The sequence below is a fragment of the Bacillus sp. FSL R9-9492 genome, assembly GCF_038007365.1.
Lineage (GTDB): Bacteria > Bacillota > Bacilli > Bacillales > Bacillaceae_G > Bacillus_A > Bacillus_A mycoides.
This window is the reverse complement of the sequence record NZ_JBBOXC010000001.1, coordinates 1,405,072-1,461,661: the sequence shown is the minus strand read 5'-3', so window position 1 is coordinate 1,461,661 and position 56,590 is coordinate 1,405,072. Positions and strand designations below refer to the sequence as shown.

At 34.9% G+C, this 56,590-nt stretch carries 66 protein-coding genes, 3 pseudogenes, 1 riboswitch and 1 other annotated feature (2 of these 71 running past the window's edge); of the genes and pseudogenes, 21 read left to right on the top strand and 48 right to left on the bottom strand.

Annotated features, from left to right (window positions below; translation table 11 throughout):
• The 4 genes from ilvC to ilvE form a co-directional block, all read right to left on the bottom strand.
• Nucleotides 1-418, bottom strand: the 5' end (the start) of a protein-coding gene (gene ilvC, locus MKY70_RS07435) for a ketol-acid reductoisomerase (protein WP_003188179.1). Its footprint begins 599 nt before the window's first position; only the first 418 of its 1,017 coding nucleotides appear in the window; it begins with the start codon at nucleotides 416-418; its stop codon lies off the left edge, out of view.
• A 21-nt stretch (nucleotides 419-439) separates the two neighbouring features.
• On the bottom strand, nucleotides 440-949 hold the full coding sequence (gene ilvN / locus MKY70_RS07430) for an acetolactate synthase small subunit (RefSeq protein ID WP_000822948.1): 510 nt from the start codon (nucleotides 947-949) through the stop codon (nucleotides 440-442).
• A complete protein-coding gene (gene ilvB, locus MKY70_RS07425) occupies nucleotides 946-2,646 on the bottom strand; it encodes an acetolactate synthase large subunit (protein WP_341023823.1) in 1,701 nt (566 codons plus the stop codon). The genes ilvN and ilvB overlap by 4 nt, the downstream gene beginning before the upstream one ends.
• A 73-nt stretch (nucleotides 2,647-2,719) precedes the next feature.
• Nucleotides 2,720-2,948, bottom strand: a binding site (T-box leader).
• A gap of 15 nt (nucleotides 2,949-2,963) precedes the next feature.
• Entirely contained in the window at nucleotides 2,964-3,860 is an 897-nt protein-coding gene (gene ilvE / locus MKY70_RS07420) for a branched-chain-amino-acid transaminase (RefSeq protein WP_002011723.1), read from the bottom strand.
• 415 nt (nucleotides 3,861-4,275) lie between these two features.
• On the opposite strand from ilvE, the gene MKY70_RS07415 reads away from it, so the two are divergent.
• The gene (locus MKY70_RS07415; protein WP_002140966.1) at nucleotides 4,276-4,515 is read left to right on the top strand and encodes a DUF3911 family protein; all 240 of its coding nucleotides are present in this window, start codon (nucleotides 4,276-4,278) and stop codon (nucleotides 4,513-4,515) included.
• An 86-nt stretch (nucleotides 4,516-4,601) separates the two neighbouring features.
• Nucleotides 4,602-4,841 carry a YkuS family protein gene (locus tag MKY70_RS07410; protein WP_002011725.1) on the top strand — a complete coding sequence of 80 codons (240 nt, stop codon included), beginning with the start codon at nucleotides 4,602-4,604 and terminating at the stop codon, nucleotides 4,839-4,841.
• A 428-nt stretch (nucleotides 4,842-5,269) separates the two neighbouring features.
• On the opposite strand, the gene MKY70_RS07405 is transcribed toward MKY70_RS07410, so the two are convergent.
• Both MKY70_RS07405 and ytfJ read right to left on the bottom strand, forming a co-directional pair.
• Nucleotides 5,270-5,359 (bottom strand): hypothetical protein, encoded by a 90-nt coding sequence (locus tag MKY70_RS07405; RefSeq protein ID WP_000608225.1) that lies wholly within the window; start codon nucleotides 5,357-5,359, stop codon nucleotides 5,270-5,272.
• A 108-nt stretch (nucleotides 5,360-5,467) separates the two neighbouring features.
• A complete protein-coding gene (ytfJ, locus tag MKY70_RS07400; RefSeq protein WP_341023821.1) occupies nucleotides 5,468-5,875 on the bottom strand; it encodes a GerW family sporulation protein in 408 nt (135 codons plus the stop codon).
• 172 nt (nucleotides 5,876-6,047) lie between these two features.
• Here ytfJ and MKY70_RS07395 point away from each other — a divergent pair, with 172 nt between their 5' ends.
• Nucleotides 6,048-6,422, top strand: coding sequence for a hypothetical protein (locus MKY70_RS07395; RefSeq protein ID WP_002011728.1), 375 nt, complete (start codon nucleotides 6,048-6,050; stop codon nucleotides 6,420-6,422).
• Nucleotides 6,423-6,456: 34 nt separating this feature from the next.
• Here MKY70_RS07395 and MKY70_RS07390 read toward each other — a convergent pair whose 3' ends face one another.
• Nucleotides 6,457-7,800, bottom strand: a complete 1,344-nt coding sequence (locus MKY70_RS07390) for a TrkH family potassium uptake protein (protein WP_088034938.1) — start codon at nucleotides 7,798-7,800, stop codon at nucleotides 6,457-6,459.
• A 1,207-nt stretch (nucleotides 7,801-9,007) separates the two neighbouring features.
• On the opposite strand from MKY70_RS07390, the gene MKY70_RS07385 reads away from it, so the two are divergent.
• Complete coding sequence (locus tag MKY70_RS07385) at nucleotides 9,008-10,243, top strand: dicarboxylate/amino acid:cation symporter (protein WP_002030637.1); 1,236 nt, start codon at nucleotides 9,008-9,010, stop codon at nucleotides 10,241-10,243.
• A 22-nt stretch (nucleotides 10,244-10,265) separates the two neighbouring features.
• Here the strand turns inward: MKY70_RS07385 and MKY70_RS07380 are convergent, their stop codons facing one another.
• Together MKY70_RS07380 and MKY70_RS07375 are read right to left on the bottom strand one after the other, a co-directional pair.
• On the bottom strand, nucleotides 10,266-10,421 hold the full coding sequence (locus MKY70_RS07380; protein ID WP_002011733.1) for a hypothetical protein: 156 nt from the start codon (nucleotides 10,419-10,421) through the stop codon (nucleotides 10,266-10,268).
• Nucleotides 10,422-10,574: 153 nt separating this feature from the next.
• On the bottom strand, nucleotides 10,575-10,994 hold the full coding sequence (locus tag MKY70_RS07375) for a MarR family winged helix-turn-helix transcriptional regulator (protein ID WP_002064429.1): 420 nt from the start codon (nucleotides 10,992-10,994) through the stop codon (nucleotides 10,575-10,577).
• 162 nt (nucleotides 10,995-11,156) lie between these two features.
• On the opposite strand from MKY70_RS07375, the pseudogene MKY70_RS07370 reads away from it, so the two are divergent.
• A pseudogene (locus MKY70_RS07370) lies at nucleotides 11,157-11,605 on the top strand (regulatory YrvL family protein).
• A gap of 33 nt (nucleotides 11,606-11,638) precedes the next feature.
• Nucleotides 11,639-12,226: a thioredoxin family protein gene (locus tag MKY70_RS07365; RefSeq protein ID WP_078175613.1), complete on the top strand. Its 588-nt coding sequence runs from the start codon at nucleotides 11,639-11,641 to the stop codon at nucleotides 12,224-12,226.
• A gap of 39 nt (nucleotides 12,227-12,265) precedes the next feature.
• Here MKY70_RS07365 and MKY70_RS07360 read toward each other — a convergent pair whose 3' ends face one another.
• Complete coding sequence (locus MKY70_RS07360) at nucleotides 12,266-12,730, bottom strand: SRPBCC family protein (protein WP_016101493.1); 465 nt, start codon at nucleotides 12,728-12,730, stop codon at nucleotides 12,266-12,268.
• 195 nt (nucleotides 12,731-12,925) lie between these two features.
• Complete coding sequence (gene uppP, locus MKY70_RS07355) at nucleotides 12,926-13,717, bottom strand: bacitracin resistance undecaprenyl-diphosphatase (protein WP_002201211.1); 792 nt, start codon at nucleotides 13,715-13,717, stop codon at nucleotides 12,926-12,928.
• A 182-nt stretch (nucleotides 13,718-13,899) separates the two neighbouring features.
• Here uppP and MKY70_RS07350 point away from each other — a divergent pair, with 182 nt between their 5' ends.
• The 3 genes from MKY70_RS07350 to MKY70_RS07340 all read left to right on the top strand — a co-directional run bounded on the left by MKY70_RS07350 (nucleotide 13,900) and on the right by MKY70_RS07340 (nucleotide 15,676).
• Complete coding sequence (locus MKY70_RS07350; protein WP_341023816.1) at nucleotides 13,900-15,258, top strand: MATE family efflux transporter; 1,359 nt, start codon at nucleotides 13,900-13,902, stop codon at nucleotides 15,256-15,258.
• Nucleotides 15,259-15,334: 76 nt separating this feature from the next.
• A complete protein-coding gene (locus tag MKY70_RS07345; RefSeq protein WP_000343684.1) occupies nucleotides 15,335-15,508 on the top strand; it encodes a hypothetical protein in 174 nt (57 codons plus the stop codon).
• Between the two features lie 18 nt (nucleotides 15,509-15,526).
• Nucleotides 15,527-15,676 (top strand): hypothetical protein, encoded by a 150-nt coding sequence (locus tag MKY70_RS07340; RefSeq protein WP_000743737.1) that lies wholly within the window; start codon nucleotides 15,527-15,529, stop codon nucleotides 15,674-15,676.
• A gap of 25 nt (nucleotides 15,677-15,701) precedes the next feature.
• Here MKY70_RS07340 and MKY70_RS07335 read toward each other — a convergent pair whose 3' ends face one another.
• Complete coding sequence (locus tag MKY70_RS07335) at nucleotides 15,702-16,211, bottom strand: biotin transporter BioY (protein WP_341023815.1); 510 nt, start codon at nucleotides 16,209-16,211, stop codon at nucleotides 15,702-15,704.
• A gap of 99 nt (nucleotides 16,212-16,310) precedes the next feature.
• Between MKY70_RS07335 and MKY70_RS07330 the strand changes: the two genes are divergently transcribed.
• Complete coding sequence (locus MKY70_RS07330) at nucleotides 16,311-17,219, top strand: aminoglycoside phosphotransferase family protein (protein WP_341023814.1); 909 nt, start codon at nucleotides 16,311-16,313, stop codon at nucleotides 17,217-17,219.
• On the opposite strand, the gene MKY70_RS07325 is transcribed toward MKY70_RS07330, so the two are convergent.
• The 5 genes from MKY70_RS07325 to MKY70_RS07305 form a co-directional block, all read right to left on the bottom strand.
• Nucleotides 17,216-17,377 (bottom strand): hypothetical protein, encoded by a 162-nt coding sequence (locus tag MKY70_RS07325; RefSeq protein ID WP_088034946.1) that lies wholly within the window; start codon nucleotides 17,375-17,377, stop codon nucleotides 17,216-17,218. The two genes, MKY70_RS07330 and MKY70_RS07325, sit on opposite strands and share 4 nt — an antisense overlap.
• A 97-nt stretch (nucleotides 17,378-17,474) precedes the next feature.
• A complete protein-coding gene (locus MKY70_RS07320) occupies nucleotides 17,475-18,248 on the bottom strand; it encodes a hypothetical protein (RefSeq protein WP_002140953.1) in 774 nt (257 codons plus the stop codon).
• Between the two features lie 24 nt (nucleotides 18,249-18,272).
• Complete coding sequence (locus tag MKY70_RS07315) at nucleotides 18,273-18,719, bottom strand: flavodoxin (protein ID WP_002086759.1); 447 nt, start codon at nucleotides 18,717-18,719, stop codon at nucleotides 18,273-18,275.
• Entirely contained in the window at nucleotides 18,712-18,876 is a 165-nt protein-coding gene (locus MKY70_RS07310; protein WP_341074483.1) for a hypothetical protein, read from the bottom strand. Before MKY70_RS07310 ends, MKY70_RS07315 begins: the two co-directional genes overlap by 8 nt.
• Before the next feature lie 223 nt (nucleotides 18,877-19,099).
• A complete protein-coding gene (locus MKY70_RS07305) occupies nucleotides 19,100-20,278 on the bottom strand; it encodes an amidohydrolase (RefSeq protein WP_341023809.1) in 1,179 nt (392 codons plus the stop codon).
• Nucleotides 20,279-20,637: 359 nt separating this feature from the next.
• Between MKY70_RS07305 and MKY70_RS07300 the strand changes: the two genes are divergently transcribed.
• The 5 genes from MKY70_RS07300 (at nucleotide 20,638) to dltD (ending at nucleotide 24,954) form a co-directional block, all read left to right on the top strand.
• Nucleotides 20,638-20,784, top strand: coding sequence for a teichoic acid D-Ala incorporation-associated protein DltX (locus MKY70_RS07300; RefSeq protein WP_002011626.1), 147 nt, complete (start codon nucleotides 20,638-20,640; stop codon nucleotides 20,782-20,784).
• A gap of 12 nt (nucleotides 20,785-20,796) precedes the next feature.
• Complete coding sequence (gene dltA / locus MKY70_RS07295) at nucleotides 20,797-22,311, top strand: D-alanine--poly(phosphoribitol) ligase subunit DltA (RefSeq protein ID WP_002140951.1); 1,515 nt, start codon at nucleotides 20,797-20,799, stop codon at nucleotides 22,309-22,311.
• Nucleotides 22,308-23,474 (top strand): D-alanyl-lipoteichoic acid biosynthesis protein DltB, encoded by a 1,167-nt coding sequence (gene dltB, locus MKY70_RS07290; RefSeq protein ID WP_002186338.1) that lies wholly within the window; start codon nucleotides 22,308-22,310, stop codon nucleotides 23,472-23,474. The genes dltA and dltB overlap by 4 nt, the downstream gene beginning before the upstream one ends.
• A gap of 68 nt (nucleotides 23,475-23,542) precedes the next feature.
• Entirely contained in the window at nucleotides 23,543-23,782 is a 240-nt protein-coding gene (gene dltC, locus MKY70_RS07285) for a D-alanine--poly(phosphoribitol) ligase subunit DltC (protein ID WP_002011622.1), read from the top strand.
• On the top strand, nucleotides 23,779-24,954 hold the full coding sequence (gene dltD, locus MKY70_RS07280; protein WP_341023808.1) for a D-alanyl-lipoteichoic acid biosynthesis protein DltD: 1,176 nt from the start codon (nucleotides 23,779-23,781) through the stop codon (nucleotides 24,952-24,954). Before dltC ends, dltD begins: the two co-directional genes overlap by 4 nt.
• A gap of 17 nt (nucleotides 24,955-24,971) precedes the next feature.
• Here dltD and MKY70_RS07275 read toward each other — a convergent pair whose 3' ends face one another.
• Nucleotides 24,972-26,108: an NAD(P)H-dependent flavin oxidoreductase gene (locus tag MKY70_RS07275; protein WP_341023807.1), complete on the bottom strand. Its 1,137-nt coding sequence runs from the start codon at nucleotides 26,106-26,108 to the stop codon at nucleotides 24,972-24,974.
• Between the two features lie 73 nt (nucleotides 26,109-26,181).
• Here MKY70_RS07275 and MKY70_RS07270 point away from each other — a divergent pair, with 73 nt between their 5' ends.
• A complete protein-coding gene (locus tag MKY70_RS07270) occupies nucleotides 26,182-27,102 on the top strand; it encodes a S66 peptidase family protein (protein ID WP_341023805.1) in 921 nt (306 codons plus the stop codon).
• A 27-nt stretch (nucleotides 27,103-27,129) separates the two neighbouring features.
• Here the strand turns inward: MKY70_RS07270 and MKY70_RS07265 are convergent, their stop codons facing one another.
• From MKY70_RS07265 to MKY70_RS07255, 3 genes are all read right to left on the bottom strand, one after another.
• Nucleotides 27,130-27,528, bottom strand: coding sequence for an SseB family protein (locus MKY70_RS07265; protein ID WP_002011614.1), 399 nt, complete (start codon nucleotides 27,526-27,528; stop codon nucleotides 27,130-27,132).
• 87 nt (nucleotides 27,529-27,615) lie between these two features.
• On the bottom strand, nucleotides 27,616-28,170 hold the full coding sequence (locus MKY70_RS07260) for a cysteine hydrolase family protein (RefSeq protein WP_033730616.1): 555 nt from the start codon (nucleotides 28,168-28,170) through the stop codon (nucleotides 27,616-27,618).
• Between the two features lie 13 nt (nucleotides 28,171-28,183).
• The gene (locus tag MKY70_RS07255; protein WP_170935223.1) at nucleotides 28,184-28,597 is read right to left on the bottom strand and encodes a carboxymuconolactone decarboxylase family protein; all 414 of its coding nucleotides are present in this window, start codon (nucleotides 28,595-28,597) and stop codon (nucleotides 28,184-28,186) included.
• A 123-nt stretch (nucleotides 28,598-28,720) separates the two neighbouring features.
• Between MKY70_RS07255 and MKY70_RS07250 the strand changes: the two genes are divergently transcribed.
• Nucleotides 28,721-29,173: an Lrp/AsnC family transcriptional regulator gene (locus MKY70_RS07250; protein ID WP_002030598.1), complete on the top strand. Its 453-nt coding sequence runs from the start codon at nucleotides 28,721-28,723 to the stop codon at nucleotides 29,171-29,173.
• A 100-nt stretch (nucleotides 29,174-29,273) separates the two neighbouring features.
• Complete coding sequence (locus MKY70_RS07245) at nucleotides 29,274-29,456, top strand: DUF3913 family protein (RefSeq protein WP_000707108.1); 183 nt, start codon at nucleotides 29,274-29,276, stop codon at nucleotides 29,454-29,456.
• A 29-nt stretch (nucleotides 29,457-29,485) separates the two neighbouring features.
• Here the strand turns inward: MKY70_RS07245 and MKY70_RS07240 are convergent, their stop codons facing one another.
• The 17 genes and pseudogenes from MKY70_RS07240 to MKY70_RS07160 form a co-directional block, all read right to left on the bottom strand.
• Nucleotides 29,486-30,499, bottom strand: a complete 1,014-nt coding sequence (locus MKY70_RS07240) for a CPBP family intramembrane glutamic endopeptidase (RefSeq protein WP_088034960.1) — start codon at nucleotides 30,497-30,499, stop codon at nucleotides 29,486-29,488.
• 313 nt (nucleotides 30,500-30,812) lie between these two features.
• Nucleotides 30,813-31,589: an ABC transporter permease gene (locus tag MKY70_RS07235; RefSeq protein ID WP_002064410.1), complete on the bottom strand. Its 777-nt coding sequence runs from the start codon at nucleotides 31,587-31,589 to the stop codon at nucleotides 30,813-30,815.
• The gene (locus MKY70_RS07230; RefSeq protein ID WP_002030591.1) at nucleotides 31,589-32,491 is read right to left on the bottom strand and encodes an ABC transporter ATP-binding protein; all 903 of its coding nucleotides are present in this window, start codon (nucleotides 32,489-32,491) and stop codon (nucleotides 31,589-31,591) included. The genes MKY70_RS07235 and MKY70_RS07230 overlap by 1 nt, the downstream gene beginning before the upstream one ends.
• A 14-nt stretch (nucleotides 32,492-32,505) precedes the next feature.
• Nucleotides 32,506-33,297: an ABC transporter permease gene (locus MKY70_RS07225; protein ID WP_341023802.1), complete on the bottom strand. Its 792-nt coding sequence runs from the start codon at nucleotides 33,295-33,297 to the stop codon at nucleotides 32,506-32,508.
• Entirely contained in the window at nucleotides 33,294-33,992 is a 699-nt protein-coding gene (locus MKY70_RS07220) for an ABC transporter ATP-binding protein (RefSeq protein ID WP_002086785.1), read from the bottom strand. The genes MKY70_RS07225 and MKY70_RS07220 overlap by 4 nt, the downstream gene beginning before the upstream one ends.
• Nucleotides 33,989-34,369, bottom strand: coding sequence for a GntR family transcriptional regulator (locus MKY70_RS07215; RefSeq protein WP_341023800.1), 381 nt, complete (start codon nucleotides 34,367-34,369; stop codon nucleotides 33,989-33,991). The genes MKY70_RS07220 and MKY70_RS07215 overlap by 4 nt, the downstream gene beginning before the upstream one ends.
• Before the next feature lie 193 nt (nucleotides 34,370-34,562).
• Complete coding sequence (locus MKY70_RS07210; RefSeq protein WP_060750612.1) at nucleotides 34,563-35,936, bottom strand: putrescine aminotransferase; 1,374 nt, start codon at nucleotides 35,934-35,936, stop codon at nucleotides 34,563-34,565.
• On the bottom strand, nucleotides 35,937-37,430 hold the full coding sequence (locus MKY70_RS07205; protein WP_002168836.1) for an aldehyde dehydrogenase family protein: 1,494 nt from the start codon (nucleotides 37,428-37,430) through the stop codon (nucleotides 35,937-35,939).
• A 269-nt stretch (nucleotides 37,431-37,699) separates the two neighbouring features.
• A complete protein-coding gene (locus tag MKY70_RS07200; protein ID WP_341023796.1) occupies nucleotides 37,700-39,829 on the bottom strand; it encodes a sigma 54-interacting transcriptional regulator in 2,130 nt (709 codons plus the stop codon).
• A 144-nt stretch (nucleotides 39,830-39,973) separates the two neighbouring features.
• A complete protein-coding gene (locus MKY70_RS07195; protein ID WP_002011502.1) occupies nucleotides 39,974-40,222 on the bottom strand; it encodes a hypothetical protein in 249 nt (82 codons plus the stop codon).
• Nucleotides 40,223-40,639: 417 nt separating this feature from the next.
• Entirely contained in the window at nucleotides 40,640-41,989 is a 1,350-nt protein-coding gene (locus tag MKY70_RS07190; protein ID WP_078175598.1) for an APC family permease, read from the bottom strand.
• A gap of 422 nt (nucleotides 41,990-42,411) precedes the next feature.
• Nucleotides 42,412-43,380, bottom strand: a complete 969-nt coding sequence (nrdF, locus tag MKY70_RS07185) for a class 1b ribonucleoside-diphosphate reductase subunit beta (RefSeq protein ID WP_002011508.1) — start codon at nucleotides 43,378-43,380, stop codon at nucleotides 42,412-42,414.
• Between the two features lie 94 nt (nucleotides 43,381-43,474).
• Nucleotides 43,475-44,860 (bottom strand): annotated as a pseudogene (locus MKY70_RS07180) (ribonucleoside-diphosphate reductase subunit alpha); the annotation flags it as partial.
• A 401-nt stretch (nucleotides 44,861-45,261) separates the two neighbouring features.
• Nucleotides 45,262-45,960 (bottom strand): annotated as a pseudogene (locus tag MKY70_RS07175) (ribonucleotide reductase N-terminal alpha domain-containing protein); the annotation flags it as partial.
• The gene (gene nrdI / locus MKY70_RS07170) at nucleotides 45,947-46,306 is read right to left on the bottom strand and encodes a class Ib ribonucleoside-diphosphate reductase assembly flavoprotein NrdI (RefSeq protein ID WP_000959445.1); all 360 of its coding nucleotides are present in this window, start codon (nucleotides 46,304-46,306) and stop codon (nucleotides 45,947-45,949) included. The pseudogene MKY70_RS07175 and the gene nrdI, both read right to left, overlap by 14 nt.
• Before the next feature lie 477 nt (nucleotides 46,307-46,783).
• A complete protein-coding gene (locus MKY70_RS07165; protein WP_088034970.1) occupies nucleotides 46,784-47,101 on the bottom strand; it encodes a hypothetical protein in 318 nt (105 codons plus the stop codon).
• Between the two features lie 25 nt (nucleotides 47,102-47,126).
• Nucleotides 47,127-47,321: a hypothetical protein gene (locus tag MKY70_RS07160; protein ID WP_002030563.1), complete on the bottom strand. Its 195-nt coding sequence runs from the start codon at nucleotides 47,319-47,321 to the stop codon at nucleotides 47,127-47,129.
• Nucleotides 47,322-47,582: 261 nt separating this feature from the next.
• On the opposite strand from MKY70_RS07160, the gene MKY70_RS07155 reads away from it, so the two are divergent.
• Complete coding sequence (locus tag MKY70_RS07155; protein ID WP_002030560.1) at nucleotides 47,583-48,161, top strand: GNAT family N-acetyltransferase; 579 nt, start codon at nucleotides 47,583-47,585, stop codon at nucleotides 48,159-48,161.
• A 60-nt stretch (nucleotides 48,162-48,221) separates the two neighbouring features.
• Here MKY70_RS07155 and MKY70_RS07150 read toward each other — a convergent pair whose 3' ends face one another.
• Together MKY70_RS07150 and MKY70_RS07145 are read right to left on the bottom strand one after the other, a co-directional pair.
• Nucleotides 48,222-48,824: a histidine phosphatase family protein gene (locus MKY70_RS07150; protein WP_002188882.1), complete on the bottom strand. Its 603-nt coding sequence runs from the start codon at nucleotides 48,822-48,824 to the stop codon at nucleotides 48,222-48,224.
• A gap of 80 nt (nucleotides 48,825-48,904) precedes the next feature.
• Entirely contained in the window at nucleotides 48,905-49,063 is a 159-nt protein-coding gene (locus MKY70_RS07145; RefSeq protein ID WP_002086806.1) for a hypothetical protein, read from the bottom strand.
• A gap of 253 nt (nucleotides 49,064-49,316) precedes the next feature.
• Between MKY70_RS07145 and MKY70_RS07140 the strand changes: the two genes are divergently transcribed.
• Nucleotides 49,317-49,502, top strand: a complete 186-nt coding sequence (locus tag MKY70_RS07140) for a YkvS family protein (protein ID WP_002064385.1) — start codon at nucleotides 49,317-49,319, stop codon at nucleotides 49,500-49,502.
• A 50-nt stretch (nucleotides 49,503-49,552) separates the two neighbouring features.
• On the opposite strand, the gene queF is transcribed toward MKY70_RS07140, so the two are convergent.
• From queF to queC, 4 genes are read right to left on the bottom strand one after another with little or no spacing between them, the layout of a single operon-like run.
• A complete protein-coding gene (gene queF, locus MKY70_RS07135) occupies nucleotides 49,553-50,050 on the bottom strand; it encodes a preQ(1) synthase (RefSeq protein WP_002140938.1) in 498 nt (165 codons plus the stop codon).
• A gap of 18 nt (nucleotides 50,051-50,068) precedes the next feature.
• Complete coding sequence (queE, locus tag MKY70_RS07130; RefSeq protein ID WP_002086811.1) at nucleotides 50,069-50,785, bottom strand: 7-carboxy-7-deazaguanine synthase QueE; 717 nt, start codon at nucleotides 50,783-50,785, stop codon at nucleotides 50,069-50,071.
• Nucleotides 50,778-51,269: a 6-carboxytetrahydropterin synthase QueD gene (queD, locus tag MKY70_RS07125; protein WP_131246161.1), complete on the bottom strand. Its 492-nt coding sequence runs from the start codon at nucleotides 51,267-51,269 to the stop codon at nucleotides 50,778-50,780. Before queD ends, queE begins: the two co-directional genes overlap by 8 nt.
• Nucleotides 51,269-51,931, bottom strand: a complete 663-nt coding sequence (gene queC, locus MKY70_RS07120) for a 7-cyano-7-deazaguanine synthase QueC (protein WP_002086813.1) — start codon at nucleotides 51,929-51,931, stop codon at nucleotides 51,269-51,271. The genes queD and queC overlap by 1 nt, the downstream gene beginning before the upstream one ends.
• Nucleotides 51,932-52,024: 93 nt before the next feature.
• Nucleotides 52,025-52,068: riboswitch (PreQ1 riboswitch) on the bottom strand.
• Nucleotides 52,069-52,276: 208 nt separating this feature from the next.
• Here queC and MKY70_RS07115 point away from each other — a divergent pair.
• Nucleotides 52,277-53,485 carry an ATP-binding protein gene (locus tag MKY70_RS07115; RefSeq protein WP_341023793.1) on the top strand — a complete coding sequence of 403 codons (1,209 nt, stop codon included), beginning with the start codon at nucleotides 52,277-52,279 and terminating at the stop codon, nucleotides 53,483-53,485.
• A gap of 9 nt (nucleotides 53,486-53,494) precedes the next feature.
• Here MKY70_RS07115 and MKY70_RS07110 read toward each other — a convergent pair whose 3' ends face one another.
• The 4 genes from MKY70_RS07110 to MKY70_RS07095 all read right to left on the bottom strand — a co-directional run.
• Complete coding sequence (locus tag MKY70_RS07110; RefSeq protein WP_000038354.1) at nucleotides 53,495-53,611, bottom strand: DUF6254 family protein; 117 nt, start codon at nucleotides 53,609-53,611, stop codon at nucleotides 53,495-53,497.
• A 105-nt stretch (nucleotides 53,612-53,716) separates the two neighbouring features.
• Nucleotides 53,717-54,250, bottom strand: coding sequence for a DinB family protein (locus tag MKY70_RS07105; protein WP_002030551.1), 534 nt, complete (start codon nucleotides 54,248-54,250; stop codon nucleotides 53,717-53,719).
• Between the two features lie 138 nt (nucleotides 54,251-54,388).
• Nucleotides 54,389-56,083: a M3 family oligoendopeptidase gene (locus tag MKY70_RS07100; protein ID WP_002011536.1), complete on the bottom strand. Its 1,695-nt coding sequence runs from the start codon at nucleotides 56,081-56,083 to the stop codon at nucleotides 54,389-54,391.
• A gap of 160 nt (nucleotides 56,084-56,243) precedes the next feature.
• Nucleotides 56,244-56,590: the 3' portion of a MarR family winged helix-turn-helix transcriptional regulator gene (locus MKY70_RS07095; protein ID WP_002011538.1), read on the bottom strand. It continues 100 nt past the right edge of the window; 347 of the gene's 447 nt are visible here — the last part of the coding sequence; its start codon lies beyond the right edge, outside the window; the stop codon is at nucleotides 56,244-56,246.

Sequence of the window (56,590 nt, the reverse complement as noted above, 5' to 3'; positions counted from 1 at the left end):
GACGTACTAGATGCCCTGGACCTTTCGGTGCTACTAGAAATACATCTACATTAGCTGGCGGTTTTACTTGATCAAAGTGAACATTAAATCCATGCGCGAAAACGAGAGAATTGCCGCCTTGTAAGTTTGGTGCAATTTCAGCTTCATATACTTCCGGCTGTAATTCATCAGGTAGTAGAATCATTACTACATCTGCTTTTTCTGCTGCTTCCGCTACTGTATATACAGAAAAACCGTCTTCTTTCGCCTTATCCCATGACTTCCCTTTCCTCAGTCCTACTACCACATCAAATCCGTTATCACGTAAGTTTTGCGCATGCGCATGGCCTTGCGATCCATATCCGATGATTGCTACTTTCTTTTCCTTTAATACATTTACCGTTACGTCTTTTTCATAATAAACTTTCGCCATTTTCATTTCCCCCTATTTTTTAAATAATTATTGAATTAACATAACTTGTTTATCTTGTTTTTTCATACTACGTGTAAATGCTGTTACACCTGTTCTAGCAATTTCTTTCAAACCATATGGACGAAGTAATTCAATTAACGCTTCTACTTTCTCCTGGGTACCTGTTACTTGCACCACTATGGAATCCTTCCCAACATCTATTACAGCGGCTCGGAACGGTTCAATTAAACTATATAATTCTGCTCTTGCTACAGACGTTGCTACTTTAATAAGTGCAAGTTCTCTAGCGATCATCGCTTCTTCTGTAATATCTGATACTTTCAGTACATCGATTTGCTTATGAAGTTGTTTAATTAACTGCTCAACTTGCTGTTCATTTTCAACGTGTACAACAATCGTCATTCTCGAAATATCCGATGATTCCGTATGACCTACTGAAATACTTTCAATATTAAAATGTCTACGTGTCATAACACCTGTAATTCGATTTAACACACCGCTTTGATTTCGAACTGTCGCTGTTACAATTCTCTTCACCTTTTCTCCACTCCCTCCATTTGATGAACGCCTTTTCCTGGGGCAACCATCGGCATTACCTTTTCGGATTGAAGTACGCGGCAATCAATTACAACAGGCTCTCTTAACTCAACTGCATACTGTAATTGTTGCTTTGCAAGAAGTGGGTCTTCAATACGAACACCTTTTATGCCATAAGCATTGGCAAGCGCAACAAAATCTGGTTGGCATGAAAGTAAGGAGTGCGAATATCGCCCATTATAAAATTCCTCTTGCCATTGTCTTACCATCCCTAAAGCTTCATTATTTAAAATAAAAACTTTAACTGGTAAAGAATGCTCTTTTAATACACTTAGTTCTTGCAAGGTCATTTGAAATCCAGCATCACCGACAATTGCAATAACTAGTTCTTCAGGCTTTGCGATTTGTGCACCTATTGCTGCTGGAAACCCGAAGCCCATTGTTCCTAAGCCTCCAGAAGTTACCCATTTATCTGGATTTTTCAGCGGATAATATTGAGCTGCCCACATTTGATGTTGCCCAACATCTGTCGTTACAATCGCTTCCCCTTTCGTAATTTCGTATAGCATATCAATTGCATATTGAGGTTTAATACGCTCTGCATGTTCTTTGTAAGAAAGAGGGTATTTTTCTTTTCTACTATTCAATAACGAAAGCCAATCATTGTGATTTACTTCCCCTTCTTTAAAGTTGAGTAGAGCTTCTAATGCTTGCTTTGCACTCGCAACAATAGGAATTTCAGTCGGCACATTTTTCCCAATTTCCGCTGGATCAATATCTATATGTGCGACAATCGCTCCTTTAGCAAAATAAGCTAAATTTCCAGTAAGACGATCATCAAACCTTGCACCTATATTAATAAGTAAGTCACATTCATATAACGCCATATTTGCGGTGTATGAACCGTGCATTCCTCCCATCCCTAGAAATAGTTCATCATCTGGCGGAAACCCACCCAGACCAAGTAATGTATGAACAACTGGAATATGATATTTGCGAGCAAAACTTGTTAATTCTTTCGATGCTTTCGCATGCAATACACCTGCTCCAGCTAAAATTAATGGCTTTTTTGAGACCTCAATCGCTTGTAATAATTTGTTTATTTGTAGTAGATTCGGTTCATAATTAGGCTGGTATCCTGGTAAATCCATTTGTACATCACTACATCGCTCACCTTTCTCTACTACCATATCTTTCGGAAGGTCAATTACGACTGGGCCTGGTCTCCCTGTTCTAGCGATATGAAATGCTTCTTTAATAATTCGGGGTAAATCCGATGCTTTTCGTACTTGATAATTATGTTTTGTCACCGGCATCGTAAGCCCCATAATATCAGCTTCTTGGAAAGCATCACTCCCGATTAACGTTGTTGCTACTTGCCCTGTAAATACAACAAGTGGCAATGAATCAATCATCGCGTCAGCTAGACCAGTAATAACATTTGTAGCACCCGGTCCACTTGTTGCAATTACCACTCCTGGATGTCCTGTAATTCTTGCATATCCTTCAGCAGCATGAATTGCACCTTGCTCATGCCTCGTTAAAATATGCGGAATTTCACAATCATAAAGCGCATCATATAGAGGTAAAACCGCACCACCTGGATAACCAAAAATCACCTCTACTCCTTCCTTTTCTAGCGCTTCTAACAATAGCTGTGCACCAGTTGCCAGTTTCTCTTCCGTTTTTGAAGACATTTTTCTTATAAGCCCCCTTTTTTAAAACATTTATAAAATAAAAAAATCCTACGTCCACACTCCAGCTATGTGCTGAAGGGACGAAAGATTTCGCGGTACCACCCTTCTTTGCAAGATTACTCTTGCCTCAGTGACTCGGGATATGAGTCTAGCTAATAACGGAGCTACCGTCTAAGCCTAAACAAACGTTTCAGCTTAGCACTCAAGGGTGATGTTCGTCGACGTGAACCATCGGTTTCCAGCAACCACCGACTCTCTGTGAGGCTTCACAGTCAACTACTCCTCCCTATCAACGCTTTATCATGTCATAAGAGCTATTATCCAACTTTATTTTCTTCGTAAATTTTCTCTCCATCTTCTACAACTAATTTACGGAATTCTTCTAATAAACGATTCGTATGTGGCCCTGTTCTACCTAAACCAATCGTTCTTCCATCTACTGTCGTAACAGCAATTACTTCAGCAGCTGTTCCTGTTAAAAACACTTCATCAGCTACATATACATCATGCCTTGTAAATAATTCTTCTCTTACGTCATATCCAAGTTTTTCGCCGATTTCTAAAATCGCGTTTCGTGTAATACCTTCTAACGCTCCAGCAGAACTTGGTGGTGTAATTAATTTATTTCCCTTCACAATAAATACATTATCTCCAGAGCCTTCAGCTACATATCCTTGGTCATTTAACATAAGTGCTTCTTGTACTCCAGCTAATTTCGCCTCAATGCGAACTAAAATATTATTTAAGTAATTTAAAGATTTTACTTGAGGCGATAAAACATCCGGGCGATTGCGACGCGTTGCAACTGTTATAATCGGAATCCCTTTTTCATAATATTCTTGTGGAAATAAAGATAATTGCTCTGCAATTACTACTACATTTGGTTTCGTACAAGAATCGGGATCTAATCCCAAGTTCCCAGGTCCTCTTGATACAACGAGGCGGATATATCCATTAGATAGTTTGTTTTGTCGAATCGTTTCAACAACGATTTTCGTTGCTTCTTCTAACGTATATGGAATTTCTAACATGATGGATTTCGCTGATTCATATAACCGGACAAGATGCTCTCTCAAACGGAAAACATTACCGCTATATACCCTAATTCCTTCGAACACTCCATCGCCATATAAATAGCCATGATCATATACTGAAACCTTTGCTTCGTCTTTTGGAACAAATTCTCCATTTAAGAAAATCCACTGCTCGTTCACTTGAAAGCGCCCCCTATGTTCTATGAGTTTTTTATTGTTTCCTAGTCTACTCTCCTTTTCAAATAAATCAAGTGAATTTTTAGAAAATTTTTAATTTTTAATCGTACGTACATCTTTGTTTATATTGATTTAATAACATTGTTAACGTTTACAAAAAGTCAAAAAAATTTTTTCGTCAAATTCTACTAAAAAAATATTTGTTTAAAAGAAGGGTTTTCGCCAATTGATACGAATCTATTGTATTCAATAAACGGACGTCCGATTTTATAAATCCGGGAATATACAACGACTTTTGGTGAAAAAGGGGGAAAATAACAAAAATAACGCTGTCTAAAAATAACATTCATATTTTTCATTTAGTAATCATAATCCTATTTTTAAAAAACAATTTGTCAAATTGAAGGAGGAAATAACAATGGCGTGTGTACAAATTAAAGGAACGAGACAAGAGGTAGTAGAAATGCTACAACTATTTGATCTAATGGATACGAAAGGATTTTGTAAATTCAATAATTACGTTGAAGTAGAACCAAATAGTAGGAAACATAACAACTACACAGCTTCAATCGATATTCAGTCTAATAACAGCTCAGCACAAGATACATTAAATGATCAATTCGTTAGTCAAATGCTTACTGGTGTATATAACGACTAAACAAATATTCTCTTCCTACCATTTTTTCATAAATATATGCTATGGACTTGAGCATACTAGCAACTAGATGGTAGGAGGTGAAAATTATGGCTAGAATTGGTGTTGAGAACTCTTTAACAGATGTTCAACAAGCTCTTCAGCAACAAGGACATGAAGTCGTTTCACTTAACTCTGAAAATGATGCACATGGGTGTGATTGTTGCGTTGTAACCGGGCAAGATTCTAATATGATGGGCATTGCAGATACATCGATAAAAGGATCTGTAATTAAAGCACATGGTTTAACAACAGATGAAATTTGTCAGCAAGTTGAAAACCGCACTTAATCATTTTTATCACATTATTTGTGAGCTAACATGTAAAGGGAATGGAATGGTCCCACTGATTATAGTTTCAATTTATTTATAGAAAGAGGGCTCCTTTTCAAAAGGAGCCCTCTTTTTTATATTCACCTAACGGGAAAGTAACATATACTGGATGAAAGCCCTACCTCTCTCTCATCATTACGGTTCCACTGACCGCTCCTTGATTCACTAGTATACATATAAAGCTTACATATACAATTTATAGGGTTTGTTCACAAAAGTTGTTGGTAAGACTACCCGATCTTTCGCAAACTTTTCGTATTATATTCATAAGATTTATTTACTTTACACTAGCTTTAACCGAGACACGAATTAAAATTCTAACACCAATACAATAACTTGTCAACATTTTTTACAAATTAAAAACAGACATTAACGGTTTGTCTGTTTTAGAATGGAGCTTTTTCTTTTATTACATATACAACAAAACCGCTTACTAACATACATAAGCCAACTACTAAGTTTTTGATATTAATCATAAATTCCTCTCCCTTATTCCACACATCATATATATTTACAGTTCAATTATTCCGATCGTCATAAAGCGCACTTTTTCTAATATATCATAATTCCTAAAAAATGCAAGTTCACTTTTGGCGACCATTCACAAATTTATCCACAGTGCTTGGCACAGTATTTAACGCTTTTTCAATTAAATGTGTACTACTATTGAGATGCAACACTTGCACACCGTTAGAACCAACTACTAAAAAAGCAACTGGGCTAATAGAAACCCCAGCCCCGCTTCCGCCTCCGAATGGATGACTTTGCTTGTTGTCTTTATGCTGCCCTTGTCCGCCGTTATGTTTTTCGGAAATAAAATCACCTTTAAAGTCACTTCCACCAGCTCCAAAACCAAAAGCCACTTGAGATACTGTTAATACTACATTTCCGTCAGCTGTTGAAACCGGACTTCCAACAATCGTATTTACATCTACCATCTCTTTTAAATTTGTCATTGCTGTTTTCATTAAATTTTCAATTGGATGTTCCATTATGTACTACACCCTTTCCTCATTATTCTTTTTTATACTTTCCAAAATAGAGGAAGTCATACTAAGTTTTCCTATTTTGAAAAAACATTTTCCACTTTCCAATTGGATATTACTCCCTGTACATGCTCGGATAAAAAGGAAAAAGAGATACATACTACTATTGAACCTTGTTATGAAAGGAGTCCTTACTTTGACTGAGAAATTTGATGAATATAAAAAAAGAGATCGAATAGATAGTGATTATAAAGAAGAATACGCAGCTGAAGTTGCACCACAGCGTATCGATTATGATGATAAAGATAACGATGATGTAAGATCGTCTGCAGCTGGATCGACTGCTGGTTTCATTGCTCTTGCCTTAGCAATATTATCATTATTCACATTCCCAACACTATTTGGTCTTGTGTCTGTTCTACTTGGTATTTACGCTTATAATCGCGGGGCTACTGTAACTGGCGGTACCGCTGCCATTGTGGGTGGTATCGCTGCACTCATTGCGATTTTATTCCGAGTGGCGCTTATTGGTTTATTGTTCTCTCTTTTTTAAAAAGAAAAAGGTATCTCGCTTTATGCGGGATACCTTATCCTGTAAATACATCTTCTGATGGATATTTAATTTTTTGTTTTGCTGGTCGTGCCAAAGAGAACACAAGTGTTAACGGTCCGATTAATCCACAAAACATAACAAACATAATAATACATTTTCCAAACGCCGATAGCTTCGCAGTAATCCCCATTGTTAACCCTACTGTACCAAACGCTGAAATTGTCTCAAATAATAACTGAATAAAACTGAAGTCTTCTGTAAGCATTAATACAAATACCGCTGTAAAAATAAGTATTTGACTAGCAACGACAATTGCTAACGCTCTCGTTACTGTCGACATTTTAATCGTACGCTGAAATAAAACAAAATCCTCTTTCTTTCTAAAGAAAGAAAGAACTGATGTAATTAAAATAACGAATGTCGTTAACTTAATTCCACCGCCTGTCGATACACTTCCCGCACCAATAAACATTAATACCATTGTAAATAGTATCGATGACTCTTCCATCCCCCCATAATCTACCGTGTTAAAACCAGCTGTACGAGGTGTAATTCCTTGGAAGAACGAAGCCCATAATTTTTCATTTAAAGATAAGTGCCCCAAAGTCTTCACATTATTATATTCCAATACAAAAATCACAATCATCGCAATAACATTAAGTGCTATCGTTCCAACAATCATGATTTTGGAGTGCAGTGATAATTTTCGGAAACTACGGCTATACCATATATCAATTAATACCGTAAATCCTAACCCTCCTATTACAATTAAAGAACAAATCCCAATATTAATAATAGGATCTCCTACGTATCTTGTTAAATTATCTGGCCAAAGCGCAAAGCCGGCATTATTATATGACGCAATAACGTGAAAAATACTATAGTATAAACCTTTTCCAAAACCAAACTCTGGAATAAAGCGAATCGATAAAAAGATAACTCCAATTAGCTCAATACAAATAGAAAAAATAAAAACACGTTTTACTAATTTCACAAGACCACCAATATTTGTTTGATTAAATGCTTCTCCAATTAATAATCGGTGGCGTAAACCAATTTTTTTCCCTAATACCCAAACAATTAAAATGGCTATCGTCATAAGACCGAGACCACCCGTTTGAATTAAAAACATAATAACAATTTCACCAAACATCGTAAACGTACTCGCAGTATCTACAACACCTAAACCGGTTACAGTCGCTGCCGACGTAGCTGTAAAGAAAGCATCTACCCAACTAATATGTACTTTCGTTGCAAACGGTAACTTTAATAACAATCCTCCGAACACAATTAAACAAAAAAAGCCTAATGCTAAAATTTGTGGTGGATTCAATCGTATAAAACGATTATACAACCCTTGTTTTTTTGCTACTTCCATATCACTAACTCCCTTTATCAAGTGAAGCTTTTATCCCCTCATAAATAAAGACTCTTTAAGAGCCTACAAGTAGCGGGATAAACCTTATATTCTCATAATATAGTTGAGCATAATCCTTTTTTTCATAGATTTCAACTTTTATTTATATTCAGACTCCTATCGTTTTACAAAAGAATATTTTCTATTATATCTCCACTTATACTATAACTCTTACAACAACTATTTTATCCCTTTTCAAATTCCCATATCTTTCACTCCAAGTTCACACGAGGGTCACATCTACCTTTTATAGTATATGTATCGGAGCTGTTCCTCCCTAATTTATAAGACATTCCCCAGTGTCTTGAACAGCTTTCCATCCCTAATTAAATTGTCCCCTTCCTTGACCATCCTATATGTGATGGTCTTATTTTTTTTATTCTTTCTATCTTTTATTTGAAACTCCCTCTCTCTTTCACTCCATGTTCACACGAGGATCACATCCACCTTTTATAGTATATGTATCGAAGCTGTTCCTCCCTAATTTATAAGACATTCCCCAGTGTCTTTGAATAGCTTCCATCCCTAATTAAATTGACATAAATTGTCCCCTTCCCTTGACCATCCTATATGTGATGGTCTTATTTTTTTATTCTTTCTATCTTTTATTTGAAACTCCCTCTCTCTTTCACTCCATGTTCACACGAGGATCACATCCACCTTTTATAGTATATGTATCGAAGCTGTTCCTCCCTAATTTATAAGACATTCCCCAGTGTCTTTGAATAGCTTCCATCCCTAATTAAATTGACATAAATTGTCCCCTTCCTTTGACCATCCTATATGTGATGGTCTTATTTTTTTATTCTCTCTTTCTTCTTACTTAAAACTCCCTCTCTCTTTCACTCTATGTTCACATCTATCTTTTATAGTATATGTATCGAAGCTGTTCCTCCCTAATTTATAAGACATTCCCCAGTGTCTTTGAATAGCTTCCATCCCTAATTAAATTGATATAAATTGTCCCCTTCCCTAGGCCATCATGTGATGGTCTATTTTTTTTCCAAATACATAAATGTATTCTTTCCACATATTTCAGCAAAGCTGGACTATATACATTGAAACAGACATTTTTATACTAAATATTCAGAAAATATTGTCAAAATAGGTATTTTTTCGGTATAATTAATTTAGAAAGCAATTTTACAAAAAAAAAGGGGGGGGTTTATTGAAACAAACAAAGGCAATCTTAATTGCATTATTTCTCGGTCTAGTTGTCGGACTCACTTTAAATTTAGCTGCTCCATCTATTTTTGAGCCATTGAATCAATATGCGTTCAATCCACTTGGTCAACTGTTTATTCGACTTATTAAAATGCTAGTTGTTCCTGTTGTGTTCATTTCTATCGTACTTGGGGCTGCTGGTCTTGGAGATCCGAAACAACTTGGAAGAATTGGTTTAAAATCAATTTCATTCTTTCTCGTAACAACAGCTGTCGCTATCTCTATTGCAGTTACATTTGCACTTATCATAAAACCAGGAGCTGGCGGTAACTTTAAAACAGACGGGCTTAAGTATGAAGGTGCAAAAACTGAAACATCTTTCGTTGATACATTGCTGAATATTGTGCCAGATAATCCAGCAAAAGCGATGGCTGATGGGAACATGCTACAAATTATTGCCTTTGCCGCATTGATCGGACTCGGTTTAGCTGTTTTAGGAAAACGAGTTCAAGGTGTCCATTCATTACTTGAACAGGGCAACGAATTAATGATGTATCTTGTTAATCTCGTCATGAAATTAGCTCCAATCGGAACATTCGGGTTGCTCGCTTCGTCCGTTGGTAAAATGGGTCTTGCAGGCGTCGCTGCGATGTTCAAGTATATGATTGTCGTTATGTTGGTACTCATTATTCACGGTGTCTTCGTATACGGCGGCTTATTAAAGGTACTAGCCAAAGAAAGTATTATTCGTTTCTTTAAACATTTCGGTCCGGTAATGGCAATTGGGTTTAGTACATCTAGCTCTAATGCGTCCCTTCCATTTGCCATGAAAACCGCCCAAGAAAAACTTGGAGTTCCAAAAGCGATAAGCTCTTTTGTACAACCACTAGGTGCAACGATTAATATGGATGGTACTGCTATTATGCAAGGGGTAGCAACTGTATTTATCGCTCAAGTATACGGCGTTGAACTTACATTACCACAATTAGCTATGGTCGTATTAACTGCTGTACTAGCTAGTATCGGTACTGCAGGTGTACCAGGTGTTGGACTAGTAATGCTTACGATGGTTTTAAATCAAGTAAATCTACCAGTAGAAGGCATTGCTTTAATTATCGGCATTGACCGCATTCTAGATATGTCTAGAACTGCTGTAAATATTTCCGGTGATGCAATTTGTGCAATGATTGTTGCAAAATCAGAAGAAAAATATAATACGGATCAATCTGCAGCATCTTAAATCAAAAAAGGAGTGAATCATTTCACTCCTTTTTTGATTTACTTCCTTTTTTCGAACGATATTCTTTTCCTTTATTATCATTTCCCGTTTCAAATTCAGTACTAAACTCCTGCTGAAATTGCCCTGATTTTGGTGAACCTTGATTCCCACTTCCTTGACTACCATTACGATTCGTCATATTTCCGCCTCCTTCCTTTATTAGTAGTATGGCGCTCTATCTTTTTTCATACACATTTTATTTTTTATCATCTATTACACACAGAAGAAGACCTTCCATATATGAGGAAGGTCTTCTTTTTCATTAGGTAAGCGTTTTCTTATTTGTAATTATTTAAATAAGTTTTTTAGAAATAGATATCATTATATCCATTTCATCTTCTGAAAGTGCGGAAAATCTTTCTTGTAAATATTTCTTTTTCTCACCTTCCATTTTCGCAACTAACTCTTTCCCTTGTTCTGTAATCTCTAAATATACAACTCGGCGATCTGATGTAGAACGTGAACGAGTTACAAAGCCTTTATTAATTAATTTTTCTGTAACAGCTGTAATATGACTATTCGACACATTTAACTCATTAGCTACACGTGAGACCATTTCTTTATTCGTACGGTTCAATATTCTAAGGACAATGAACTCATTCCACGGTATGTAACCACCAAATATTTTTCCAATATCATTACGCAACGTGCGAAACATTGCAAAAACATTTGTCGATAGTTCTTCCATTAATTGTTCTCGATTTTGAGACAACTTTGACAGCCCCTTTTATTTAATTTAGTTAAATAAAAACCTTATTAATAATTTTACACGAAATCTTACTTTTTGTCACCTTATTCCCCCATAATTCGTAGTTTTTTAATAGATATTTCATGGTACAATGAAATTGATTTTCCAGAAAAAGGAGTTGGGGCAATGAGTGAAGAAGACAAACTTTCTAATCTCAGTCTAAAAGATAAGACTATTATTATTAGTGTTGTTATTCTTATTCTCATTATATTCTTATTCTCATTATATTCTTTGCATTTATATTTTTTGTATATGTGGGAATCTTTCATATTACAGGTATAGAATATTCATCAAGAACAGCTCTACTACTCTTTTTTTTACTCATTCTTTTATTAGACGGTATTACATATTTTATATTCATTTTCTTTAAAGTGCTCCTACATCCAATGATGACAAGTATGCCCAATTGGCTCTCAATTGCTCTGCTCTCTATAATTGAAATTACGTTAGATTGGTTTGTCATACATACCGCCGATGACTGGATAGAGAGTGTACAAATGCCCAACATAGCTGAATTATGTTTCGCACTATTCCTTTACACACTAAATAAATTATTTAGTGATAAGAAAGAGTAAGAATACAAGCTTTTCTATATAAAAATTGGTACAATAAAAATAAATCATACTAAAGAGGTGTTACTTATGAACTTACTACAATGGGCTGATAAAGGCATGTCCTTTGATACATATGTGAATGAAATGAAAGTAAACCAATACGAGCTACTACACATTTACAATAACTTTTTAATTCCAAATGAATTACTTCCAGTTTTAGAAGAACGTCAAAATGATGGCTGGCGCGTTATCGTATTAACAGCTGACTGGTGCGGCGACGCTCTTTTATGTGTACCTGTTATGAAACGAATTTCTGAAGTTGCAAATATTGATATGCGTTTATTAATTCGCGATGAAAACTTAGAGTTAATGGATCAATACTTAACAAACGGAACAGCACGTGCGATTCCAATCTTTATTTTCATTGATAAAGACGGAAATGAACAAGCCGTCTTTGGACCACGCGCTCCAAAAGTACAAGAATTAGTAACTTCAATGCGCGCTACATTACCTGAAAAAGAAGATCCAACATTCGAAGAGAAACAAAAAGAAATGTATGCTAATTTCCGTGCTACATTAGCTGATGATACTTCTCTTTGGGAACATGTAATGGAAAGCATGATTGAGAAAGTAGTAAAATAAAAAACCTGCCGATTTCGGTAGGTTTTTTATTTTACTAAATTATAATCCTTTTTTCTGAGAACATACAGCATCTACGCACGCTGCTAAACGTTCCATTTCACCCATGTATATTCCACGTGTCATCCACCCAGTCAACTTGTACATAATCTTATATAAAAAATTCTTCGGTTCAAATTCTACGATTAAAGTAAGCGATGTACCTTCTTCATCCTCTTCTAACATATAAGTTGCAGCTGTATAACCTTGCTTCATCTCACATCCAACTGAAACGATATACGGTTCATCATACTCTAAAATTTCCGCCTCAAATTCATATATTTTCTTCCCCATCTTTTGCACAGATATATATTTGTCACCTTCACGAGGGTTTTCAACATCTATATTTGAAGGATACCTATTTTCTACCATAAAGGTACTCCATTCTAGTATTTTCTCGTCATTGTGTACATAATCAAATACAACATCAATTGGTGCTGGAATTACTATTTCTATTGCAAAACTCACTAAATTGCTCCTCTCAAATACCCTATCGATTTCCTTAAAATTATTATAACGAAATCATTATGGCATATTTCACATGGTGAAATACAAGTAATTGAAGGTAAAAGTTTCATTTTTCTCTCTCTATAAAAAAATACCCTACAGAGTAGACTTTTTTTTCAAGTGTCTATTCTATAGGGTATTGCTGATATTTTATACTTACATAATGAAGAAATAGAATACCGCAGCTAAAATGAAACGGTAGTAAGCGAACGGTGTTAGTTTTACACGACCTAATAATTTTAAGAATGAAACAATTGCAAGCATCGCAACAACGAATGCTGTAATAAATCCAGTTGCAAATAACGGTATATCAGCCGCACTTAATATATCCCAGCTTTTAATTAAATCTAAACCACTTGCAGCTACCATCATTGGTACTGCTAAAATAAATGTATATTCAGCCGCCGCTGTATGTGACACGCGAGCTAATAAACCACCACTTATTGTAGAACCAGAACGAGAAAATCCTGGCCAAAGCGCTAAACATTGGAACATCCCAATTGTAAATGCTTGCTTATATGTGATTTCATCTAACGTTCTTGCTGTACTTGGTTTCGAAAACTTCTCAGCAACAATCATTAAAATACCACCAGCCACTAAACTGATGACAACTGGGCCTGGCCCAAATAAAACTTCTTTAATCGCACTATGGAACAATACGCCAAGTATGCCGGCAGGAATCATCCCGATAATAATATGTAATAAATTTAACGATGGTCCATCTGTTACTTTCCCTATACCTACTAAAGACCATAGACGCTTCCAAAATATAACAACAACTGCTAAAATCGATCCCAATTGAATAACAACTTCGAAAACTTTCGCTCTCTCGTCGTCAAATCCAAGTAAATGACCTGTTAAAATCATATGTCCTGTTGATGATACTGGTAAAAACTCTGTTAAACCTTCAACAGCACCCATGATTAATCCAATTAACCAATCAGCCACAAGTAGTGCCTCCTTAATAACGAATATGTAATTTTTTCACACCTTATCATAATACCTTATCCCTTTTCAAAGTGCATCCTTTTTTTATTGATTTCATTTGTTGTATACGCTTATTTCTTTTCTATTTTTTGATTAAATTGTATGATAATAAGAGTTTGTTTTTTACGTTGAAAGGGGATTTTATGAAAGAAACTAATTCATTCTCACAAAAGTTAAAGCAATTTTTATTACTCTTTTTCCCGATTTTTGTAACGCAAATGTCATTATTTGCGATGAGCTTTTTTGATACGACAATGTCAGGACATGCGAGTCCTATTGATTTAGCGGGTGTTGCTATCGGAACAAGTATATGGCTTCCCGTTAGTACCGGCTTAACAGGAATTTTAATGGCTACTACTCCTATTGTTGCACAGCTCGTTGGATCAAAGAAAAAGGAGGACGTTCCCCACATTGTCATACAAGCAGTATATTTAGCAATTTGTGCTAGTTTCGTTGTTATCCTTATCGGATTCTTCGCTGTTTCACCTATTTTAAATGGCATGCAATTAGAAGAACCCGTGGAACGTATTGCAGCACAATTTTTAATTATTATCGCGATTGGAATTATCCCTTTATTTACTTACACCGTCTTACGTGGATTTATTGATGCATTAGGAAAAACTCGAACAACGATGATTATTACATTACTATCATTACCAATTAATGTAGTATTAAATTACTTATTAATTTTTGGTCACTTTGGCTTTCCAAAACTCGGTGGTGTTGGTGCGGCAATCGCTTCTGCAGCAACTTATTGGTGTATTTTAATTATTACGGTTATTATTATTCGTACGAAAGAGCCTTTTGCTTCTTTCAATATCTTTAAACAGTTATACCGCCCTTCCTTTACAATCTGGAAGGAATTCCTGAAACTTGGCGTCCCTATCGGATTTGCTATCTTTTTTGAGACGAGTATTTTCGCTGCGGTAACACTTATGATGAGTAATTTTAGTACGACAACAATAGCAGCACATCAAGCAGCTATGAACTTTGCTTCCTTGTTATATATGACTCCTTTAAGTTTAGCAATGGCAATGACGATAGCAGTCGGATTTGAAGTTGGAGCAAAACGATACAATAATGCGAAACAATATGGATTTATCGGAATTGGGTTAGCCCTTGCTTTCGCTCTTTTATATTCAATCCTTCTCTATTTCTTTGATGATGAAATTGCTTCTATTTATACGACAAATGCAAATGTCCATCATTTAGCTAAAGAATTTCTTATATTCGCGATTTTATTTCAAATTTCAGATGCGATTGCAACTCCAGTACAAGGAGCACTTCGTGGTTATAAAGACGTAAATGTTGCCTTAATTATGACATTAATAGCTTATTGGGTAATAGGTCTACCTCTTGGCTACATGTTAGCAACTTATACTGACTGGGCAGCAAAAGGTTATTGGATCGGTCTTATTATCGGTCTAGCATTTGGAGCAATCTTCCTGCTTATCCGTCTCTTTCAAGTACAAAGAAAATATACAACGCAAAACAGCCGCTAATGATATAGCGGCTGTTTTCTTCATGCATATTTTTTCTTGTAACGTGTAACATAATGAAAAAGAAAGGTGGATACATATGGACGAAAAACAAAAGAAACAATCATTCGATGAAGAATTCGCCCCTGAAATTTCACCTGGATATCGGCAAGATGTACATAAGCCACCTAAATATAAAAACACTTCTTTTTTAATGGGCATTACCATTTTCGCAGCTGTATTACTCGTGCTCATCATTTTCGTCTATTTTTAAGGAAGGGTGGTCTATTATATGAAGAAACAAGATTCAAATCGTTCAAAAAGAACTGTTAAAACAGAAAAAGGATATGCAGGAGATTCTGTTCATACACTGAAACAAGTTGAGCAAGGAAATTTATACATTGCTCAAAAAGAACTTGGTCAACAAAATGAAAATCTTTAAAGTCCCTCTGCTTCTAGAGGGTTTTTTATTGTACATATTGTTTTTGTTCTAACACCATGAATAAATTATTAACCTTTACAATTTTCATGTCATAATTTAATTTCATTTCACTTCTCTTACCATTTTCAATACCAGCAACGTACGCTACAGCATGATAGCGAAAACTCTCATCTGTCTCTTCACGTATCTCTTCGTTTGTAAATTTATACTCTAAATCCCGAAAACGGTTTGGGTAATAATTTTCTATTAACTGTTCATACCCTCTATTTACAAATATTTCTTCACCTTTTCGTTTCACATCTTCTTTATTATTAAACTCAAACACTGATAGTTGCACTGTCACAAAGTGTTCTCCTATCATTTTCATTTCTTTATCAGTTAAAGTTTCTATACTTTTGTTCTTTAATTCCTTATTTAACTCGTAGCGATCTATCGGTTTAAAGGTAGCAAAAACCTCCTCTTTATATGGCCAAAACAATCCAAAAGCGATACATAGAGAAATGATTAATATTCTTTTCTTCGTAATGCACCCCACCCTCCTCTATAATGATAGTTATATCTTAACATATAGAAAGAAAATTCTGATATCATAAAGTGGAATAACCTACCTTTAACTTAGAAACGAGGAACAATTATGGACTCTTACAAACAATATATAAAAGAAGCTCTACCAGATCTTTCTATACATTCATATATGCAAAATGAAGAAGGGTGGGATAATATAACTGTTATTATAAATGATGAACTACTATTTCGTTTCCCACGAAAACTTGAATATGCAAACCGAATTCCGTTAGAAAAAGAACTGTGCACAATTCTTTCTCATTCATTACAAGAAATCGAGATTCCTAAGTATCATTTATTGTATAAGAATGATTGTAATACTGTTCCATTTTGCAGCTATTATCCTCTCATTCATGGTGAACCGTTAACAAGTGAACTAGTTGCAAAGCTAGAGAAAAAAGAACTTGAAGTAATTATTACACAATTAGCCACTTTCCTTGCGACTTTACATAGTATTCCTTTAAAACGTAATGAAACGCTAGGGTTCCCTATCGAAAAAACACTTACCTACTGGAAAGAACTACAAACAAAATTAAATCAATATTTTACTAACAGTCTTACTTCATTACAGAAATCAGCCTTAAATCGTTTATTCGAAAATTTCTTTACCTGTATAACTAAATCTACCTTTCAAAATGCAATCATTCATGCTGACTTTACACATCATCACATTTTATTTAACAACCTGCACAAAAACATTTCAGGTGTTATCGATTTTGGAGATGCTCAAATTGGCGATCCCGCTTTTGATTTTGCTGGGCTATATTATGATTTCGGTCGTGAGTTTACTACATCTGTATATGAACAATACAGTGCACTTATTTCTCACCGCGATCCATTACTCATTCACCGCATCACTACCTTTTATCAATACAGCCCTTTACTACATAACCTTATTTATAACATTGAAACAAACAACGAAATAATATTAAAGAAGAATGAAGAACAGCTTAAAGCAATACTACAGGGACGAGATTAAATTCTCTCCCTATACTCTCTCTCCTCATACATCATTAACTTTTTATCAATTTCAACAATAACTTTATACAATTGAAACGCCTGTAAAATTTGCAGTTGAATTCCAAAAGGAGCATTCTGTTCTTTTAACCATTGAAATACTGCCGTTTCATCTTTCATTGATTATTCCTCCTCTTATTAAAATCTGCTACTCATATACCGTAAATGATGAAAAGCTTTTCATGTCAATAATAAAAAGGATGCAAAATTGCATCCTTTAATGTACTATATTTTTCTTCTGCTTCGCTTCTTTCTTTACTTCTTCCCTTTGGCATTCACTACGAAACGCACAACTCATACACTCAGAACGAAAATGACGCTCTGTATAGTGCTCAGGTTGCTGCAACATTTCTTTCATTCTAAATAAATCATCCATTCCAGTTATAATATCTTCCTGCTTTGGAATGTACTCATACTTAGTTCCTTCTATTAAATTAATAACTTCAATTTTCCCCGGAAGAATACCGAAAGCTTTATAACTGAATACTGTCATTAGCTTCTGACAAAGAGCAAGCATTTCCTCATCCGCATCGACAACATACTTTTTAATTACAAACGATTCAGCACTCCACTCACCAACTTCAAATGTCAATGACATGTGGACACCTAACTCTTCCATATATGTTTGAAACTTCTCATATAAAAATAACGGCGGTGCCTGACTATCATCCCTTTCAACAAACTGTAATAAGTGATCAGTTAGCTTCGCTAAAACAATATAGTACTCCGCCTTTGAAGCAAACATATTGATCCTTACTTTTTTCCAATACTTTTCTATTAATATTAAAAGTACAATTTTCGTTTGTTGGCCCGCAGGTAGCGTGTAATATTCATTAATAATTTGATTCACAATCATTTGCGCTATTTGTTGCCATTCAAATGAAGAAGGTTCTCTTCTTTTTATATGACGGAAATAAAATTTATGCGGACAACGCATAAAATCATACAAATGGTAATCTGTCATCGTTTTGATTGAGATTTTCTCATGCAATTGCTCTTCATCTCCCTTCTGCCATTAAGAAAGGTGTTTTACGAATTCAGCTCCAAACTGTAAACATTTTTCTACATCTTCATCTTCTGGCGTTAATTCTACTTTCAATCCTTCTAACACAACTGCTGCCCCGCGCTCCTGCAGCTTTTCTATTAAAATATCAACCGCTACCCCGTATTTCGGATAAGCCGAATCACAAGAACCGAATGCAGCTGCTTTTTTACCAGTTAAGTTAATAGAATCCATTGCATCATAAAAATCTAAAAAATCATCAGGAAGATCACCATCTCCCCAAGTATAAGCGCCTAAAATAATCCCGTCATATTGCTCTAATATAGAAGCTTCTGGTGTATCCATAATATCAATTACTTCAATCTCATTTTCTGTTTCACGGATCGCACCCGCAATATGGTCAGCCATTTCCTCTGTATTTCCACTCATACTTGCAAAAATCATTACTAACTTACTCAACTGAACCTCTCCTTTTACCTTGTATCTCTTTTTCTGTTTGAAGCTTACTCTTCTCATCTACATATTCAGAACGAATTACATTTCGTTGCCATTCAATATGCTTATCAACATCTTTATTTTTTAATCCCCTTTGTAAAAGGTGAAATGTTTTTCTCATTAAGGTTCCTCATCTATTTCATTGATAATAATTATCAATTTCAATTATACTATTAGATTAATTGAAATTGATTATCAAAGTCAATAACTATTTTTTAAAAAATAGTTAAAATGTACAAGCTTGTCCGTTAGCTATTCATATACTATAAATGAGCATAGTTCTTTCTCAGCCCTCTCTGACGGAAGAAATAAAAGCAACTGCAATAGAGTGCAGTTGCCTTTTTTTATGCTTTATCAGTTTCTAGTAGTCTTATAGTTGTCTCTAAAAATAGTTCCACTCCATTAATTAAAGCCGATTCATCCACATCAAATTTCGGATGATGATGTGGATAACAAGTATCAATATTTTTATTCCCTGTTCCTAATTTAATGAAACAACCAGGTGCTTTTCTTAAATACGCTGAAAAATCTTCTCCTCCCATAGAAGGTTCAAGATGCACAATACGCTGATTTCCGAACAATTTTATCGCACTTTTTTCTACTATTTTCGTAATGTACTCATTATTAACAACTGGATCATATCCGTAACGATACGTATATGTATAATCTCCCCCATGTGCTTCTGTAATTCCTTTTACAATTTGCTCAATTTTCTCTTTTGCTTCCTCTCTTAATGTTTGATTAAAAGATCGAACAGTTCCCATTAAAGCTGCTGCACTAGGAATGATATTATCGGCCATCCCCCCATGAAATTGTGTAACTGACACTACTCTATGCATAAAAGCACTTGTATTTCTTGATACGATATGTTGTAAATTTGTAATAATTTGTGCTCCGATAGCAATAGGATCTATCGTTTCTTCTGGTCGTGCCGCGTGACCACCCTTTCCTAAAATTTCAATTGTAAATACGTCTGGTGCTGCCATCATAGGGCCATATACAATTCCTATCTTTCCACTTTCTAATCCAGACATAACGTGCAAACCTACTACATAATCGACGCCGTCCATAACACCGGCCTCCACCATTTCTTGTCCACCACCGGGATACACTTCCTCTGCGTGCTGAAAGAACAGACGGATTTCGCCTGCAAAATCTTCCTTCATATTTGCTATCGTCTCTGCTGCACTTAATAAAATAGCTGCGTGAGCATCATGCCCGCATGCATGCATTATTCCTTTATGCACAGACGTATAAGGTTTCCTTGTCTCCTCTTGGATTGGTAAAGCATCTATATCAGCTCGAATCGCAACTACTTTCCCTTGTTGCGTTCCTCTTTTAATTGCTAGCACACTGTACTGCGTTGGTCTCGTTATTTCAAAAGAAGAAAATGAGCATAATGTTTCATATATAAATTGCGAAGTTTCTTTTTCATGAAACGATAATTCCGGATACTTATGGAAATGCCGTCTCCATTTAATGATATTTTCCTCTGAAATAAAACTCCTCCACTCTCTTTTCATAATAATTACCTCCTTTTAAAAGGCTCTATACCTTGAAAATGTACTAAGTACCCAGTGATTATTAACCCACTCCAATTCAGGAATAACAAAACAAATATTATATTTTCCCGCCTTCTCACAATCCACTTTTATACATTCACACAATCCACTTCCTATTTACATGTCAAACCCATTACAAATTCATGCTGAATGTAATATAATTGCTAAGTTAGGGATTTTCTTTTTTAGTATTTAGTGCTAATATCAGAAAAGAGCCTTTTGACTTATTTTTACCTAAAATGTGGGATTTTGTTTTTTTCACAATAATGTAGGACATGATACCTACAAAGAGCTATTATTTCATTAAGCGAGGGAAAGACATGGAAAGATTAAAAGAGATATGGTCTCAACCACTCACACAATGGGTTGCAAAGACGGTTTATTACCTTGCAATTTTATTTGCATTGCTTTGGTTGTATGGATTCCATGATACAAACACAAGTACATTTATTTACAACGAATTTTAGGGTGGGAACGTTATGAAGTTATTAGAACAAATTGAAAAGTGGGCTGTAGAAACGCCTGATCAAACCGCTTTTGTTTGGCGAGATGCGAAAATTACGTACAAACAATTAAAGGAAGATTCTGATGCGTTAGCACATTGGATTTCTTCTGAGTATCCAGATGATCGTTCACCAATTATGGTTTATGGCCATATGCAACCTGAAATGATTATTAACTTTTTAGGTTGTGTAAAAGCTGGACATGCTTACATTCCTGTAGATTTATCTATCCCAGCTGATCGCGTACAACGTATCGCTGAAAATTCTGGTGCGAAATTACTTTTATCAGGAACTGAAGTAACTGTAACTGATTTACCAGTTCGCATTGTAAGTGAAGACAACTTAAAAGATATTTTCTTTACTCATAAAGGGAACATTCCAAATCCTGAACATGCGGTAAAAGGTGATGAGAACTTCTACATTATTTACACATCAGGAAGTACAGGTAATCCGAAAGGGGTTCAGATTACTTATAACTGTCTTGTTAGCTTTACAAAATGGGCTGTAGAAGATTTCAACTTACAAACAGGGCAAGTATTCTTAAACCAAGCACCTTTCTCATTCGATTTATCTGTAATGGATATTTACCCATCGTTAGTAACAGGTGGTACACTTTGGGCAATCGATAAAGATATGATTGCACGTCCAAAAGACTTGTTTGCTTCTTTAGAGCAATCGGATATACAAGTATGGACTTCGACACCATCTTTCGCAGAAATGTGTTTAATGGAAGCCTCTTTCTCTGAAAGTATGCTACCAAACATGAAAACATTCTTATTCTGCGGTGAAGTGTTACCAAATGAAGTTGCTAGAAAATTAATTGAGCGTTTCCCGAAAGCAGCAATTATGAATACGTACGGTCCAACAGAAGCTACTGTTGCTGTAACAGGCATTCACGTTACAGAAGAAGTGCTTGATCAATACAAATCACTTCCAGTTGGCTACTGTAAATCAGACTGTCGCCTTCTTATTATGAAAGAAGATGGTACAATTGCACCTGACGGTGAAAAAGGTGAAATCGTAATTGTCGGTCCAAGCGTAAGCGTTGGCTATTTAGGAAGCCCTGAATTAACAGAAAAAGTATTTACCATGATTGATGGTGAGCGCGCCTATAAAACAGGTGATGCTGGCTATGTAGAAAATGGTCTTCTATTCTATAATGGTCGTCTTGATTTCCAAATTAAGCTTCATGGTTATCGAATGGAATTAGAAGAAATCGAACATCATCTTCGCGCGTGTTCTTACGTAGAAGGTGCAGTTGTTGTTCCAATTAAAAAAGGTGAAAAATATGATTACTTATTAGCGGTTGTTGTTCCTGGAGAGCATTCGTTTGAAAAAGAATTCAAATTAACATCTGCAATCAAAAAAGAACTCAATGAGCGATTACCAAATTACATGATTCCACGTAAATTCATGTATCACTCTTCTATTCCAATGACACCAAATGGAAAGGTAGATCGCAAAAAATTATTGAGTGAGGTTACAGCATGACCGCATATGGATCATTTTATTTTTTCGCTATAGTAGGCATTTTATTAATACCTACTATCATAGCTGGATTAAAAGGTAAAATGTTGCGTAAATATAATGCCGTTTTAACATTAGTAATGCTCGTTATTATCTTCTCTGATAAACCGAAGCAAGCAATCATGTTAGCCGCATTTATTATTTGGCAATATGCCCTTATTAAAGGCTATTTAATGTTAAGAAAACAAAATAATAGTACATTTAGGTTTTATATGGCTGTTATTTTGTCGATTTTACCGCTTGTTTTAGCAAAAATTGCACCGTTTGTACCTGAGCTAAAGTTTGTTGTATTTTTAGGAATGTCCTATGTAACATTTAGAGCAGTACAAATGGTATTTGAAGTTCGTGATAACTTAATTAAAGAACTTTCCTTCTTTAATTTCTGGGAATTCGTTTTATTCTTCCCAGCTATCTCAACGGGACCTATCGATCGTTACCGCAGATTCCAAAAAGATATTCAAAAGCCACCTAGTGCAGAAGAATATCAAAATTTACTATATACAGGGCTAAACCGTATTTTCCAAGGTTTCTTGTATAAATTTATTATTGCTTACTTAATAAAGCAATATTTTATGGATCCGGCATTCGCTCAGCAAGATACAATCCTATCAAATATGATTTACATGTATAGCTATAGCTTATATTTATTCTTTGACTTTGCTGGTTATAGCTCATTTGTAATTGGTGTAAGTTATATGATGGGAATTAAAACTCCAGAAAACTTTAATAAACCCTTCATTAGTCGTAACATTAAAGACTTCTGGAACCGCTGGCATATGAGTTTATCATTCTGGTTCCGTGACTTTATTTACATGCGTTTCGTCTTTTTCGCAACGAAGAAAAAGTTAATTAAGAACCGTTACACAATTTCGTATATCGGTGCATTTTTAAACTTTTTCATCATGGGAATATGGCATATTACTGGTGAGCATGTGTATCAATACATTATTTATGGTCTTTATCACGCTGCCTTGTTTATCTTATTCGATATTTTCGAACGAAAAAACAAGAAGCATAAGTTTTGGCCAAACAATAAATTTACACACGTCCTTGCGATTGTAATTACGTTCCACGTTGTATGTTTCGGTTTCCTGATCTTCTCTGGACACCTTAACAGATACTTTTAATGCACCCTTCTTATACTATTAAGAAGTTGCACATATAATATATTTCGGATATAAAGGAGATTTTAAAAATGGCAGAATTCAAAGAGCAAGTATTAGATATTTTAGAAGAAGTATGTGAAAACGATATTGTGAAAGAAAACTTAGATGTTCAATTATTTGAAGAAGGTATTCTTGATTCTTTCGCTGTAGTATCTTTATTAGTAGAATTCCAAGAGCGTTTAGAGATTGAAGTTTCTATTTCTGATTTTGACCGCGATGAGTGGGCTACACCAAATATGGTTATTAAAAAGTTAGAAGAAATCCGATGAACAAAGTGAAATTTGGTCCGATGCTTTTAGCATTGGCCCTTTTTGCTGTATTCTTACTTATTCCTACGCGCTTCCTACTCCCACTTTTAAGTGATGAGAAAGTAGAACAAGCTGCGACTTCTTTAAAAGAAGAAAAGATTCAAAGTATGATTTTACAGCAAAAGATGTTAGCAGACCCGAAATATCTTCCGATGTACGGTTCATCGGAATTCGCACGTATGGATGCTTTCCATCCATCGAATTATTTCAAAGTAAAGCCTGAAGGATTCACACCATTCCTACTTGGGCGCGGTGGAACACAAGACCTTGTACATGTATTAAACTTCACATCTACAATGGATCAATTGAAAGATAAGAAAATGATATTCGTTCTTTCTCCGCAATGGTTTGTACCACAAGGTATTGATGAGACACACTTTGCACCTAACTTTTCAAAACAACAAGGTTACCACTTCATTTTCAACGATGATTTAAAACCTGAAATGAAAAAACAAATTGCAAAACGCTTATTAAACTTTGAGATTGTTAAAAAAGAAACTTTATTAAAAATTTCGCTTGAAGGTATCGCCTACGATGATACAAAGTATAAAGTAAAAGCACTTGCTGCTAAACCTTTCGCTTATATTTATCGTAACATTCTAGATCGTAAAGATTTATTTACAGTTATGTTTAATATTAAGCCGCATAAAGAACAGCTTGATCCATCATTGAAACAAATGAACTGGGAAGAAGCTCGTAAGCATGCTGATCAAACAGGTGCAGTAGAATCAAGCTCTAACCAATATGGTATCGAAGATGATTACTTCAATAGCAAAATTAAGAAGAAATTAAAACAACGTGAAGGTTACTTGAAAAATGATGCTTATGACCAATCACCAGAATATGAAGATTTACAAATTGTACTTGATTTATTAAAACAATCTGGCGCAAAACCGCTCTTCATTTCTGTTCCTGTAAAAGGTCCTTGGTATGATTACGCTGGCTTCCCGAAAGAAAAACGCGAATTATACTACAATAAAGTTCATGAGCAAATTAAGCAAGCTGGCTATCCAATTGCTGATTTCTCAAATCATGAATATGATAAGTACTTCTTAAAAGATCATATGCACTTAGGTTGGAAAGGCTGGGTTTACATCGACGAAGCTATCCAACAATTTTATAAAGCAAACTAACGAAAAGACCGCTTGAATTATTCAAGTGGTCTTTTTTTATATACATCTTGTAATTGTTCAATTACGTTCTCTGCTTCTTTCATGACACGTTTCACTACGTGCTGAGCTGATTCCGTTCGTGCTAATGATGATGCTTGTCCCGCCCAAAGCGACATATACTCTTCCTTATTTTGCTTCGCTGCTTCTTGACGTATTTTTGAAGTTAATACGTTTTGCACTGGATACATCGGTAAATTCTCTTCTCTTCCTTCATGTTTCTCTATAAATTCATTACGAATACCCCGTGCATATTTCCCGGAAAACGCACGGGTTACCGTTGTACTCGTATCTGTACTATGTAAAATCGCCTCTTTATACACGTCATGCGTAATACTTTCTTCACTCGTTAAAAAGGCTGATCCCATTTGAACAGCCTCTGCCCCTAACGCAAATGCCGCAACAAGCCCTTGCCCATTCATTACACCACCTGCTGCAACAATCGGGATATGAGGTACTTCCGCTACTAATTGCGGGATTAATGCAAATGTACCAATCATCGCATCTTGTTCTTTCCCAATAAACGTTCCTCTATGCCCTCCTGCCTCGCTACCTTGCCCGACAATAATATCTACCCCTAACCTAGCAAGTGCTTTCGCTTCCGCTACATGGGTAGCTGTTCCGATAACTTTTATCCCTTCCTTTTTCAAATCATCTATTTCTTCTTTTTCTAACGTTTGAAATGCAAAACTAACGACTGGTACCTTTTCCTCTAATAATACTTGTAATTGTTCTTTATAGCTTTTTGGAAGTTTTAAAGTCTTTTCTTCCTCTATACCTAATTCTCTATTCACTCCACTAAGTAATACTTTCGCCTCGTTTACCTTCTCTTCTTCTATCTGTATCTCTTTCGTTAAAAGTAAATTAACACCGAAAGGCTTATTTGTTAGTTCCCTTATTTTATAAATCGCTTCACGGATTTGTTCTGGGCTCATATACCCTGCTCCAAGCGTACCTAATCCTCCGCTATTACTCACAGCTGCAACAAGTTCTGACGTTGTAATCGCTCCTGCCATACCTGCTTGAATGATCGGATACTTAATTTGTAATATATCTATTACTCGACTTGTAAACATCATTTTCCCTCCTACTTTCCCTATACCTTCTTTATATGACATGCTTTCCCCTTCTTTTACAAGGATTGAACTTTCGCTCAAGCGAATATATTGAAAGAGAAGGAGGCTGAGAACAATGATTTATCCAAATGCTTTGCAAAAAGGTGATACAGTAATGGTTATTGCACCGTCTGGCCCACCAACACTTGAGAATATATTAAACGGTGTGAACGTATTACAAGAGATGGGATTATCCGTAATAATTGGAAAGAGTGTTTATGAAAAATATGGATATTTAGCTGGAAGTGATCAAGTTCGTCTTGATGATATACATGAAGCATTTACAAATACTGAGGTCAAAGCAGTCTTTTGTGCACGAGGTGGTTACGGCAGCGCTCGTCTCCTCCCTTACATTCAATATGAAATCATTCAACGGAATCCAAAGATTTTTTGGGGATATAGCGATATTACGGCTTTACATACTGCCTTTTCACGTTATGCAGAGCTGGTTACTTTTCATGGTCCAATGATTGAAGAATTAGGAAAAGGTATAGATTCTCTCTCCTTATCTTCTTTCAATCAACTATTCCATCCATATTCATCTATCTTATATGCATCAGAATGTATCGTACCTACCTCTCCATGTACAGTTACAGGCACATTAGTTGGAGGGAATTTAACTGTGTTAACAAGTATAATTGGCTCGCCCTATGAGATAAATACGTCAAATAAACTTTTATTGCTTGAAGATATTGGTGAAGAACCGTACCGCATTGACCGGATGTTAAATCAACTACTTTTATCTGGACAGTTTAATGAATGCAGCGGCGTTATTTTTACAAGTTGTCACGACTGCAACCCTTCTAAGCCATCTCAATCATTGCAAACAATATTATATGAATATTTCACGCCATATAATATACCTGTGTTATTCGGTTTACCGATTGGACATATAAGTCCAAATATCGGTATTCCCCTCGGAGCTACAGCAACAATAAATACAACTAACAAAACTGTTTCTATTTCTTCTGGTATAGCCACTCCATGTTCAAATTAAAAAGGAAAAGCTGCTAAGCTTTTCCTTTTACTTATAATAATTAAAGATTCGTCCTGATGCTATCTCTGCAATTTCTTCTGGAATAAATGTTTTACTCATATCTGTTCCAACATTTAATACAGCTGTCGCATCTTTCTCGATGCTACCCAATAATTCTTTTCCACGTATCGTAATAAGGGGTGTACCTTCTGGCAACACATCTTTTACAAATTTCAATTGTGTAAAGAACGGAACGATCCATCTACCCTCTCCTTGGAAATGACGCAAACGAAGTGTTCCTTCCGTTGCCCCGTCTTCTGCTTCAAGTGAACCAGCAACATAAAACTCCGTTGTTAAGAGCAATTCATAAAATTCCTTTTGCTTTTGTTTATCATCTCCTGCTAAAACGAGTACTTCTTCTATTTTCTTTACTGGAATTTGCTCCATATGATGACACCCCTATTTTCAAAATGATTATACTTAGATTATACGAAATATTCTTATTTTTTTCTACATAATTCCACAATTATTTTCTTAAAATAATTTTAAAACACCTTCAGTCGTAACGATTTTGGCAAATTCATCATGTAAGTTTACAAGTGTCATATTGTGAATGTCCTCTGCACTATACTCTGTCCCGTCCAGACCTTTACGATTGAATGTAGCCGTCGCATCGCTCACTAAATACGTTGTAAACCCTAAATTACCTGCCATCCGTGTTGTAGTCTCCACACAATGATTTGTTGTTAATCCTACAATCACTACCGTATTACATTTTTGTTCTCTTAATTGTTCTTCCAAATTTGTCCCAATGAACGCGCTATTAACGGATTTCTGGATTATTATTTCATCTGGCATTGGTTGCACTTCTTCTTTAAAGTTTACCGTTTCCGCATGTTGATAAAACATCGATTGAACATTTTCTTTATTTACATGTTGAATATGAAAAACTGGTAGTTTTCTTTTTCTCCATTCTTCTAACAAACTTTTCATATTTTCTTCCGCCAAAAGGTTATTCCTCACGCCCCAGTATGGTAAGTTGAATGCTTCCTGTACATCAATGATTATAAGTGCTGCTTGATTAAGCATAATATCCTCCTAATTAATTGGGCTGTAATTGAAACAGAAAACCAAGTTGCTGCGAAGCAGTAATAAAACAAATATAGGCACAAAGCTCTACAATTTCTTTTTCAGTCCAATATTGTTTTAATATATGAAACATATTATCATCTATCGCCTTTTGGTCATGAACAAATGCATGTGCAAAAGTAACGGCTACGCTAATTTCTTCTATTTTTTGTATATCATCCGGCTTTCCCTTTGCCATACAGTACGGACATTCATTCCCAAACGCTAATGTTCTTCTTACTTGCTCCTTTAACTCTACGGAAAGGGCCCCTGTACTATACAGTGTATTCTCTAACGTACTCCACGAATTTAATATATCTGGATTATGACCTAATAATTTTTGAAACTTTGTATCTCCTACATTTGATAATGTAATTCTCTCCATCATTTCCCCTCCTATTTCCTTCTTTTTTATTGTAAAATAAATAAAGTTCACTTTACATTTCATATGAATCTTAATTTTAAATTTTTCTTTACAAAAATTATCATTTTACTGGAGGTATATTTACAAATGCAATTAGACCGTGTTGATCGAAAAATTTTAAATGAATTATATAATGATAGCCGCCTTTCGATGCGTGAATTAGCAAAACGAGTAAACTTATCAGCTCCGTCTACTACAGAACGTGTACGTAAACTTGAAAGTGAGGGGATTATTCAAAAATACACAATCGATATCAATTATAAAAAAGCAGGACTTGTTTTAGATTGTATTTTAGAAATCACTTTAAAAAATGGTGATACAACACGTATGCAACAGTTTATTCAGTCTTATCCATCTGCAAGTTTTTGTTACCGAGTAACAGGAAGCTTATGCTACATTGTAAAAATCTCTGTTCCTTCACTCGTTGAACTTGAAGAATTTATCAATGATGTTTCTTCATATGCAACGACAGTTTCTCATATCGTATTATCAGAAGTAGCTCTTACTCCGGACATTGAACATATATTCCCAGAAGTTTAATTCATCTTTATTCACAAAAAGAGTAAAAATCCCTTACATTAAGAATAAAAATGATATATCATGTATTAAAATACATAAAGTTCGAGAAAGGGGCTTTACATTGAAAATCTGGTTTTATGAAAAAACGGCACAATTAGATGACTTGCTTGGTATTTGGGACAATGTTCCGACCATCCCTCGAATTGGTGAAAAAGTTGAACTTCTAAAAACCGTTCGGATCGTTACAGATATTAAATATGTAAAGAACGGTAATAATTTTCGTGTAGAGATTATTACAAATTAAAAAGTAGCTCTTTAGGAGCTACTTTTTAATTATCTATTATGCGCTTTCTTTATAACAATTTTATCTTCTTCTACAGAAACTGTTACATAATCATTTTCTTCTAACCGAAGCTTATTTACAGCTTCATCAGGTAGTTCTACAGCCATCAATCTATCTGTTACTATCACTTGACTATATATTTCATTTCCTTCTGATGTATTCACTACTTTTTCTTCATTTATGAAACGAATCGGTGGCACACCAACTTCTTTTACTGTACGCCATTGTTTCCAAATGTAAGGGATTAACCAAAGTAACCCGACGACCGTAAGCCCAATGCCGATCCATAAATTACTTTGTGCTTGTAATTCCGTAATCGAGATTGCGTCACTTCCCTCTCCACCTACAAATTGCATACTCGTTGCAATCAAATTATTTAGAGCATGCACAGCAATATTCGTCCATATATTTTTTGTCTTTATGTATAGAAGGCACATAATAACACCGAACATGAAAGCACCGATAACATCAAAATGTCCTAGTCCAAAAATAAGAGAGGATATAATAACCGCTCGTTTAATCCCCCATTTGTACGCCATTCGCTGCAAGAAAAAACCTCTAAAAATAACCTCTTCCATTATTGGGGCTAATACACATGCTGAAATGAAAGTAAATATCGTCATGTATATGTTACTCGTATTAATTACATTTCCATCTTCTAACATGGTAACTAAGAAATTAGGTAAAGTATGTGCTAAAATATAAAATTGAATTTGGGATATACCGACTGCAAAAATCATTCCCATGATCGTTGCTAATACAATTAACCCCCAATGTAAACGTCCAGGCTTATCAAAAAAGCTTTTAAAAACAACATTATTTTTACTTGTTTTTAAATATAGCCACAATAGTGGAAATGCAAAAAATATTGATATTTGTGACAGTAACTCTATCGTATTGTCAGAAGCACCTGATAACCTTAATGGAATCATCGTCAGGAACATCCCTATAATCATCCATCCAAAAAAACTACGTAGCCTTATACGTGAAAATGCATGTTGCATATGGAACACCTCCAGAGATGATATAAAGTGAAACTTTATTCAGTATTTTATGGGTAGCCCTTCTCCACAAATGGCCGGATAACTAAATTATAATATGAATATAGTTGAAAATCTCCCTATTTTTCTCACTTTATTCCGAATAATATACGTATTAAATTATATAATAACGATCCTATTTGATATACCATATCAATGTTCTTCAACTTAGTTACAATTATGTTCCTAAGTAAATATGTATCTGCCACACTTAAAAGCTACATAAATCAAAAAAGCTGGTTAATAAAAATCCCCGTTAACACGGGGATTTTTTCGATTATAATACGTCACGTTTTTGGAATAATACACTTGATGCTACAAGTAATACAGCAAAGTATGCAACTACAAGTAATAATGAAGTTGTAAACGTAAATTCTGTAAATGGTGGTTCTACTCCGCCACTTACTAATTTATTGCTGTCGTACACACTTAAATTTAAATGCGAGAATACAACAAACTTTGCAACACCTTTAGCAAACATCATAAGCACCATTGTAATTGCACTTTGTAAGAAGAATAAGAACAACGAAATAATTAATGGTAATACAGAATTTCTAAATACATTAGCTAAGCAAAATGAAAGAGTTGCAAAGAAGAACGGTGAAAGTACTTGATATAAAATGGACTTCATTACGATTCCTAACGTTACTCCTGTTTTACTACCATCCATTACAATCCCGCCAATAATCATTGAGATTAACGTGCTAGCAAATATGATAAATAATATAGTAAGTAAAACTGTAATATATTTAGAGAACAAAACTGTAATTCGTTTTCTCGGACGGATTAATAACTGCTTAATTGTACCTTTTTGGAACTCATCAGTAATTGTACGAGACGCAATCGTAATTCCAAAAATTGTTGCAAATAAGGTAATTAAACCAATCTCTGAACTTACAAAATCTAAATATGATCCTTTAAACTCATTTCCTCCTCCCCATTTCAGCATCGCTAAAACTCCCAAAATCTCCAATGCTGCAATTACACCTATTAAAATGTACATACCTTTTTTCGCATGTAACTTTAAAAATTCATTTTGAATTAATTTAAACATTACGCTTTCACTCCCCCTGTAATCGCTAAGAACTCATCCTCTAACGTTTTATTTTGAACAGTAACACCATATACGAGTACATCAGCATTCACTAACTGTTTTACAATTTGCGGAATCTCTTCTTTCATTACAGATGCCACAGCTACATTTCCTTGTACTTTACCTTTAATAATTTCGTTCGCTTTTTGAACTTGATCTACTTCAAATGCAACTACAACTGTTTCATCATGCTTCGCTTGTTCATGTAAGTTATACTCTTGTACAAACTCACCTTGCTTTATAATAACTACACGATCACACATTAATTCAATTTCACTTAATAAATGACTTGATACAATGACTGCAATATTTTCTTCTTTCGCTAATCGTTGTAAATAATCACGAATTTGGCGAATACCAGCTGGATCTAATCCATTTGTCGGTTCATCTAAAATTAAGATTTTCGGCTGATGAAGTAACGCCTGCGCAATTCCTAAACGCTGTTTCATACCAAGTGAGTATGTTTTCACCTTTTTATGAATCGCATGCTCTAATTCAACAAGCTTTACAATTTCAGCGATGCGCTCTTTACTAATTGGGGTAATCGCCATGTTCGCAAAATGCTTTAAATTTTGCATTCCAGTCATATAATCATATAGCTCGGGATTTTCTACAATCGCTCCAATTTGCTCTAGCGCCTTTTCACGCTCTGTGCGAATACTATGACCACAAATTGTAATATCGCCTTCTGTCATAGAAATAAGACCTGTCATCATACGAATTGTCGTCGTCTTACCGCTACCGTTCGGTCCAAGGAATCCGTATACCTCTCCTTCACGAACCTCAAATGATAAGCCCCGAATAATTTCTGTTCTACCGATTTTTTTTCGGACATTTTCTAATTTCACTACTACATTTCCCAATGATGATTCCTCCTTTAAACTTCTAGTTTTTTGTCGATGATGCGACCTGTAACTACTAATAATATAATTGTTAATAAACAGTTAAAACATAGATTTAAAACTGTAATATCTGTACCAGAATAAAATGATGTATTTAAAAAGCCGTTTTGATCTATAAATCCAATATTATTTATGGCAAACACATACTTTTCTATTTGCTGAAAGATATACGTTATTCCCCCATTAAATGCGATAAAAACAACGAATAAGATTACGCAAACAATCTTACTCATCGATGATTTCACATTGAATAGCTTCGTAATTACGATAATTAAATAAATAGAAACTAGCATATTAACAAAATCTAGTCCCCATAAGAAAATAGATAACATATGATGTAATAATCCATAATCATATAAACTGTGGATTGCTTGCTGAACACCTAAATCTGTTTTTCCATTATAAATATTTAAAGAAAAATAGTATAGAAAAATGATTCCTATTCCTAGCAAAATCATAAAGAGTAGTACACAAAATAAAACATTTGCACATATATACTTTTGTGCTGAAATAGAAGTACAACGTAGCATAGAGTTTTTTAGCATTTTTCGAAAAGACGATATACCTGTTAGAAGAATTGCGAATCCATTTATACCTAGTACGATAAAAAATATAATAATGATTATATCTTGCCTACCTGAAATTCTAGCTCCTGAAACTCCTTTCATGTTAAATAAAAGAATTAATGAAACTGTAATAAATCCGAAGTAAATAATGGCTATTTTTCTCTTATTACAATTATACAGATAAAGAAAAAGCTGACTCATTTCTCATAGGCCTCCTTAAACAGCTCATGTACTGCTTTCCCCTTTTGAAATCGTAGTTCTTCCACATTTTCATGCAATATTATTTCTCCATCTTTCAAAAAGATTACTTCATCAAATATATTTTCGATTTCTCTTATTAAATGAGTTGATATAAGCAGCGTACAATCTTCACGATAAAATTTAAGGATTAGCTCAAGTACATGCTCCCTAGAAACGAGATCAATCCCGCCAAGCGGTTCATCCAGTACGTATAACTTCGCTTTTCGAGAAAATGTTAAAATAATTTGCAGCTTCTCAATCATCCCTTTTGACAATGCTTTAATTTTTTCTTCTAACGGTATTTTGAATTCCACAATCGTATCTACTGCTTTTTGAATATCGAAGTCTTTATAAAAATCTCTATAGAAAAATAAAGCATCTTTTACAGTCATCCAATCATCAAAGACTGGCTTATCGGACATAAATGAAACGATTTTTTTCGTCTCTAATCCTACCTTTTTACCATCTATTGTAATACTACCTTCAGAAGGGTGCTGCAAGCCTGCAATCATTTTCAATAACGTCGTTTTCCCGCTCCCGTTATCTCCAACAAGCCCAACGATTTTCCCTTCTGTAATCTCTATGTTTAATTCCCGGATTACTGCTTTCAATCCGTATCGCTTCCATAGATTTTCTATTTTTAATAGCTCTGTCATTCGTTCTCCTCCCTTTTCTTATTTAATGAAGAACTAAGAATTGAAAGAATTTCTTCTTCTGAAAAACCTAAATTGTCCATTCCATTTATAAAAGAATGAAGCAATTCTTTCGCCATATCTTTTCGCAGCTCCATAATTTTCTCCCCTTCATTCGTTACATATCGCCCCATTCCTCTACGTGTTACAACAACTCCATCCCGCTCTAACTCTTGAAATGTACGTTGAATCGTATTTGGATTTACTTGTAAATCACTCGCTAATTCACGTACGGAGGGAATTTTATCGCCAGGCAATAAATGACCCGTTACAATTTCTTTCTTTATGTATTCCATTACCTGAATGTAAATTGGTGTATTTGGAGAAAACTCAATTTTCATTTCTCCCCTCCTGTCTTAGTGTGTTAGTTAAATAGTACACCAAGACAAATTACATGTAAATACTTACAACAAAAAATGTAATAAAAAGGCAGTGTAACTTTTCGTTACACTGCCTTCCTGTAATAACATACAGGTAAATCTATTCTAATTATAGTTTCAATCGTTTGAATTCACATATAACCTTATACAAAATTTATTTTACTTTTACTTGAGTTAGCACAGATTTAAACGTATTAATAACTGTATCTACTTCTTCATAACTAATTGTAAGGGATGGTTCAATACGAATAGTTTTTGAATTAATTAATGTTCCCGCAACAAGAATGCCTTGATCAAACATCGCCTTTGACACTTCATAACCAATCTCGTCTTTATGGAATTCAATCCCAATCATTAAACCTTGACCACGAATTTCAAAGATTTTATCTTCGTGTCCTTCTGCTGCTTGTTTCAATCCATTTAAGAAATACTCTCCAACTTCCATCGCTCGTTCCGGTAATTTCTCTCCCAATAAAACATGGATTGTTGCAATTGCAGCAGCACATGCAAGTGGATTTCCTCCAAATGTTGTTGTATGCATAAATGGATTTTCAAACCAACTTTTGAATACTGTTTCTTTCGCAACAATAGCTCCCGCTGGCATTACACCTCCACCAAACGCCTTCGCAAGACAAATAATATCCGGCACGACATCATATAATTCTGCAGCAAACATTTTTCCTGTACGTCCCATTCCAGTTTGTACTTCATCAAAAATAAGGAGTGATCCAAACTCATCACAAAGCTCTCGTACTTGTTTCAAATAATTTTCTGGAGGTAAAATAATACCGCCCTCTCCTTGAATTGGTTCTAAAATAACTGCTGCAACATCTTCTCCCACTAATGCACATGTCTCAAATGTTTTTCTCATCATATCAATATCGCCAAACGGAACATGACGGAAACCCGGAATTAATGGTAAAAATGGCTTACGGAACATTCCTTTTGCCGTCCCAGATAAAGCACCAAGGCTCTTACCATGGAAAGCACGCGTTGTAGCAATGAAAGTTGTTCGTTCACTATACATTTTTGCTAGTTTTAATGCTGCCTCTACGCTTTCTGTTCCACTATTTGTGAAGAAGGCATATTTCAAATCACCAGGTGTAATATCCGCTAAAATCTTTGCAAGCATTGCTCGAAGTGGATCTAGTAAATCCTGACTGTGCAATGCTTGACGCTTTAATTGATCCGTTACAGCTTTTACCACTTTCGGATTACGGTGACCAACATTATAAATTCCAAATCCACCTAAACAGTCAATATACTTTTTACCATTAATATCCATGAAGCAAGATCCTTCATCTGACCATTCTACTGCTGCAAATTGTCCATCTTTTGTTACTGTTTTTCTATAAGCAAGAAAACCAGGGTTTACATGCTCTCTAAATCCATCTACTGTTTCTTTTTGAATCCAGTTTGCCTCTTCTTCAGTAACCTTTTCTTTTTCAATTAACTGTAGTACTTTCGTAATATACTCATTTACATTTGATTCTTTCTCATTCAATTTATTTTTCACGTTCGTTTCCATCTAATTCACCTCTACATTTTTTTTATTTGCAAACCAACCAATAGGTTCTACTTCTAGATTTATATTAATCTGCTTAATCTCTTGAAATTCTTCTAAACCAAACGTTCCTAGACTACGACCTATACCACTTTGCTTATATCCGCCCCAAGGCGCCTCATTGTATGTTGGATGATAGCTATTAATCCACGTAATTCCTGCGCGAAGTTTGCGAATCACACGCATTGCTTTTGCACCATCGACTGTAAATACTCCTCCAGCCAAACCATAGTCTGTACCGTTTGCCAACTCAATTGCTTCCTGTTCGTCTTTAAACTTTTGAATTACTACAACAGGACCGAAGATTTCTTCCTGGACAATGCGCATATCAGGTTTTACATTGACAAAGACTGTTGGTTCAATAAAGAAACCATCACCTTTTCCATCCTCCATTATTCGTCTACCTCCGCAAGCAACGTTTGCACCTTCGTCTTTCCCAATTTCAATATAGCGTAATACTTTTTCCATATGTTCTTGACTTACAAGTGGCCCCATTTCTGATTCTGGATTATCACCAGGTCCAACGTTAATTTGCTGTGCTCGCTCTACAAAACTATTAACAAATTTATCATAAATATTTTCTTCGACAAGGATTCTTGATCCAGCTGAACATACTTGTCCGCTACCTGCATAAATACCGAATAGAGCATAATCAATAGCGGTCTCAAAATCTGCATCTGCAAAAATAATATTTGGAGATTTCCCTCCAAGTTCTAACGAAATCTTTTTCATATTATCTGCCGCTGTTCTCATAATGTGCTTACCTGTTTTTGTTCCACCTGTAAAGGAAATCATGTCCACTTTATTACTCGCTGCAATTTCATTTCCTACTATTGGACCGGCCCCCATTACCATATTGGCAACACCTTTTGGTAGCCCTACTTTTTCAAGGATTTCGAATAGCTTTGTTGCAGTGATTGGTGTCACTTCAGAAGGTTTAAACACAATTGTATTTCCAGCTGCTAAAGCAGGTGCAATTTTCCATACACTCATCAATAGCGGATAATTCCATGGAACAATTAATCCACAAACACCAACTGGCTCTCTTACAACCATCGCTTGCATCGGATCGGCTACATGATATGTTTGACCATCTGGCTTTGTAATCAATCCGGCATAATAGCGAAAACAAGCCGCTGCATCTCCAATATCTCCTTCTGCCTCACGGTACGTTTTTCCATTATCCATTGTTTCAAGGTATACTAATTCTTCCATATTTTTATCAATTTCATCTGCTATTTTAAATAAATATGATGCCCTTTCAGCAGTGGATGTTGCTGACCAAATTCCGCTATCGAAAGCCGTTCTTGCCACTTCTATCGCGTATTTTGCATCCTCAATCGTTCCCTCAGGTGCATATGCTATACCCTTGCCATTCGCAGGGTTAATAATCGTTCTTTTTTCTTGATCACTAGAGTCTCTCCATTCACCGTTTACATACATTTTTAAATCTAGCACTATATTGAATCCCCCTTCATCGATCATTTATATATTTATAAGCAATTTTCATGCCAATCTTTAAAATCCAAAGGAATCATACATAAACTGACTATTTTCTTAAAAACAATAAACAATTTATGCACTCTCGCATACACTATTCCATTTTGCATAAAACGGAATGTTAATCATTTCCGCTACCGCCTTCACCACTCGGGACTTGACTCCTAGAGAATATGTACATGCTGAGCGCACACAAAAAGGAGAAGTCTATGTGACCTTCTCCTTTTTTAGGAATAAGAGATGATATCAGCCGCTATCCCTTTTTCACTAACAATCTTTTGATATTTACGACTCACTGAAGATTGGCTGATTCCAAGAGCTTTTGCAGCCTTAGTCGTTGTTTTGTACTGCTTCATTGCAAGTAAAATCAATTGTTCTTCTACAGAATGTAGTGCTTCTTGTAATGGTAATACTCTTGTAATAGCTGGTTTTGATTTTTTAAAGTCATAACCAGTTGTTAAAAACTTACTAACAAACTCCGCTTCAATTACTGGATCATCTGCTGATACTACTAAACGTTCAATCATATTTTGTAATTCACGTACATTTCCTGGCCATGAGTAAAACTCTAGTAAGCTAAGCGCATCTGGAGTTAAATGATAATTTTTATTATATTTTTCATTTAACTGTTGCAAGAAATGAAAGGCAAGTACTGGAACATCTTCCATTCGCTCTCGTAGAGGAGGCACTCGCAACGGAATTACATTTAGCCGATAAAACAAATCTTCACGGAATGTTCCAGATTCCACCATCTTTTCAAGACTCTTATTTGTAGCAGCAATAATTTGTACATTTATTTTCGTAGGGATTGTACTTCCAATAGGAATTACTTCTTGTTCCTGTAGGACTCTAAGCAATTTCACTTGCAAATGTAAAGGCATTTCTCCAATTTCATCTAAAAATAAAATACCTTGATCCGCCCGCTTAAAATATCCTTCTTTTCCATTTTTATCGGCTCCTGTAAAAGCACCTTTCGTATAACCAAATAGTTCACTTTCTAACAAAGTTTCTGGAATTGCACCACAATTTAATTTTAAAAATGGCTTTGAAGATCGGTTTCCAAGTTGATGAATTGCCTGAGCAATTACTTCTTTTCCGACGCCAGATTCTCCAGAAATAAGAACATTGGAAGAAAAATCTGCTATTTTTTTAGCTTGGTTAATAATTTGCTCCATTTTCGGACTACAGTAAATAAGCTTCTTAAGAAAACGATCTTTATTTTTAAAGTCATCTAACTCCTTCTTATATTGCTCTGATATCTTCTTTATTTCATGTAATTCCGTCTTCAATCTCGTTGCTTCGGTAATATCCCTTGAGGCAATAATAATACGATGAAGCTCTCCGTTTTCATTAAATACAGGGTTTCCCACTGCTAATATTTTTCTTCCGCTTTTTGTTTCTTGTACAACTGATACCTTTTTTTGTTTTTCCAACACTAATCGCGTAACAGAAGGACTGAATAATCCTTTATTTTCTAATTCTAAAAGATTTTTTCCTAAAAGGTCTTTCAAACTACTCCCCCAAAAATCATTGATAACAGTTTCACTATAACGAATTAATTCCCCTTTATGATTAACAACTAATATTTCATCATAAATACTAGACAAGATTGCATGTAAATCTTCATTTAAATCCTTTATATATTCAATTTCCATCGCCATGTCCTCGACCATCGGCAAATCTTGCACAATAATAACCATTCCTTCAATACTTTGATCAAAGTTTGGAATTGGACTATAGTCAACTAATACACCCATCTCATTTGTGATTTGTAATTGATTCAAGATCGTTTTTCCCGTTGTAAATACGTTATTAATGTGCTCTTCGTTAAAAATCAGTTTTGCTGGTACATTCATAACTTTTTCAGGAGTCGATTTAATCATCTTCAAACCAGACTCATTGCAATTTACAATTTTCTTTTCACGATCTACTACAAAAATCCCCATTGGAATAGACGTTAAAATAATTTTTAATATATCAACACTCTGATTTTCTTGTTTAAATAGTTCTGCAAAAACATCCTCTCTTCTTATATATCCTGTTAGCTCATCCATTTCATTTTTTACTATTGCAATCGGCGCTCCAATAATTTGAAAAAGAGCTGTTAAAGAAATATCTTTACTAAGATGACATATTGTATCTAGTGAAACAGCATTTGAAAGTAATAGCTTAGAAGTTAATTCCTTACTATTTGATAGCAGATCCTTCACATGAACGTATGCAAATAATTTCTCTTCTCTTTTTAAAAATAGAAAAGATTCTTTTATATTTTCAACATCTATATTCCATTCCTTTTCAGATTGATCGATAGGTAGAGAAACAATAGGTCTAATTTTTTTATGAGCAATGGAAAACATGCTGCTATTCCTCCTTTGAACTATATAATTTGTATTGTATCATTAAATACAGATTTTTTTAATTAATCTGAAAATAAAACGTTTTTTTCTTTACTTAATAAAAAAAGGAAGATGAACGCCTCCATCTTCCTCATTGTTCTATCATTAATCACTACCACTAACGAAAAGGTCTTCTTGAATATAAGCTAATACCATACCTGGAATTACTTTATCTCCCGCTTCTACTTCTAAAGATTGAACTTCTCCACTACATCCCATCTTAATTACTTCCAGTTTACCATTCATATCTTTAATAGCGAATAATGGCTCCCATTCATAAATTCGAGAATCCTTATCGATAGACACTTTTTCAATTATTCCATAACACGGACTCGTAATAATATCATAATACATAATCAATCATCCCTTTCTTTTATTCTATTAATATTGTTCTTCTAACCTTTGTGACTGAAAACACCCCGCTTTTATATTTTTACTAATTGTACAAAGCAATAATTGTGCCAAATGAAAATACTATATTGATCATCATTTCTCAGCCATACTCCCTAGACTTGCCTCTCTTCCTTATGAACCGTTGAATGAATTATGCAATACTGCATGGTTACCCAATCTTCAAAGAAAAAAACATCGGATCCATTCCCGATGTCTTTTTCTTTTTTATCCCGCTATTTGTGGGCAGTAAAACTCCCACCTCAAAATTCGGCTGGAGCAAAGAAGTTAGGTGGGAGCCCCGCTGCCCGTAAACGCCCGATTGGTGAGGGCTAATAATCGGAGGGGGATGAACACCCCCCCACTGATTATAGTTTCACTTTATATTTCCTGTGCTTCTTCAAAATGCATTTGCGGAGGAGCTGAACGGAACATATTTGTAACATATAGAAGGTACCCAATTCCAATAGCAGCCCAGCAAAGTCCCAAAATAAGTGAATGGATATTGAGATTAAACCATAGTACGGCTACAGTAGCAGCACCCAAAATAGGCATAACTAAGTAATTTAAGAAATCTTTTATCGTCTTATATCTTTTTTGCTTGATTATATAGTAAGAAATTACAGACAAATTAACAAATGTAAATGCAATAAGCGCTCCAAAGTTAATAAGAGATGCTGCTGTTTCTAAATCAATGAATATAGCGAAGAGCGAAATAATTCCTACAAAAATAATATTATATACTGGGGTTCTCCAGCGAGGATGAATGTATCCGAATATTTTCTTCGGAATTACATTATCTCGCCCCATTACGTATAATAACCTGGATACACTTGTATGAGAAGCTAAACCGGACGCAAGTGTCCCCATAAGGGTTCCTACTAAAAAGAAAGCTTGAAATAATTTCCCGCCAACATATAGTGCAATTTCTGGAGATGCTGATTCTTGATTTTTAAATACAGATGTATCTGGAAACATAGATTGTGTAAAATACGTAGTAGTAATGAATAAAACTCCGCCGATTAAAGCAGTAAGAAAAATAGCTCGAGGAATTGTTTTCTTCGCGTTTGGTGTCTCTTCTGAAAATGTAGTTACTGCATCAAAACCTAAAAACGAGAAACAAAGAATTGTCGCACCTGCAACTAACGGTGATATTTGTATATCTGATTGAAAAAACGGCTGAATGGAAAAGATTTCTCCTGTTCCCTCTCCCGATAATAAACCTTTTATAACTAGAAAAACAAACACGGCCATTACTAACACCTGAAATATTACTAAGAAAGTATTGAAATTAGCAGTAGCATTTACGCTAATCATGTTTATTAATGTAATCAGGAGAACAAAGCCAATGACCCATACCCAATTAGGAACACTTGGGAAAAATGCTGACATATAAATTCTCGTTAATAGTGCGTTCACCATTGGTAGAAACAAATAATCCAATAATGCGGACCATCCAACAAGAAACCCAAGCCTTGCACTAATTGTCTTCTGTGTATACGTATAAGCAGATCCTGCCGTAGGAAAAACCTTTACCATTTTGCCGTAGCTTGCAGCGGTAAACAACATCCCTGCTAATGCAATAAGATAAGCTCCTGGAACATGACCACCCGTTTTTTCAGAAACGATTCCAAATGTATCAAACCCAACCATCGGTGTCATATACCCGACCCCTAGCATAACAATTGACCAAAGCCCTAATGAACGTTTTAAACCAACTACTTTTCCCACCTATCATTCCTCCTACTTTCTCTATCTAATTTCCATTTAAAAATCGACAGTTAAAAGGAAGCGTTTTCAAATGACTATATATCACACCGCATATTACCTCCCTTTTTGTTACTTTTTAAATATTCATGCAATTTTTAAGCCAAAATTTCTAGCATTTGAAAATTCAATACTAAAAAGAACGTATAGGTGGAGTTGGTCCTCATTTCTTCTCATTTTTTATTCATTTTGACATAAGTTATTCAATCTCTCATACGACTAAATATGAAAAATAAAACTTTAATCCTTGTTTTTTCATTCTCACTTCCTCAAAAATTGGGCTTTTACAAGATTAAAATATTTCCATGAAATAATAACATTATGTAAACTATTCATAGCAAAAAAGCTGTCTTTTCTATAAAGACAGCTTTTTCTATAACACTATATTAAAAATTGAATACGAAGTCATCGTCTGCTAACTTTTCAACATTCGTTGCTTTTACGTAACCATTTCCTTTTACAGAGAAGAAGTCATGGTTTTTCGTATCTGTACGTAAACCATTTAAAACGATTGGGTTAATTTCTTCTTCCTCAAACTTCGGCTCAAGTCCTAAGTTCATAAGTCCTTTATTCGCATTGTAACGAACGAAACGATTTACATCCTCTACAAGACCGATAGAAGTGTAAATTTCTTCTGTATATGCCAATTCAATTTCATACAGTTCCATTAATAACTCTTGCGTTTCCGTTTGTACTTCTTGTTGCTCTTCTGCAGAAAGTTCTGTGAAGATTTGTTGTGCTAAAATACCAACGAATACGCCGTGAATTGACTCGTCACGAATTATTAAGTTAATAATCTCACCACTTGCCGTCAATTTACCTTGACCCGCTAAGTAAAGTGGATAGAAGAATCCACTATAGAATAAGTAACTTTCTAAGAACACACTTGCTACCATTGCCATGTATAACTCTTTTTTCGTTACTTCAGGCTTTAATAAGCGACGATAGTAACTAGTAACAATACCAGCTTTTTTCTCAAGTAATGGATGGTTATCTACCCATTCAAAAATATCATCAATTTCTTCTTCAGTAGCTAACGTTGTGAAAATATGGCTGTAACTCTTCGCATGTACTTCTTCCATAGCGCCCATGAAAGCTAATACACTTTTCGCTTGTAAATTTTCAAGATGAACAAGTACAAGTGGCATCCCTTCGCCACCTTGTTTCGTATCTAAAAGTGTTAAACCACCTAATACACGCTTATAAGCAATTTGCTCTTCTTTTGATAATTGTGCCCAAGTATTTTTGTCAGAAGACACTGCGATTTCTTCTTCTGTCCAAAACTGAGCGATGTTTTGCTTCCAAAACATTAAACTAAAATCATCTTCTTTTTTGTTCCAGTTTACCGCACGCATTAAATCGCCCCTTCTCTAAATAAACATAAAAAATTGATAACTAAGCATGAGCAGGGTTCAGAAAAACCCTGCTCATAATGTCTCACTTTTTATATTAAACGGTACAAGCCACGCACTCTTCCACGCTTAATTTACGTGTTCTCGTATAATAAAGACTCTTCAAGCCTTTTTTATGTGCATAAATGTAGTAACGTGCTAACTCACGTGTTGAAATATCACTATTAACATAAAGAATGGTACTAATTCCTTGGTCAATATGTTCTTGAACTTCTGCGATTAAATCAATTAATTTAAACTGATTCATATCGTAAGAAGATTTATAGTACCAGAACGTATCTTTTGATAAATACGGCATTGGATAATATGTTGTCGCATTCGCATACGTTCTTGATTCAATTTGATTTACGATTGGCATTACGCTTGAAGTTGCATTTTGAACGTAACTAATCGATTGTGTCGGAGCGATTGCAAGACGATATGAGTTGTATAAACCATTCTTCTGTACTTGCTCTTTTAAACTTGTCCAATCTTCTTTTGTTGGAATATGAATTCCTTCAAATAATTGCTGAACTGTTCCAGTTACTGGGCTGTAATCTGTCGTTTCATACTTTTCAAAGTATGTGCCGTTTGCATAATCAGACTTATCGAAGTCTTTAAATGTTTCGCCTTTTTCTTTAGCGATCTCCATACTTTTCTCAATCGAGTAGTAATTTAACATCATAAAGAATGTACGAGCGAATTCTTTCGCTTCAGCACTTTCATAAGCGATTTTATTTTTTGCTAAATATCCATGTAAGTTCATTGCTCCAAGTCCAACTGAATGAAGCTCATCATTTGCTTTTTTCACAGTTGGGGCATTCGGAATGATCGTCATATCAGAAACAGCTGTTAAAGCTTCCATTCCCGCATGAACTGCTTCACGAATTTCTTTATTTTCCATTACGTTTACGATATTTAACGATCCTAAGTTACAGTTAATATCACGGCGGATAATGTCTTCTGTACCGTAATCATTTATTTCAGAAGTTTCTTGTAGCTGGAAGATTTCTGTACATAAGTTCGACATCTTCACAGTTCCAATATCCTTCAGTGGATGCTGGTTATTTGCATTTGATTTAAACATTAAGTATGGGTAACCAGACTCAAGCTGAATCATAGCAATTTTAATCAGCATATCACGCGCACTAATATCTAATGGCTTCTTCTTCACTTTCGGATTGCCCATTAATTCATCGTACATTTCGTCGATATCTATATCATCTAAATGTTTTCCGTACTCTTTAAATACTGTATAAGGCGCGAAAACATGGAAAGGTTCGTTTTTCTCAGCAAGTTCAAAGAACTTACTTGGAACGATAATTCCGATTGATAGAGACTGAATACGGCTCTTCTCATCGGCATTGATTTTTTTAGTATCAAGGAATTCAATAATATCCCAATGGAAAATGTTTAAGTATACTGCACCTGCACCTTTTCGTTGCATATTGTTACTCCATATCGTCAAAACGTATGGGGGATAGTCATTTCTGCTATCCTCTCTATATCGCTATAGAGTTCAGACCATATCTTCTTCTCGCCAAATTCTTCATTTAACCATTTATCATATGTTTGATGCACATGAATATGGCATAAACTATAATAACTGTATACACCCTTTGAATTTGGTTGTTTTGAGAAGCCAGGTTCGAGCTACTTAGTCACCTACATAGCCACTTGGTCGTTGAACCTTCTCCTTATCTAATAAATTTAGGAGCTCGGCTGCTGATTTCCTGCAATCTTGGATTTTCAGGGTTCGCTACGTAATTTCTTCGTAGTATCCTACCTTGATATACTCAGGCGTTCCAGCAATTGACCTGGTTTTATAGTTGAGCCATAAAGTTAACCCAACTGATTCGCATACGAAAACGAATCTTCAAGTAATTTCATAACAGGTACTACACCACTTGCGGCGTTATCAATACCTTTAATTTGCTCACCACGTGCACGTAGCTTAGATAAGTTTAAAGCTACTCCACCACCGATTTTCGATAATTGCATTGCAGTATTAATGTTAAAGCCGATTGAATTTAAGCTATCATCCATTTCTAACAAGAAACAAGACACCATTTCTCCTCTTCTGCTTCGTCCCGCATTTAAAAAGGTTGGTGTCGCTGGTTGGTAGTTTTGTTTTACAATCATGCTTGCGAAGTGTTTTGCCTTCGCAACATCACCGCGTCCTAAGTATAATGACACAATTGCTACACGATCTTCATAGCTTTCTAAGTATTGTTTTTGATCATTCGTTTTTAACGCATAATCTTTATAGAACTTAGATGCTGCCATATAAGATTGGAACTCGAAGTTTTCACCATAAGCGATGTTATAAACTCCTTCTACTTCCTCCAAGCTATACTCGTCCAGAACGTTGTAATAGTAATCATGTTCTTTCATATACTCCATTCGCTCTGCCACGCTATTAAAATGAACGGTATTCTCTCTAGCTTCTTCCATAAAGACTTCTAATGCCTCTTTATCTTTATGAAGCTGATAAAAACCGTCCTGCATTTGCGTGATTTCATTATTCAGTTCAATGTGTCGCAATCTCCCGCACCCTTTCTTTAAAATATTCTACATCATTATTTGTTCCAGATAACTCAAATTTTGATACAATAGGCACTTCATATTTAGTAGAGATTTTGTCAGCACTTGCACCAAACATGTCTCCCCAATTACGATTGCCACTTGCAGATACGCCTTTTAATTTTTCATTATTGCGTTCTAAAAAGTCTAAAACACGTTCCGGTACATTTCCAAAACCTGTTGTATACGTAATAAGAATAAAGTCTTCATCTAATACTAGAGCTTCATCAATTTGAACGGCCGGCATATTTAATTTGTGAATGAAACGCTTCACGTTTCCTGTCATAGAATCATATGCAACTAACATTTCCGACCCTCCCTCTCCAATCTATATTCTCTGTATGTCGTTTCTTGATTTCTCTATATATTGTATTACGTTTCAAAATAAGACACAAGATATATGTATAAATTCTTTCTTTTTTTAAATTTTACTTTTCGACATGACCGTCGATTTTTTTCAATACAAAGACTATGAAACAACATTCTAAAACTCATGTCAATAAAGTGCTTTTCAAAAAAGTTGTCAACGAATTTAACCTTATTTTTAAAAAAGTTACCAATATTTTTTGTCATAAAACAGTAAATGCTGGAGTAATATATTTCTCCAGCATCACGCAAAAAAGAACAGATATTAAACGATAATCTGTTCTAACAAACGATTACATTTATCAATTTTACTTTATTAAATATTATACATATTCTTTCGTTCCTCGTTACATACTAAAAGATAACTATTATAGAAAAAGATTATTATTATGGAACTTCAATTTATTTATGAAAAAAATTATTCAGGGTGCTCAATACGCAAAATATCTCTTACAAATATATGATGTGGATTCTCATCTTTATCGAGCATTGTACATATAGGAGCTTCTTCATCAAAGTATACGATCATTCCTTCTACGTACTGATATGTATGTTGAACTTGTACCGTTACTTTAATTTCTACTGCTTGTTCATACGCCATTTTTATTTTCTGAAGCATTTTTGCTGAACATTTTCGTTTCTCTGGATACATAACCATTCCCATAAACCTATTCCCAGCTCTATCTTTCCACATATAATCCCAATGTGGCAATATGCCTTGTTTAAAATCCCCCATAATTCTCCTCTCCTTTATCTTCTATTTATGAACGTGGTGTTTCTGAATATGTATAAATTACCTGTCCACCGCGCTGTGCGTTCCCGATAATATGTTTAAAATCTTCTCGATTCACAACAACTTCTCTGAACGTATAAAATACATCTTTCTTCGCAACATACTCCTTTATTTCATCATTTTTCAGCTGATCCAAAATTGTATTTGCTAATTGTTTATCCATGTATTTCACCTCTCTGCAATATTTTATTCTATCGCATCTTCTATAGGTCCACAACGGTAAAATTATCCCGTTACTATTATGTAATTCACTTTCATTATTTTTATATCTATATCACTTTATTATATTCGCACTAAATATCATATACTAACATAGCTACTTCTCTATATCAAACTTTTTGATGCCCTATATAACAAAGTTCCAAATCACTGTTTGATATTTTATTTTATGCTACAATATACATTTAGAACTAGGAGGGATACTATGATTCGGAAAGCAAAAAAGACAGATGCGGTAGAAGTAGCACCTTTATTGTATAACGCTCTGCACGAAATTGCTGAAAAAATCACAGGTAGCACAGTTGAAGCAAAAGTAATACTAGGACTTGAAACATGGTTCGTAAAAGAAAATAATCGATTGAGCTATGAAAACTGTTTAGTGGCTGAACAAGGTGGAAAGGTAGTTGGGGTTATTGTCGTTTATCACGGTAGTGACGCTGAACAACTTGATGCACCAATCCTACACTACTTAAGAGAACTACATGAAGACGAATCCATTACGTTAGAAAAAGAAGCTGAACTTGATGAGTATTATATTGACACGTTGTCAGTTTCAAGTATGTACAGTGGACGTGGTATTGGCTCTAAATTAATCGATGCAGCTGAACTTCATGCAACTGAAAAAGGGCATGAAAAAATCGCCTTACTTGTTAATTTAGAAAACAAACGCGCTTTTTCACTATATGAAAAGCTTGGTTTCAAAGAAGATAAAACCGTTATGCTCGTCGGTGAACCGTATGCCCATCTAATAAAACCATTACGGTCATTGGTTTCTATATCTTAAAAGGACAATTCTTTTTTACTTGTTATGCAGAGAAAGAGGCTGCCAAAGGGACAGCCTCTTTTAAATTAATTTTGTATTTAATACATTTCCATCCATCGCCTCATGAAATGTATACGTTGTACATCCCCATGGCTTCCTATGGAAAATAGGCGAACCAGACCACCCCATTGCCCTCAGTTCAGTCCCAATCATCGCATTAAAATAACTATGACCTACAAGGGCAATATGTCCATGTACGAGCGCATAGCGGTGCAACATATTAGCGGCTTGCCTTGCTCTTTCTCGTACTTCCTTATAAGACTCAACCTCTTTGCTATAACCAACTATCCATCGTGTACGTCCAATAAACATCCATACATTCGGTTTACATTTCAACCATTTTGGAGCATAAAAACTCGTTGGAACTTCAGCTTCCCTAAAAAGAGGATTTTGCACAAAAGATAGGGAATCCAATAACTCAGCCGCTGACTGTACAGCGCGCCTTTGATCACTCGTTACAACCAGTTTCGCTGATTCAATCGCCTCAATTGTTTCAATTGGTATAGGAGTTTCTTTTACTGTAGTCCCTAAATCATATTGCTTCATCCATTCACGAAATGAAATAATTGTCATTGGCTCTATAGTACTGTCCAAACGACCATGACGAATAAAAGAAATTCGCATTCTTTCCACTCCCCATTCATCACTTACGAACTATATTACGTACTTTTTTTATTGCCATCATACCATGCATAAAAAGAAAGTTATATATCCCCACCACTATCATGTGTTATCGAAGTGTGCACACCATCCAGTCCATCAAAATATGTAGTTGTTTCATGATGACGCACTTTCTTCAACTGTATATATGAAAATAAAAATAATAAAATCGCTATAAAGCTCCCCACAATTTCAAACATCATTTTCCAGCCCCTAATTTCCCCCACTTTAGTAGGTCATTGTATCTTTTATTATACTCCCGTATAAAGATGTATGCATTTTCATCATTCCTCTCCTAAACAATATTTTTTACATATTTCCTTACAAAAAGTGAATATTTTTCGAATTTTTACTTTGGAAACATTTACAAAGTAGTAAATATAGTTCAAAATAAGAAGAAATAAAAAAGCCCAAATTATTCTTTTTTTGGGAAAACTGGAACAAGGAGAGTTGCTTATGCAGATCGCAGAAACTGGAGATATCATTGAATTTAAAGGTGGAATGCAAGGCCGTGTTCAAAAGGTAAATCAAAACTCCGTTATTGTTGATATAACAATTATGGAGAATTTTAGAGAACTAGATATGGAACCTCTTACAGTTGTAAGCCATAAAAACTATACTGTCATTAATCAACATGCATAATATAATAGAAAGAAAGGATCTGTATATCATACAGATCCTTTCTTTCTATATTAACGATTATCGATCTTTTCTGGATATAAATCGTGATTCATCATGCGGTAGTCTGCCATTTTCTCATACTTAGTTCCTGGGCGGCCGTAGTTACAGTAAGGATCGATTGAAATACCACCACGTGGTGTAAATTTCCCCCATACCTCAATATAGCGTGGATCCATTAATTTAATTAAATCATTCATAATAACGTTCATGCAATCTTCGTGGAAGTCACCATGATTTCGGAAGCTAAATAAATATAGCTTTAAAGATTTACTCTCTACCATTCTTTGTTCTGGAATGTAGCTAATATAAATTGTTGCAAAATCTGGTTGTCCTGTTTTCGGACATAAACTTGTAAATTCAGGACAATTGAATTTTACAAAGTAATCACGGTTTGGATGGTTATTATCAAATACCTCTAAAATTTCCGGGCTATATTCAAATACATATTTTGTATTTTGATTTCCTAATAATGTTACATCTTTTAAATCTTCATCTAATCTTCCTGCCATTTTAAACATCCCTTCTCATTATACCCCTCGTTTATTTCCCCATACTAACGCATGAAGCTGAGGCAGTACTTTCGCATCATTCATTTCTTTACAATTCACAGCTTTTTCAATAAGCCACTCATATTTTTCTAATAGTTTTTTTATAAGCACCGCATCATCCACTGTTTTCGTATCATCATTCCCTACTTGTAAGAAAAATGGTACATTCGGATAACGCTCGTGCATCTTAACTGCATATTCAAAATCTTGATCATCGAATACTACTACTTTTAAACTAAAATCTTTCCCTGCTAGTTTATGAATAACAGAATCTAACATCTGAAAATCTGTTTTCATAGTTGAACTTGGTGGTTTTGGAGAAATCGTTACCTCATCAATTTGAAGCAACCAATCTTGCCATTTACTCCCTTGCGTTTCTACCGCTGTTCGCATTCCATTCTCCTTTAATATAGAAAGAAGAAATTGCATATTTTTCAGCAAAACAGGATTTCCACCCGAAATCGTAACATGAGAAAAATTTTCTCCACCAATTTCTACAAGCTCATTCCAAATGTCTTCCGGTGTCATTTGTTTAATTTGATCTTTGGCCGATCCATCCCATGTAAAAGCAGAATCACACCAAGCACAGCTATAATCACAGCCCGCTGTACGGATAAACATTGTCTTTTGTCCTACAACCATCCCTTCTCCTTGAATGGTTGGACCAAATATTTCTAAGACGGGGATTTTACTCATCGAGCATCCACTCCCGTCTTACTTCCGCATAACTAGTCGGCGTCTCAAAAAGACGAACAAATTCAACACGAGCTCCCTTATATTCGTTCGCACGATTATCTTTCGTTAATGCTTCTGCCATCTTTTCATAAATCCAAACGACCATATTTTCAGCAGTCGTATTCATTTCTGGCAATGTTTCGTTTAAATAACGATGATCTAAATAAATTTCTATTTCATTTTTCCAAATCTCTTTTATATCTCCAAAGTCAATTGCAAGGCCTATTTCATTTACATATCCGCTAATTCCAAATACGACTTTATATGTGTGTCCATGTAAATTTTTACATTTCCCTTCATAGCAGTGTAAATGGTGCGCTGCGTCAAATGTAAATTCCTTGCTGACCATTACTCTTTTATTATGATATTTGAGTTGTTCACGCTGAATATCCTTGTCCATTTTTTGCAAATTTTCTATGATGCGAAATCCAAAAAAGTTATCCATTAGTTGCTCGCTCCTTCGCGTTCTTGTAGATACGTATCTAATCCCGCTTTACGAAGTTGACATGCTGGACATTCACCGCAACCATCACCAATGATTCCGTTATAACATGTTAATGTTTTTTCTCTAACAAACTCAAATGCTCCAAGTTCATCAGATAATTTCCATGTCTCTGCTTTATCAATCCACATAAGTGGTGTATGAATAACAAACGGATAATCCATAGATAAATTTAATGTAACGTTTAATGATTTCACAAACACGTCACGACAATCTGGATAACCACTGAAATCAGTTTCACATACACCCGTTACAATATGACGTGCTCCAACTTGTTTTGCTAATACAGCCGCAAATGATAAAAATAGTAAATTTCGTCCATCTACAAATGTTGATGGCAATTCACCTTCTTCATGTGTAATCTCCATATCCGTTCTCGTTAACGCATTTGGAGCAAGTTGATTTAATAGGCTCATATCTAGTATCGTATGTTTAATTCCTAGCTCTTTCGCAATTTCCGCTGCACAATCAATTTCTAATTTATGACGTTGATTGTAGTTAAATGTTACAGCTTCCACTTCTTCAAACTGCTGTATCGCCCAAAATAAACATGTTGTACTATCTTGTCCACCACTAAAAACAACAACTGCTTTTTCTTTTTTCATTTCACTCATTCTCCTTCTCTACTACGAATAAGAAGAAAGAACGTTCTTGAACTGTCACAATAAAAAAACAAAACAATACCTAATGATATTGTTGTTTCCATAGTTTTTTATAGAGGGAGTTCGCGAACCTCTCCCATGCAGTGCACGGAATTTCTTCTTTCATTGACAAAGATTATTGTAACATATTGTATACTACCAGAAAAAATTTCTGATTTTTTCCGCTATTTCGCATTTCATTTATTTCATTTTATAGTATGATTAATTTAATGTTAAAAGAGAGGAGGCATCCCACTGGAACTCTTTATTATTTACCTCTTTTTAAATATATTATCTATTCTCGTTACAATGCTCGTATATCATTTATTTTGGAATCAGAAAGGGAAACGATCTCCTAAATTAAATTCAGCCATATTTATTGTATTGTGTTGCCTCGCTACCATACTATGTATCACTTTCGCAGCAAAAACAAATAATGGTTTTCAGTTCGACATGCGACATATCGTATTAATTGTCGGCACGTTAACGGGAGGGCCTATTGCTGGTGGTTCTATTTTAGCTGTATTAAACATTTATCGCTTTTTATTGGGAGGAATAGGTGCGTTTCCATCCTTTATCGCTTCTATTCTCCTATTTATTGTTCTACTATTAACATACAAATTTTTTAATCGAAGTTCTAATCATATAAAAATAACACTTGCTATTTTTTACAGTCTTACTTATGGATTTGGTTGGATACCATTTTTCCTTGCAAGTGTTACAAATGAGGCAGATTATATACCACATATCATTGTGTACGAACTATGTACGATGATTGGTACGATCCTTATTTTATATTTACTACACATATTACAAATGCAAGTTCGTCTCCAAAATGAACTTATGAACGCTGAGAAATTTCATTTAATCGGCGAAATGGCAGCTTCTATCTCTCATGAAATTCGTAATCCTTTAACTGCAACGAAAGGTTTTTTACAACTTTTACAGTCAGATGCATGTTCTGAGAAAGAACGAAAATTATATATCGGCATAGCCATTAATGGTATCGAACAAGCAAATCACGTTCTTACAGACTACTTAACTTTTGCAAAACCGAGTATTGAAAAAGAACAAAAATTACAAGTAGAGGAAGAATTACTTCATGCGTTGTCTTTGATCACACCTCTCGCCAATTTAGCAAATGTTCGTATAAATTATATAAAACAAAGTACATCTTTCTTTATCGCTGGCGAAAAGCAAAAACTGAACCAATGTTTATTAAATATTTTTAAAAATTGTATTGAGGCTATGTCTACAGGTGGCGACCTTATTCTTACATTAGTTCCAGACCATAAACATATACAATTATATATAAAAGATACAGGAGTTGGTATGGATCAAGAACAAATAAAACGCCTTGGATCACCTTTCTACTCAACGAAAGAAAAAGGTACCGGACTCGGAATGATGGTCGTCTTCAGCGTCATTCAAGCAATGGATGGAAAGATTGATATTATGAGCGAAAAAGGTACAGGTACAACTTTCTTATTAACTTTCCCACTCATACAAAAAACGTGATGAACTTCATCACGTTTTTTCTGTTCCTTCAACTAATTCTGCAAAAGCTTTCACTTTCCCATGCGGCTTTTGATTTTCTTTCCGAGCTTTCCAGGCGCGCTCTTCTTCTCTCTTTTTCTTTGACATGCTTTTCAACTCCTTCTTTTCTTTTCTCCATGTAGTATTCCAAAATGAGAAAGAAAACTATGCATGAGTAAAAAAGAAAAGAAGCGGTTCCCCACTTCTTTCATTTTAACGCTGTAAAATTGCATGTTTCGCTTCTTTTAGCTGTGTAAGATGTCTTTGTTCGTGTAAATCTAGAAATTGAACCCATTGATATAAATTCAAATCATTAAAAATAGGATGTTTTAATCCATTTTCAAATAATTCTTTTTCATCTATTACACTATGAAGGGCATGTAATAATTCTTGTCGTGAATGTTCTAGTAATTGAATTCCTTGCAGTTTTTTCATTAATGTTTCTGTTGGTTTCATTTGTTGAGGAGCTTCCCTTTTATGTGTGCGATCAAGCGTAAGTTGGAGGTCTTTAAATGGAGCAAGTTTTCTTTCTTTTTTTTGCAAAGCATATACAAGGGCAGATGTGACAGACTGTTCAACTAAATGCAAATGATGCAAAATTTGAATAATACTCCATTTATCACGGCGTGGCTTTACATTCACCTCCGTATCATTTAACATTTCAATTTCTGATAACAGCGTGCTTCGTGTAGACTGTAATGAGTGGACTAAAGTTTCTAAACTAACATCCATATTAGATTGAAGCATAGTGCTTTCCCCCCTTTTGTTGGTGAAAAGGGGCGCTCCCCATTAGAAACACCCCTAAAATAATTCTGAATTTTCTTTTATTATCTCATCATTTTTCTATTATGTCGATGTTAAACATAGGAAAAAAGTGCATGTTTTTTACAATTTTGTGTCGTCAACAGCACGTAACCACGCTTCAATTTCTGTAATTACACTTTTTACACACCCTTCAGCGAATGGTGATGTTAAATTTGCAACTTCTACTAATTCTAAGAATGATTTACTTCCACCTTGTTGACAAAGATTCACATAATCTTCCCAAGCCTCTTGTCTATTATCTCTTGCACGTTTCCAAAATTGCAGTGCACAAATTTGAGCTAACGTGTAGTCAATATAATAGAAAGGTGAGCTATAAATATGACCTTGACGTTGCCAGAAACCACCACGCTCTAAATAATCATTATCTTCATAATCACGATGTGGTAAATACTTCTTCTCTATGTTACGCCATGCTGACTTACGTTCTGCTGGCGATGCTTCTGGATTTTCATATACATAATGTTGATATTCATCTACAGATACACCGTACGGTAAAAATAGAAGTGCTGAACTTAAGTGTGAGAAATAATATTTATCCGCATCTTCTTCAAAGAATAACTTCATCCATGGCCATGTAAAGAATTCCATACTCATTGAATGGATTTCACATGCTTCATATGTTGGCCAATTATATTCTGGAATTTCATACTTACGACTTTCATATACTTGGAAAGCATGACCAGCTTCATGTGTTAATACATCAATGTCCCCAGACGTTCCATTAAAGTTTGAGAAGATGAATGGCGCTTTATAATTCTCGATATATGTACAATATCCACCACCAGCTTTTCCTTTTTTCGCAACTAAATCTAATAAATCATTATCGAGCATGAAATTAAAAAACTCATCTGTTTCAGCTGATAATTCTTTATACATCGTTTTCCCGTGATTAATAATCCAATCGGCATCGCCTTTTGGAGTTGGATTACCTGTAGCAAACTCAAAGTTTTCATCATAATAAGCGAGCTTTTCTACACCAATGCGTGCTTTTTGTCTATTTCTTAACTCGGTTGCAACTGGAACGATATAATCTAATACTTGCTGACGATAGTTCGCTACCATTTCAGCATTATAATCTGTACGATACATTCTTGCATATCCTAATTCAACAAAGTTTTTAAAACCAAGTGTTTTTGCGATTTTCGTTCTCACTTTAACAAGCTCATCATAAATACGATCTAACTCTTCCTCGTTCTCAGCTAAAAATCCGTAGTATGCTTCACTTGCTGCTTTGCGTTCACTTCTTTCTTTTCCTTGCATAAACGGAATAAGTTGCGATAACGTTCTTTCTTCTCCTGCAAAGTCAATCTTTGCAGATGCTAATAACTGTGTATATTGCGAAGACAATTTATTCTCTAATTGTAAATCTTTCACTACTTCATCTGAATATGTTTTTAAATCACATTCAGCTAGAGCAAATAATTGCTTTCCATAATACGCTTCTAATTCTTCGCGGAATGGAGAATGAATTAACGCATTATAATACTTTGTACCATACCCTTGTACAACTGGAGAGAATTCATCAAAGAAATCCTGCTCATCCTTATAAAAGGCATCTGTCGTATCAACAGAATGACGAATGTAACAAAGGTTCCCCATTGTACCAAAGTCATTACGAATTTCGTTAATTGAATTGATAACTTGTTTTTGTTCTTCTACAGTTTTTGCGTTATCAAACTTCTCTAAAGCAACAGTAAATTTCCCTTTTAATTCTTCAATATTTGGCCGTTTATATTCATAGTCTTTAAATGACATGAACGAGCCCCCTCTCCATTATATGTATCATTATTATAATTCAATTCTTACTTACAAATCTCCTCTTATTCTTCAGCAAAATGCGGTAGATGATGTCATAAATACATGCACACAAAAAAGCCTTGGATTTCTTTATCCAAAGCTCCTTTGGAACATATCATCATTTTTCATACTTTCCAATTTTTTTCAATAGCTCGAGTAATTCATCCTTCTCATCCTTCGTTAACATTTCAAAAGACTGATATATAACTTGCTCATGACCTGGAAAAATAGAAGCAATAAAGCTCTCTCCAGACTCCGTTAATTGTGCATAAATAACACGCCTATCATTTGGACATGGAATTCGTTTTACAAGCCCTTTTTTCTCTAGCTTATCTACAACGTATGTAATGCTGCCACTAGCTATTAAAATACGCTCACCGATTTGCTGAAGTGGTTGGCCTCCTTTATGATATAGTAATTCTAATACAGCAAACTCAGTTGGATTTAATCCGTTACTTTGTATGG

What these genes read in the sequence shown, in the direction of transcription:
- MKY70_RS07250 (WP_002030598.1), top strand. Translation starts at nt 28,721, where the DNA reads ATGCAATTAGACCGTGTTGATCGAAAAATTTTAAATGAATTATATAAT.
- MKY70_RS07215 (WP_341023800.1), bottom strand. Translation starts at nt 34,369, where the DNA reads ATGAAAATTGAGTTTTCTCCAAATACACCAATTTACATTCAGGTAATG.
- dltB (WP_002186338.1), top strand. Translation starts at nt 22,308, where the DNA reads ATGACCGCATATGGATCATTTTATTTTTTCGCTATAGTAGGCATTTTA.
- dltD (WP_341023808.1), top strand. Translation starts at nt 23,779, where the DNA reads ATGAACAAAGTGAAATTTGGTCCGATGCTTTTAGCATTGGCCCTTTTT.
- MKY70_RS07305 (WP_341023809.1), bottom strand. Translation starts at nt 20,278, where the DNA reads ATGAAAAGAGAGTGGAGGAGTTTTATTTCAGAGGAAAATATCATTAAA.
- MKY70_RS07100 (WP_002011536.1), bottom strand. Translation starts at nt 56,083, where the DNA reads ATGTCATTTAAAGACTATGAATATAAACGGCCAAATATTGAAGAATTA.
- MKY70_RS07270 (WP_341023805.1), top strand. Translation starts at nt 26,182, where the DNA reads ATGATTTATCCAAATGCTTTGCAAAAAGGTGATACAGTAATGGTTATT.
- dltC (WP_002011622.1), top strand. Translation starts at nt 23,543, where the DNA reads ATGGCAGAATTCAAAGAGCAAGTATTAGATATTTTAGAAGAAGTATGT.
- queC (WP_002086813.1), bottom strand. Translation starts at nt 51,931, where the DNA reads ATGAAAAAAGAAAAAGCAGTTGTTGTTTTTAGTGGTGGACAAGATAGT.
- ytfJ (WP_341023821.1), bottom strand. Translation starts at nt 5,875, where the DNA reads ATGGAACATCCAATTGAAAATTTAATGAAAACAGCAATGACAAATTTA.
- MKY70_RS07415 (WP_002140966.1), top strand. Translation starts at nt 4,276, where the DNA reads ATGGCGTGTGTACAAATTAAAGGAACGAGACAAGAGGTAGTAGAAATG.
- MKY70_RS07115 (WP_341023793.1), top strand. Translation starts at nt 52,277, where the DNA reads ATGCTCGTATATCATTTATTTTGGAATCAGAAAGGGAAACGATCTCCT.
- MKY70_RS07155 (WP_002030560.1), top strand. Translation starts at nt 47,583, where the DNA reads ATGATTCGGAAAGCAAAAAAGACAGATGCGGTAGAAGTAGCACCTTTA.
- MKY70_RS07340 (WP_000743737.1), top strand. Translation starts at nt 15,527, where the DNA reads ATGAAGAAACAAGATTCAAATCGTTCAAAAAGAACTGTTAAAACAGAA.
- MKY70_RS07235 (WP_002064410.1), bottom strand. Translation starts at nt 31,589, where the DNA reads ATGTTTAAATTAATTCAAAATGAATTTTTAAAGTTACATGCGAAAAAA.
- dltA (WP_002140951.1), top strand. Translation starts at nt 20,797, where the DNA reads ATGAAGTTATTAGAACAAATTGAAAAGTGGGCTGTAGAAACGCCTGAT.
- MKY70_RS07275 (WP_341023807.1), bottom strand. Translation starts at nt 26,108, where the DNA reads ATGTCATATAAAGAAGGTATAGGGAAAGTAGGAGGGAAAATGATGTTT.
- MKY70_RS07225 (WP_341023802.1), bottom strand. Translation starts at nt 33,297, where the DNA reads ATGAGTCAGCTTTTTCTTTATCTGTATAATTGTAATAAGAGAAAAATA.
- queD (WP_131246161.1), bottom strand. Translation starts at nt 51,269, where the DNA reads ATGGATAACTTTTTTGGATTTCGCATCATAGAAAATTTGCAAAAAATG.
- queE (WP_002086811.1), bottom strand. Translation starts at nt 50,785, where the DNA reads ATGAGTAAAATCCCCGTCTTAGAAATATTTGGTCCAACCATTCAAGGA.
- MKY70_RS07310 (WP_341074483.1), bottom strand. Translation starts at nt 18,876, where the DNA reads ATGAGAAAAACATTTCACCTTTTACAAAGGGGATTAAAAAATAAAGAT.
- MKY70_RS07395 (WP_002011728.1), top strand. Translation starts at nt 6,048, where the DNA reads ATGAAAGGAGTCCTTACTTTGACTGAGAAATTTGATGAATATAAAAAA.
- MKY70_RS07345 (WP_000343684.1), top strand. Translation starts at nt 15,335, where the DNA reads ATGGACGAAAAACAAAAGAAACAATCATTCGATGAAGAATTCGCCCCT.
- MKY70_RS07260 (WP_033730616.1), bottom strand. Translation starts at nt 28,170, where the DNA reads ATGCTTAATCAAGCAGCACTTATAATCATTGATGTACAGGAAGCATTC.
- MKY70_RS07390 (WP_088034938.1), bottom strand. Translation starts at nt 7,800, where the DNA reads ATGGAAGTAGCAAAAAAACAAGGGTTGTATAATCGTTTTATACGATTG.
- MKY70_RS07110 (WP_000038354.1), bottom strand. Translation starts at nt 53,611, where the DNA reads ATGTCAAAGAAAAAGAGAGAAGAAGAGCGCGCCTGGAAAGCTCGGAAA.
- MKY70_RS07240 (WP_088034960.1), bottom strand. Translation starts at nt 30,499, where the DNA reads ATGCAACATGCATTTTCACGTATAAGGCTACGTAGTTTTTTTGGATGG.
- MKY70_RS07380 (WP_002011733.1), bottom strand. Translation starts at nt 10,421, where the DNA reads ATGACGAATCGTAATGGTAGTCAAGGAAGTGGGAATCAAGGTTCACCA.
- queF (WP_002140938.1), bottom strand. Translation starts at nt 50,050, where the DNA reads ATGGCAGGAAGATTAGATGAAGATTTAAAAGATGTAACATTATTAGGA.
- MKY70_RS07265 (WP_002011614.1), bottom strand. Translation starts at nt 27,528, where the DNA reads ATGGAGCAAATTCCAGTAAAGAAAATAGAAGAAGTACTCGTTTTAGCA.
- MKY70_RS07410 (WP_002011725.1), top strand. Translation starts at nt 4,602, where the DNA reads ATGGCTAGAATTGGTGTTGAGAACTCTTTAACAGATGTTCAACAAGCT.
- MKY70_RS07165 (WP_088034970.1), bottom strand. Translation starts at nt 47,101, where the DNA reads ATGGGGGATTTTAAACAAGGCATATTGCCACATTGGGATTATATGTGG.
- MKY70_RS07140 (WP_002064385.1), top strand. Translation starts at nt 49,317, where the DNA reads ATGCAGATCGCAGAAACTGGAGATATCATTGAATTTAAAGGTGGAATG.
- MKY70_RS07255 (WP_170935223.1), bottom strand. Translation starts at nt 28,597, where the DNA reads ATGATGGAGAGAATTACATTATCAAATGTAGGAGATACAAAGTTTCAA.
- MKY70_RS07105 (WP_002030551.1), bottom strand. Translation starts at nt 54,250, where the DNA reads ATGCTTCAATCTAATATGGATGTTAGTTTAGAAACTTTAGTCCACTCA.
- MKY70_RS07300 (WP_002011626.1), top strand. Translation starts at nt 20,638, where the DNA reads ATGGAAAGATTAAAAGAGATATGGTCTCAACCACTCACACAATGGGTT.
- ilvB (WP_341023823.1), bottom strand. Translation starts at nt 2,646, where the DNA reads ATGTCTTCAAAAACGGAAGAGAAACTGGCAACTGGTGCACAGCTATTG.
- MKY70_RS07195 (WP_002011502.1), bottom strand. Translation starts at nt 40,222, where the DNA reads ATGTATTATGATATTATTACGAGTCCGTGTTATGGAATAATTGAAAAA.
- MKY70_RS07150 (WP_002188882.1), bottom strand. Translation starts at nt 48,824, where the DNA reads ATGCGAATTTCTTTTATTCGTCATGGTCGTTTGGACAGTACTATAGAG.
- nrdI (WP_000959445.1), bottom strand. Translation starts at nt 46,306, where the DNA reads ATGTTAGTTGCATATGATTCTATGACAGGAAACGTGAAGCGTTTCATT.
- MKY70_RS07350 (WP_341023816.1), top strand. Translation starts at nt 13,900, where the DNA reads ATGAAAGAAACTAATTCATTCTCACAAAAGTTAAAGCAATTTTTATTA.
- MKY70_RS07160 (WP_002030563.1), bottom strand. Translation starts at nt 47,321, where the DNA reads ATGGATAAACAATTAGCAAATACAATTTTGGATCAGCTGAAAAATGAT.
- nrdF (WP_002011508.1), bottom strand. Translation starts at nt 43,380, where the DNA reads ATGCGTGCGGTAAACTGGAACAAAAAAGAAGATGATTTTAGTTTAATG.
- MKY70_RS07200 (WP_341023796.1), bottom strand. Translation starts at nt 39,829, where the DNA reads ATGTTTTCCATTGCTCATAAAAAAATTAGACCTATTGTTTCTCTACCT.
- MKY70_RS07145 (WP_002086806.1), bottom strand. Translation starts at nt 49,063, where the DNA reads ATGATGTTTGAAATTGTGGGGAGCTTTATAGCGATTTTATTATTTTTA.
- MKY70_RS07405 (WP_000608225.1), bottom strand. Translation starts at nt 5,359, where the DNA reads ATGATTAATATCAAAAACTTAGTAGTTGGCTTATGTATGTTAGTAAGC.
- MKY70_RS07325 (WP_088034946.1), bottom strand. Translation starts at nt 17,377, where the DNA reads ATGAAAGATGAAACGGCAGTATTTCAATGGTTAAAAGAACAGAATGCT.
- MKY70_RS07210 (WP_060750612.1), bottom strand. Translation starts at nt 35,936, where the DNA reads ATGGAAACGAACGTGAAAAATAAATTGAATGAGAAAGAATCAAATGTA.
- MKY70_RS07330 (WP_341023814.1), top strand. Translation starts at nt 16,311, where the DNA reads ATGGACTCTTACAAACAATATATAAAAGAAGCTCTACCAGATCTTTCT.
- MKY70_RS07220 (WP_002086785.1), bottom strand. Translation starts at nt 33,992, where the DNA reads ATGACAGAGCTATTAAAAATAGAAAATCTATGGAAGCGATACGGATTG.